The 56371-nt window shown below is 64.2% G+C and carries 54 protein-coding genes and 1 pseudogene; 24 read left to right on the forward strand and 31 right to left on the reverse strand.

Features of this window, described 5'->3' with window-relative positions:
• Nucleotides 1–1932, reverse strand: a 1932-nt coding sequence (locus VJ811_RS08650; RefSeq protein WP_324071866.1) for an ABC transporter ATP-binding protein, incomplete at its 3' end; no start/stop codon positions are given.
• A gap of 193 nt (nucleotides 1933–2125) precedes the next feature.
• Here VJ811_RS08650 and guaA point away from each other — a divergent pair.
• Complete coding sequence (guaA, locus tag VJ811_RS08655) at nucleotides 2126–3712, forward strand: glutamine-hydrolyzing GMP synthase (protein WP_324071868.1); 1587 nt, start codon at nucleotides 2126–2128, stop codon at nucleotides 3710–3712.
• Between the two features lie 261 nt (nucleotides 3713–3973).
• A complete protein-coding gene (locus VJ811_RS08660; protein ID WP_324071869.1) occupies nucleotides 3974–4804 on the forward strand; it encodes a 23S rRNA (adenine(2030)-N(6))-methyltransferase RlmJ in 831 nt (276 codons plus the stop codon).
• Between the two features lie 125 nt (nucleotides 4805–4929).
• Here VJ811_RS08660 and VJ811_RS08665 read toward each other — a convergent pair whose 3' ends face one another.
• Together VJ811_RS08665 and VJ811_RS08670 are read right to left on the reverse strand one after the other, a co-directional pair.
• Nucleotides 4930–5250 carry a hypothetical protein gene (locus tag VJ811_RS08665; RefSeq protein WP_324071870.1) on the reverse strand — a complete coding sequence of 107 codons (321 nt, stop codon included), beginning with the start codon at nucleotides 5248–5250 and terminating at the stop codon, nucleotides 4930–4932.
• Nucleotides 5251–5554: 304 nt separating this feature from the next.
• Nucleotides 5555–6994 (reverse strand): efflux transporter outer membrane subunit, encoded by a 1440-nt coding sequence (locus tag VJ811_RS08670; RefSeq protein ID WP_324071871.1) that lies wholly within the window; start codon nucleotides 6992–6994, stop codon nucleotides 5555–5557.
• A gap of 94 nt (nucleotides 6995–7088) precedes the next feature.
• Between VJ811_RS08670 and VJ811_RS08675 the strand changes: the two genes are divergently transcribed.
• From VJ811_RS08675 to VJ811_RS08690, 4 genes are all read left to right on the forward strand, one after another.
• The gene (locus tag VJ811_RS08675; protein ID WP_324071872.1) at nucleotides 7089–7709 is read left to right on the forward strand and encodes a TetR/AcrR family transcriptional regulator; all 621 of its coding nucleotides are present in this window, start codon (nucleotides 7089–7091) and stop codon (nucleotides 7707–7709) included.
• A 118-nt stretch (nucleotides 7710–7827) separates the two neighbouring features.
• Nucleotides 7828–8847, forward strand: coding sequence for an efflux RND transporter periplasmic adaptor subunit (locus VJ811_RS08680; protein WP_324071873.1), 1020 nt, complete (start codon nucleotides 7828–7830; stop codon nucleotides 8845–8847).
• Nucleotides 8844–12026, forward strand: a complete 3183-nt coding sequence (locus VJ811_RS08685) for an efflux RND transporter permease subunit (protein WP_324071874.1) — start codon at nucleotides 8844–8846, stop codon at nucleotides 12024–12026. Before VJ811_RS08680 ends, VJ811_RS08685 begins: the two co-directional genes overlap by 4 nt.
• Nucleotides 12023–12223: a hypothetical protein gene (locus VJ811_RS08690; RefSeq protein ID WP_324071875.1), complete on the forward strand. Its 201-nt coding sequence runs from the start codon at nucleotides 12023–12025 to the stop codon at nucleotides 12221–12223. Before VJ811_RS08685 ends, VJ811_RS08690 begins: the two co-directional genes overlap by 4 nt.
• Before the next feature lie 77 nt (nucleotides 12224–12300).
• Here VJ811_RS08690 and VJ811_RS08695 read toward each other — a convergent pair whose 3' ends face one another.
• Genes VJ811_RS08695 through VJ811_RS08705 form a run of 3 tightly spaced genes read right to left on the reverse strand, consistent with a single transcriptional unit; the run spans nucleotide 12301 to nucleotide 14065 of the window.
• Nucleotides 12301–13176 (reverse strand): fatty acid desaturase, encoded by an 876-nt coding sequence (locus VJ811_RS08695; RefSeq protein ID WP_324071876.1) that lies wholly within the window; start codon nucleotides 13174–13176, stop codon nucleotides 12301–12303.
• Nucleotides 13173–13391, reverse strand: coding sequence for a hypothetical protein (locus VJ811_RS08700; RefSeq protein ID WP_324071877.1), 219 nt, complete (start codon nucleotides 13389–13391; stop codon nucleotides 13173–13175). Before VJ811_RS08700 ends, VJ811_RS08695 begins: the two co-directional genes overlap by 4 nt.
• Nucleotides 13388–14065, reverse strand: coding sequence for a TetR/AcrR family transcriptional regulator (locus tag VJ811_RS08705; RefSeq protein ID WP_324071878.1), 678 nt, complete (start codon nucleotides 14063–14065; stop codon nucleotides 13388–13390). Before VJ811_RS08705 ends, VJ811_RS08700 begins: the two co-directional genes overlap by 4 nt.
• A gap of 300 nt (nucleotides 14066–14365) precedes the next feature.
• Here VJ811_RS08705 and VJ811_RS08710 point away from each other — a divergent pair, with 300 nt between their 5' ends.
• The 6 genes from VJ811_RS08710 to VJ811_RS08735 are packed head-to-tail and all read left to right on the forward strand — an operon-like array spanning nucleotide 14366 to nucleotide 18880.
• Nucleotides 14366–14842 (forward strand): helix-turn-helix domain-containing protein, encoded by a 477-nt coding sequence (locus VJ811_RS08710; protein WP_324071879.1) that lies wholly within the window; start codon nucleotides 14366–14368, stop codon nucleotides 14840–14842.
• Nucleotides 14839–15432 (forward strand): 2-hydroxychromene-2-carboxylate isomerase, encoded by a 594-nt coding sequence (locus VJ811_RS08715; protein ID WP_324071880.1) that lies wholly within the window; start codon nucleotides 14839–14841, stop codon nucleotides 15430–15432. Before VJ811_RS08710 ends, VJ811_RS08715 begins: the two co-directional genes overlap by 4 nt.
• A complete protein-coding gene (locus VJ811_RS08720) occupies nucleotides 15429–16124 on the forward strand; it encodes an SDR family NAD(P)-dependent oxidoreductase (protein ID WP_324071881.1) in 696 nt (231 codons plus the stop codon). The genes VJ811_RS08715 and VJ811_RS08720 overlap by 4 nt, the downstream gene beginning before the upstream one ends.
• Nucleotides 16125–16129: 5 nt before the next feature.
• Complete coding sequence (locus VJ811_RS08725; protein ID WP_324071921.1) at nucleotides 16130–16609, forward strand: PaaI family thioesterase; 480 nt, start codon at nucleotides 16130–16132, stop codon at nucleotides 16607–16609.
• A 1-nt stretch (nucleotide 16610) separates the two neighbouring features.
• On the forward strand, nucleotides 16611–17642 hold the full coding sequence (locus tag VJ811_RS08730) for an NADP-dependent oxidoreductase (protein ID WP_324071882.1): 1032 nt from the start codon (nucleotides 16611–16613) through the stop codon (nucleotides 17640–17642).
• On the forward strand, nucleotides 17639–18880 hold the full coding sequence (locus tag VJ811_RS08735; protein ID WP_324071883.1) for a multidrug effflux MFS transporter: 1242 nt from the start codon (nucleotides 17639–17641) through the stop codon (nucleotides 18878–18880). The genes VJ811_RS08730 and VJ811_RS08735 overlap by 4 nt, the downstream gene beginning before the upstream one ends.
• A 131-nt stretch (nucleotides 18881–19011) precedes the next feature.
• Here VJ811_RS08735 and VJ811_RS08740 read toward each other — a convergent pair whose 3' ends face one another.
• The 3 genes from VJ811_RS08740 to VJ811_RS08750 all read right to left on the reverse strand — a co-directional run bounded on the left by VJ811_RS08740 (nucleotide 19012) and on the right by VJ811_RS08750 (nucleotide 21375).
• On the reverse strand, nucleotides 19012–19317 hold the full coding sequence (locus VJ811_RS08740; RefSeq protein ID WP_324071884.1) for an alkylphosphonate utilization protein: 306 nt from the start codon (nucleotides 19315–19317) through the stop codon (nucleotides 19012–19014).
• Nucleotides 19318–19396: 79 nt separating this feature from the next.
• Nucleotides 19397–21058 (reverse strand): SulP family inorganic anion transporter, encoded by a 1662-nt coding sequence (locus VJ811_RS08745; protein WP_324071885.1) that lies wholly within the window; start codon nucleotides 21056–21058, stop codon nucleotides 19397–19399.
• Nucleotides 21055–21375: a helix-turn-helix transcriptional regulator gene (locus VJ811_RS08750; protein WP_324071886.1), complete on the reverse strand. Its 321-nt coding sequence runs from the start codon at nucleotides 21373–21375 to the stop codon at nucleotides 21055–21057. The genes VJ811_RS08745 and VJ811_RS08750 overlap by 4 nt, the downstream gene beginning before the upstream one ends.
• Nucleotides 21376–21523: 148 nt before the next feature.
• Between VJ811_RS08750 and VJ811_RS08755 the strand changes: the two genes are divergently transcribed.
• Nucleotides 21524–22033 (forward strand): DUF983 domain-containing protein, encoded by a 510-nt coding sequence (locus tag VJ811_RS08755; protein ID WP_324071887.1) that lies wholly within the window; start codon nucleotides 21524–21526, stop codon nucleotides 22031–22033.
• Between the two features lie 47 nt (nucleotides 22034–22080).
• Nucleotides 22081–22488, forward strand: coding sequence for a hypothetical protein (locus VJ811_RS08760; RefSeq protein ID WP_324071888.1), 408 nt, complete (start codon nucleotides 22081–22083; stop codon nucleotides 22486–22488).
• Nucleotides 22489–22714: 226 nt separating this feature from the next.
• Here VJ811_RS08760 and VJ811_RS08765 read toward each other — a convergent pair whose 3' ends face one another.
• From VJ811_RS08765 to VJ811_RS08785, 5 genes and pseudogenes are all read right to left on the reverse strand, one after another.
• Entirely contained in the window at nucleotides 22715–23761 is a 1047-nt protein-coding gene (locus tag VJ811_RS08765) for a L,D-transpeptidase family protein (RefSeq protein WP_324071922.1), read from the reverse strand.
• Nucleotides 23650–24144 (reverse strand): hypothetical protein, encoded by a 495-nt coding sequence (locus VJ811_RS08770; RefSeq protein ID WP_324071923.1) that lies wholly within the window; start codon nucleotides 24142–24144, stop codon nucleotides 23650–23652. Before VJ811_RS08770 ends, VJ811_RS08765 begins: the two co-directional genes overlap by 112 nt.
• Before the next feature lie 65 nt (nucleotides 24145–24209).
• Nucleotides 24210–24854, reverse strand: a complete 645-nt coding sequence (locus VJ811_RS08775) for a murein L,D-transpeptidase catalytic domain family protein (RefSeq protein ID WP_324071924.1) — start codon at nucleotides 24852–24854, stop codon at nucleotides 24210–24212.
• A 76-nt stretch (nucleotides 24855–24930) separates the two neighbouring features.
• Nucleotides 24931–25449, reverse strand: coding sequence for an AI-2E family transporter (locus VJ811_RS08780; protein ID WP_324071925.1), 519 nt, complete (start codon nucleotides 25447–25449; stop codon nucleotides 24931–24933).
• Between the two features lie 106 nt (nucleotides 25450–25555).
• Nucleotides 25556–25705: pseudogene (locus tag VJ811_RS08785) on the reverse strand (YkvA family protein); the annotation flags it as partial.
• Nucleotides 25706–26122: 417 nt separating this feature from the next.
• Here VJ811_RS08785 and VJ811_RS08790 point away from each other — a divergent pair.
• Complete coding sequence (locus VJ811_RS08790) at nucleotides 26123–26512, forward strand: PRC-barrel domain-containing protein (protein WP_324071889.1); 390 nt, start codon at nucleotides 26123–26125, stop codon at nucleotides 26510–26512.
• 215 nt (nucleotides 26513–26727) lie between these two features.
• Here VJ811_RS08790 and VJ811_RS08795 read toward each other — a convergent pair whose 3' ends face one another.
• From VJ811_RS08795 to VJ811_RS08820, 6 genes are all read right to left on the reverse strand, one after another.
• Complete coding sequence (locus VJ811_RS08795; RefSeq protein ID WP_324071890.1) at nucleotides 26728–26919, reverse strand: hypothetical protein; 192 nt, start codon at nucleotides 26917–26919, stop codon at nucleotides 26728–26730.
• On the reverse strand, nucleotides 26916–27398 hold the full coding sequence (locus VJ811_RS08800; RefSeq protein WP_324071891.1) for a YbaK/EbsC family protein: 483 nt from the start codon (nucleotides 27396–27398) through the stop codon (nucleotides 26916–26918). The genes VJ811_RS08795 and VJ811_RS08800 overlap by 4 nt, the downstream gene beginning before the upstream one ends.
• A 73-nt stretch (nucleotides 27399–27471) precedes the next feature.
• The gene (locus VJ811_RS08805) at nucleotides 27472–28068 is read right to left on the reverse strand and encodes a DUF4142 domain-containing protein (protein ID WP_324071892.1); all 597 of its coding nucleotides are present in this window, start codon (nucleotides 28066–28068) and stop codon (nucleotides 27472–27474) included.
• Between the two features lie 94 nt (nucleotides 28069–28162).
• Entirely contained in the window at nucleotides 28163–28597 is a 435-nt protein-coding gene (locus VJ811_RS08810) for a CBS domain-containing protein (RefSeq protein WP_324071893.1), read from the reverse strand.
• Between the two features lie 40 nt (nucleotides 28598–28637).
• Entirely contained in the window at nucleotides 28638–29159 is a 522-nt protein-coding gene (locus VJ811_RS08815; protein WP_324071894.1) for an Hsp20/alpha crystallin family protein, read from the reverse strand.
• Between the two features lie 286 nt (nucleotides 29160–29445).
• Nucleotides 29446–29595: a hypothetical protein gene (locus VJ811_RS08820; protein ID WP_324071895.1), complete on the reverse strand. Its 150-nt coding sequence runs from the start codon at nucleotides 29593–29595 to the stop codon at nucleotides 29446–29448.
• Nucleotides 29596–29907: 312 nt separating this feature from the next.
• Between VJ811_RS08820 and VJ811_RS08825 the strand changes: the two genes are divergently transcribed.
• On the forward strand, nucleotides 29908–32388 hold the full coding sequence (locus VJ811_RS08825; RefSeq protein WP_324071896.1) for an NAD-dependent epimerase/dehydratase family protein: 2481 nt from the start codon (nucleotides 29908–29910) through the stop codon (nucleotides 32386–32388).
• A 16-nt stretch (nucleotides 32389–32404) separates the two neighbouring features.
• Here the strand turns inward: VJ811_RS08825 and VJ811_RS08830 are convergent, their stop codons facing one another.
• On the reverse strand, nucleotides 32405–32854 hold the full coding sequence (locus tag VJ811_RS08830) for a DUF305 domain-containing protein (protein WP_324071897.1): 450 nt from the start codon (nucleotides 32852–32854) through the stop codon (nucleotides 32405–32407).
• A gap of 154 nt (nucleotides 32855–33008) precedes the next feature.
• On the opposite strand from VJ811_RS08830, the gene VJ811_RS08835 reads away from it, so the two are divergent.
• From VJ811_RS08835 to VJ811_RS08845, 3 genes are all read left to right on the forward strand, one after another.
• Nucleotides 33009–33305 carry a plasmid stabilization protein gene (locus tag VJ811_RS08835; RefSeq protein WP_324071898.1) on the forward strand — a complete coding sequence of 99 codons (297 nt, stop codon included), beginning with the start codon at nucleotides 33009–33011 and terminating at the stop codon, nucleotides 33303–33305.
• Nucleotides 33306–33321: 16 nt separating this feature from the next.
• Nucleotides 33322–35295, forward strand: a complete 1974-nt coding sequence (locus tag VJ811_RS08840; RefSeq protein WP_324071899.1) for a protein-L-isoaspartate(D-aspartate) O-methyltransferase — start codon at nucleotides 33322–33324, stop codon at nucleotides 35293–35295.
• Nucleotides 35296–35558: 263 nt separating this feature from the next.
• Complete coding sequence (locus VJ811_RS08845; RefSeq protein WP_324071900.1) at nucleotides 35559–36578, forward strand: LacI family DNA-binding transcriptional regulator; 1020 nt, start codon at nucleotides 35559–35561, stop codon at nucleotides 36576–36578.
• On the opposite strand, the gene VJ811_RS08850 is transcribed toward VJ811_RS08845, so the two are convergent.
• Nucleotides 36575–38170: a tryptophan halogenase family protein gene (locus tag VJ811_RS08850; RefSeq protein ID WP_324071901.1), complete on the reverse strand. Its 1596-nt coding sequence runs from the start codon at nucleotides 38168–38170 to the stop codon at nucleotides 36575–36577. The two genes, VJ811_RS08845 and VJ811_RS08850, sit on opposite strands and share 4 nt — an antisense overlap.
• A 93-nt stretch (nucleotides 38171–38263) precedes the next feature.
• On the reverse strand, nucleotides 38264–41215 hold the full coding sequence (locus VJ811_RS08855; protein WP_324071902.1) for a TonB-dependent receptor: 2952 nt from the start codon (nucleotides 41213–41215) through the stop codon (nucleotides 38264–38266).
• A 309-nt stretch (nucleotides 41216–41524) separates the two neighbouring features.
• Between VJ811_RS08855 and VJ811_RS08860 the strand changes: the two genes are divergently transcribed.
• Nucleotides 41525–44041: an exo 1,3/1,4-beta-D-glucan glucohydrolase gene (locus tag VJ811_RS08860; RefSeq protein ID WP_324071903.1), complete on the forward strand. Its 2517-nt coding sequence runs from the start codon at nucleotides 41525–41527 to the stop codon at nucleotides 44039–44041.
• Between the two features lie 205 nt (nucleotides 44042–44246).
• Here VJ811_RS08860 and VJ811_RS08865 read toward each other — a convergent pair whose 3' ends face one another.
• From VJ811_RS08865 to VJ811_RS08885, 5 genes are all read right to left on the reverse strand, one after another.
• Nucleotides 44247–45896: an arylsulfatase gene (locus VJ811_RS08865; protein WP_324071904.1), complete on the reverse strand. Its 1650-nt coding sequence runs from the start codon at nucleotides 45894–45896 to the stop codon at nucleotides 44247–44249.
• 121 nt (nucleotides 45897–46017) lie between these two features.
• Nucleotides 46018–46971, reverse strand: a complete 954-nt coding sequence (locus tag VJ811_RS08870) for a TauD/TfdA family dioxygenase (RefSeq protein ID WP_324071905.1) — start codon at nucleotides 46969–46971, stop codon at nucleotides 46018–46020.
• Nucleotides 46972–47009: 38 nt separating this feature from the next.
• Nucleotides 47010–48362: an MFS transporter gene (locus tag VJ811_RS08875; protein WP_324071906.1), complete on the reverse strand. Its 1353-nt coding sequence runs from the start codon at nucleotides 48360–48362 to the stop codon at nucleotides 47010–47012.
• Nucleotides 48362–50815 carry a TonB-dependent receptor gene (locus VJ811_RS08880; RefSeq protein ID WP_324071907.1) on the reverse strand — a complete coding sequence of 818 codons (2454 nt, stop codon included), beginning with the start codon at nucleotides 50813–50815 and terminating at the stop codon, nucleotides 48362–48364. The genes VJ811_RS08875 and VJ811_RS08880 overlap by 1 nt, the downstream gene beginning before the upstream one ends.
• Entirely contained in the window at nucleotides 50815–50994 is a 180-nt protein-coding gene (locus VJ811_RS08885) for a hypothetical protein (RefSeq protein ID WP_324071908.1), read from the reverse strand. The genes VJ811_RS08880 and VJ811_RS08885 overlap by 1 nt, the downstream gene beginning before the upstream one ends.
• Nucleotides 50995–51884: 890 nt before the next feature.
• On the opposite strand from VJ811_RS08885, the gene VJ811_RS08890 reads away from it, so the two are divergent.
• A complete protein-coding gene (locus VJ811_RS08890; protein WP_324071909.1) occupies nucleotides 51885–52481 on the forward strand; it encodes a YdeI/OmpD-associated family protein in 597 nt (198 codons plus the stop codon).
• Between the two features lie 18 nt (nucleotides 52482–52499).
• On the opposite strand, the gene VJ811_RS08895 is transcribed toward VJ811_RS08890, so the two are convergent.
• Nucleotides 52500–52853 (reverse strand): helix-turn-helix domain-containing protein, encoded by a 354-nt coding sequence (locus tag VJ811_RS08895; RefSeq protein WP_324071910.1) that lies wholly within the window; start codon nucleotides 52851–52853, stop codon nucleotides 52500–52502.
• A gap of 103 nt (nucleotides 52854–52956) precedes the next feature.
• Here VJ811_RS08895 and VJ811_RS08900 point away from each other — a divergent pair, with 103 nt between their 5' ends.
• A complete protein-coding gene (locus tag VJ811_RS08900) occupies nucleotides 52957–53661 on the forward strand; it encodes a glutathione S-transferase family protein (protein WP_324071911.1) in 705 nt (234 codons plus the stop codon).
• Between the two features lie 53 nt (nucleotides 53662–53714).
• Nucleotides 53715–54197 (forward strand): GFA family protein, encoded by a 483-nt coding sequence (locus VJ811_RS08905; protein ID WP_324071912.1) that lies wholly within the window; start codon nucleotides 53715–53717, stop codon nucleotides 54195–54197.
• A 5-nt stretch (nucleotides 54198–54202) separates the two neighbouring features.
• Here VJ811_RS08905 and VJ811_RS19405 read toward each other — a convergent pair whose 3' ends face one another.
• Nucleotides 54203–54334, reverse strand: a complete 132-nt coding sequence (locus VJ811_RS19405; RefSeq protein WP_414711926.1) for a helix-turn-helix domain-containing protein — start codon at nucleotides 54332–54334, stop codon at nucleotides 54203–54205.
• 91 nt (nucleotides 54335–54425) lie between these two features.
• Nucleotides 54426–54908, reverse strand: coding sequence for a methylated-DNA--[protein]-cysteine S-methyltransferase (locus VJ811_RS08910; protein ID WP_324071913.1), 483 nt, complete (start codon nucleotides 54906–54908; stop codon nucleotides 54426–54428).
• A 116-nt stretch (nucleotides 54909–55024) separates the two neighbouring features.
• Between VJ811_RS08910 and purT the strand changes: the two genes are divergently transcribed.
• A complete protein-coding gene (purT, locus tag VJ811_RS08915) occupies nucleotides 55025–56203 on the forward strand; it encodes a formate-dependent phosphoribosylglycinamide formyltransferase (RefSeq protein ID WP_324071914.1) in 1179 nt (392 codons plus the stop codon).
• Nucleotides 56204–56371 lie beyond the last annotated feature (168 nt).

A 56371-nucleotide genomic window follows, 5' to 3' on the forward strand; every position in this document is an offset into this window, starting at 1 on the left:
ACGCCCCTCACCGGCGCCCGGTCCGCCGCCTTCGCGCGCGCCCGCACCTTCGGGACGCCCGCCGCCGGAACGACCCGCGCCGGGGCCGCGCGGTTCCTGCTGACCAAAGCTCTTGCCGAAATTGAGGCCCCAGCGGATCTGCGAATTTTCGGACCGGTCGAAATTGACCGGCCGCTGGCCGAGCGCGAGCAAAACGCCGTTCGCATCGCGCGTGACACGGTCGGGGAAGGCCGCCTCGATCTCGGGGGTCAGCAGCGGGAAGCTGTTCGCCGTGTCATAGCTTTTGTTGCTGTTGTAATTGACCGAGACGTTCAGCCCCTCGATCATCGGCGGCGACCAGTTGAGCCCCAGTTTCAGGTCGCGGCGCTGCTCGGCGAGCAGGAAAGGATTGCCGCCCGTCGTCGTGCTGATCTGGACCGTTTGCCCGGTCTTGAGATCGTAATAGGTCACGCCATCGGTCGTCAGCGGCGCAGCGCCCAGCTGCTGGATACCGGGCGCGGCCTCGTCATTGTTGAAGCTCGCAATCAGCGACAGATTGTCGGTGACCCCCCAGTTGAGATTCGCGCCCCAGCTTTTGAGCGCTTCGAAATCGCTGGGGTTTTGAACCTGACCGCTCAGTGTCAGCGAGACGCGGCCGATGTTGCCGACGTCATATTCGGGATCGAGAAGCGGGACCGTCAGTGATCCGAAAACGCCCGGCAGGTCGCGCGCGAGGTCGGTCGTGACGACGTCGCCCAAGCGGTCCGAACGGCTGTCGAAACGCAGACCTGAATAGCTGCCCGTCATCGAAAGGCGGATCGGACCCGCCCAGCCATCGGTCACCGTGCCCGACAGATTGGCATTGGCGCCGAACGTCTGCTGGCTGCTGTCGAAACGGTCGGTGGTTTCGAAGCGGTCGCCGCCGCCGAGGGGCGTGATCACGCGATTGGTGAAAGTGAGCTGATCGGCATCGGCATAGTTCCCCGACACCGACCAGCGCCAGTCGCCGAGCATGCCATTGACGCTGGCGGTCGTGGTCAGGTTGCGCGCGCGGCTGTCGCGTTCGAGCGGGTCGCCGACGCCGTCGAGGCCGGGACCAAGCAGCGACATTGTGTCGGTCTGATCGAAGCGCACATTGACCGACGCGTCGGTCGTCTTGTTCAGACTGCGCTGGATCGTCGCATCGATCGAATACTCGTCGGACGCGCCAAGCAGGCTGCGCGCGGGCGCTTCGGTCGCCTGGTCCACATCTTCACCATAATCGAGATTCCGCTCGCTTTCGAGCAGCATCGACTTGTGCTCCCAGCCCGCGTTGACGTTCAGCCGGCCGTTTTTGCCGATCGCGAGGAAGCTTGGCTGGAGTTCGCTCTGGAACCGGCCGCCCTGGGTGGGGATGCCGCCCTCGCCCTCGATCGCGATCTGACGGAAATTGGGCTTGAGCACCATGTTGACGACGCGTTCGTCGGCCGAATAGCCATATTGCAGCGCGACCTCTTCGGGGAACACCTCGACCTTGGCGATCGCTTCGGGGGGCAGGTTGCGCACTTCGCCGAAGCCGCCGATGCGGCGCCCGTTGACAAGGATGATCGGCCGCCCGCCGCCGCGACCGCGCCCCGAACGCGTCTGCGGCGCGAGCGCGTCGAGCAGTTCGGAGACGTTCGACACGCCATAGCTCGCGATCGCCGCTTCATCGAGTTCGGCCTCGGCCTTGATGTCGGTGTCGAGCTGCCCCGCCAGACGTGGTGCAGTGACGACGATCTCGTCCTCGCTGTAATCGTCATAGGCATCCTCCACCGTTTCGGGCGCGGCGGGCGCGGCCTCGGCCGGCTGCTCGGCGACCGCCGCGGCGGCCGGCGGGCCGATTGGCGCCTGGGCCACCGCGGGCAGCGCGAACGAGGCGCCCGCGGCGAGCAGCGCGGCGCGTGCTGAAATGGTCAGGCGGATATTATTCATGGGGAGGAGCCCTTGTTTCTTCTCTGTCTTCGTTTTTTCTTGGCAGGACAGCGCTTAACGCCCGCTGACCTGTCTTTGTTCGGCGTTCATCTATGTCGCAATTGTCGCAACAATGTGTCGAAGCCATGCCGGTTCGATGGATGGTCCATATCGACCGCTGGACAGCATGGGCCTTCGCCCTTATCGGCCACCCATGCCGACTCCAGACTCCTCCGCTCCGCCCGAATCCATCCTGATCGTCGATTTCGGCAGCCAGGTGACCCAGCTCATCGCCCGCCGCGTCCGCGAGGCCGGCGTGTATAGCGAGATCGTCCCGTTCAACGCCGCCGAGGCCGCGCTCGAACGGATGCAGCCGAAGGGCGTGATCCTGTCGGGCTCGCCCGCATCGGTCCCCGCGAAGGGCAGCCCGCGCGCGCCGCAATCGGTCTTCGACAGCGGCCTCCCCATCCTCGGCATCTGCTACGGCCAGCAGGTGATGACCCAGCAGCTTGGCGGACAGGTCGAACCCGGCGGCGCCGATGGCGAGCGCGACGGCGAATTCGGCCGCGCCTTTCTGACCGTCACCGAACCCTGCGTGCTGTTCGACGGCCTGTGGGACGTCGGCGAGCGGCATCAGGTGTGGATGAGTCACGGCGACCGCGTGACCAAATTCGCCCCCGGCTTCCGCATCGTCGCGATCAGCGACGGCGCGCCCTTCGCGCTGATCGCCGACGACGAGCGCCGCTATTATGGCACCCAGTTCCACCCCGAGGTCGTCCACACGCCCGACGGCGCGAAGCTGATCGCCAATTTCGTCCGCCACGTCTGCGGCTGCTCGGGCGACTGGACGATGGCCGAGTTCCGGGCAACGAAGATCGCCGAAATCCGCGAGGCTGTCGGCGACCAGCGCGTGCTCTGCGGCCTGTCGGGCGGCGTCGACAGCGCGGTAGCCGCGGTACTGATCCACGAGGCGATCGGCGAGCAGCTGACGTGCGTCTTTGTCGACCACGGCCTGCTCCGCATGAACGAGCGCGAGCAGGTCGAACGCCTGTTCCGCGACCATTATAATATCCCGCTCGTCGTAGTGGATGCCGAAGAACGCTTCATGCGCGGCCTCGCGGGGGTCACCGATCCCGAAAAGAAGCGCAAGTTCATCGGCGCCGAATTCATCAATGTCTTCGAGGAAGAAGCGAAGAAGATCGGCGGGGCCGATTTCCTCGCGCAGGGCACGCTCTACCCCGACGTCATCGAGAGCGTGTCCTTCACCGGCGGGCCGAGCGTGACGATCAAGAGTCACCACAATGTCGGCGGCCTGCCCGAGCGGATGAACATGAAGCTCGTCGAGCCCTTGCGCGAGCTGTTCAAGGATGAGGTAAGGCTGCTCGGCAAGGAACTCGGCCTTCCCGACGTCTTCGTCGGCCGCCACCCCTTCCCCGGCCCCGGCCTCGCGATCCGCATTCCGGGCGAAGTGTCGAAGGAACGCTGCGACATATTGCGCAAGGCCGACGCGGTCTATCTCGATGAAATCCGGGGCGCCGGGCTGTACGACGCGATCTGGCAGGCCTTCGCGGTGCTGCTGCCCGTCAAGACCGTCGGCGTGATGGGCGACGGGCGCACCTATGACCATGTCTGCGCGCTCCGCGCCGTGACCTCGACCGACGGCATGACCGCCGACATCTACCCCTTCGACGCGAGCTTCCTCAGCCGCTGCGCGACGCGCATCATCAACGAGGTGCAGGGCATCAACCGCGTGGTGTACGACTATACGTCGAAACCGCCAGGCACGATCGAATGGGAATAAAGAAACAGCGAATTTTCAATAATTATCGTTGTTTTACAGATATTTATTTATCGTACCATATTATGCATTCTGCATCATCGACGGGTTGTAACTCATTGAATTTATATCTTTCGCATCGAATGCCAGATTCATAGCGATGCAATTTGACGGTGTTTCTGACGGTGTTTTGGGCCAATTTTCCATAAAAATGCCAGATGGCACGCAAACCGTTCCCTTGGCGGTCTTTGATCCTAACAACCTGATAAGATTATCGATTCCAAAATGAATTATCGCCATTCCTTCCATGCCGGCAACAGTGCCGATGTCGTCAAGCACAGCCTGCTGATCGCCCTCGTTCGGGCCTTGCAGCAAAAACCGGGCGCGCTGACCCTGATCGACACCCATGCCGGTTGCGGGCTGTACGACCTTGGCGGCGAGGAGGCCCAACGCACCGGCGAGGCCGCACAGGGCGTGCTGCGGGCCTTCGCCGACCCGAACCCCTTGCTGGACGACTACCGCGCCGCCGTACAGGCGGTGAATGCCGGGGCCGAGCCTCGCTTCTACCCCGGATCGCCGCTATTTCTGGCGCAGCTTCTGCGTCCGCAGGATTTTCTGATCCTGAACGAGAAGCATCCCGAAGACGCTTATGCCCTGCGCGGCGCGATGCGCGGTACATCCGCCGCCGTGCATCGGCGCGACGCCTACGAGCTTTGGCTGGCGATGCTGCCGCCCCGCACCGCGCGCGGCGTGGTGGTGGTCGACCCGCCGTACGAGCAGACCGATGAACGCGCACGTATCACCGCCACCCTCGCAGCCGCGCACCGCAAATGGGCGCATGGCGTGACGGTGGTATGGTATCCGCTGAAAGACCGCGCCACACATGTGCGGTGGAAGGCGCAGCTACGTAAGCTCGGCATCCTGAAGTTTCTGGTGGTGGAGCATTGGTTGTACGATAGCGATCAGCCCGACATCTATAACGGCGCGGGCCTTTTTATCGTCAACCCGCCCTACGCCTTCACGCAGGCGCTGCCACCGCTGCTGGAAGCCTTGCGCGCCGCGCTGGCGCCGGAGGGGCATAGGGGAGAGATCACAACCGATTGGTTGGGCGATTAAAATAAACCCTCATCGTCCCTTCTCGTAAAGGGGGGATTGCCGCGCTTCAGCTTGTAAACAAATTTGGTCACGCTGAATTTAAAACACGGTTTTCGCGCTGGATGCCAGTGCCCAGACGATTGCGCTTAGTCGCCGTTGGCATCAACCATGAAGACCGTCGGCTTGCCGCGAGAAGCCGGGTCCCATCCTGCCGACAATGCCGCTCGCACCCCTCGCGAGGCTATCGCGTCGTTGATGTGCGAACGCCCTTTCGGCAATCCTCTCAACAGGCGCTTTGGCGTCGGAAATTCCAGCACGGCTTCGCGTGGCATATCTCTCTGGCGCAAGGCGACCGTCATGCCCTTCCAGCCTTCGGAAGAAGACAGTTGGGGCTCGCTAAGGAGTTCCCAGTCATATTTGACACCATCGATTTGGACGGTGCCGCTGCGGCCGTGCATGTGAAGCATAGGATGCCCTTAGCATGTTGGGCGTGACGCTCCAGCCGGTTCACTTCAAAGATCGGCTACCGGAACGTTTAGCGGCCAAGACAGCCGCTCCGCAGCGACGATTGGCCGATGTGGCCGGGCCACTTTAAGCCAAAACTGTAGAGAAGCGGACGTTTGGACTGATCGAGCTGCTACGGCCGGAAGCGATCAATGACCCATGTTTAAACTACAGGTTGCAGAGCGTTTGCATAGGCGCCAACCGCGGACATTGCTTCCGATCGGTTGACCCAACTTGTCATAGGAGCCGCCCCAAAAAATCCATCTGCTAATATGACGAGATCCCGGCCTCCCATCCGCCGCCCAGAGCACGAAAAGAGGCGACCGCCGCGCGCGCGGTCGATGCGCGCGCCTGTATCCGCGCATCGCGCACCTCAAGAAGGCGCCGGTCGGCGTCGAGCACGTCGAGCAGGTTGGAGACGCCGCCCTTATAGCCCGCAAAGGAGGATTGCCGCGCCGCCGCCTGTGCCTTTTCGGCTGCCGCCAGCAAGTCGCCGCGCGAGCGCTGCTTGATCAGGCTCGACAGGCCGTTTTCGACGTCCTCCGACGCGCGGAGCACCGTCAGGCGATAAACCGCCAGCGCCTCGGCATTCCGGCCCTCGGCCGCGGAAATCTCGGCATCGACGCGGCCAAAATCGAACAGGCGCCATCTTAAGCCCAATACGCCGCTCGCCTGAACCGAATCGCCCCCGAACATGCCGCCCACGCCCATTGTCGCGGTGCCCAAAAGCCCGCTCAGCGAAAATTTCGGATAATATTCGGCCATCGCGGCGCCGATCCGCGCGTTGGCGGCCGCCAGCGTCCGTTCGGCCGCGATGATGTCGGGTCGCCGCCGGATCATCGCTGCGGGGCCGCCGGCACTCGATAACGCCGGGGGCGACGGTATCGGCGCCGCGACAGCAAGCTCGCCGCGCGTCGCGCCGGGCTGCAAGCCCAGCAGAATGTCGAGCGCGTTCATCGCCTTGTCGCGCTGCTCTTCGAGCTCCGGAACAGTCGCCGCTACCTGCGCCAGCGCGCCTTCGGCCTGTCGCAACTGATATTGCGCCGCCACGCCTTTGCGAAACTGCAGATCGACGAGATCGACGAGCTGCTTTTGAACCGCCTGCCGTTCGCGCGCGACCTCGATCCGCGCCTGGAGCCCGCGAATGGCAATGTAAGTATCTGCCGTCTGCGCCGCAACGCTGAGCCGCGCGGCGACCGCGGCGGCGGCCGAGGCTTGCCAGTCGGCGCGCGCGGCGTCGCGCGCCGCATCCTTGCCGCCGAACAAGTCGATCTCCCAGCTCGTGCCGACGCCGAGGTCATAGGCCTGCGCCTCGCGCTCGAAACCGGGCAAGGCGCTTGCAATCCGGCCCTGCGGAGATTCGAGGGACTGGTATGTTTCGGCCGCCGATCCGCTGATCTGTCCGCTCGGCAGCAGCGCAGCGTTCGCACCGCGAAGTCCAGCACGCGCCTGGCTGACGCGGGCACCGGCTTGCTGAAGATCGAGATTTTGCACGAGCGCCCGCTCGACAAGGCGCGCCAGCAGCGGATCATCGAACGATCGCCACCAGTTGACCAGATCGACGTGCACGGCGCCGCCCGCGCCGCCCTCGAGCGCAGCGCTGCCAAGAAAGGCCGGCGGCGCCTCGATCGCAGGCGCGACATAGGCCGGCCCGACGGCGCAACCCGAAAGCAACGCGGCTATGAGATAAAGGAAAGACTTTCGCATGATCGCGCCTCACCATTCAGCTGGAGCAGTATGTGACTAATGACGACATTGGTTACAATTTGTCAACCCCGCTCAACATGGCTATAGGAATCCTATGAGTATCGACCCATCCAGCAACAGCACGCCTGCCCGCGGGCCGGCCGACCATGTCGTGCGCGAACAAATCATCGCCGCGGCGAACGAACATTTCGCCCATTATGGCTATGCCAAGACGACCGTGTCAGACCTTGCGCGTCAGATCGGCTTCTCGAAAGCTTATATCTACCGCTTCTTCGAATCGAAGCAGGCGATCGGCGAGGCGATCTGCGGCAACTGTCTCGACGGGCTTTACGAACGCGTCCGCGAAGCCGTGGACGAAGGACAGGACGCGACCGATAAGCTGCGGCGTTTCGCCAAGACGGTGACCGCGGTCGGCGTCGAACTCTTCTTCCAGGATCGGCGAATCTACGAGATCGCAGCCAATGCCTCGACCGAGAAATGGCCCCCGGCACGCGCCTATAGCGAGCGGCTTCGCCTGTTGATCGAGGAGATTGTCCGCCACGGGCGCGAGAGCGGCGAATTCGAGCGGAAGACGCCGCTCGACGAGACCTGCCGGTCGATTTACTACGCCTTTCTGCCCTTCACCGATCCCGTCTGCCTCGAGCGCAGCCTCGACCTTTTGCCCGATGCGCAGATCGAGGTCACGAGCCTCGTCCTGCGAAGTCTCGCGCCCTAGGTAAGTGACTAGTTGACAATATGGTCACTTATTGACATGTAGATTCGACCTTTCAGGGAGAATTTGTGTGTCGAGACAGATTTGCGCGCGGTGGTCGGGTGCTTTGATCATCGCATCCATGCTGGCCGGCTGCGGCGAGGCGCCGGACGATCCGCGCGCCAAACCGCCGCTGGTACGCACCGCAGAAGCTGGCGCCGCGGGCGCGGGCGAGCGGGAGTTCTCGGGCGTGGTCGGCGCACGCGTCCAGAGCGACCTCGGTTTTCGTATCGACGGCAAGATCACTGCACGGCTCGTCGATGCGGGCCAATCGGTCCGCCGCGGCCAGCCGCTGATGCGCATCGATCCCGCCGACTACCGGCTCGCGGCGGACGCCGCCGCCGGGACGGTCGACGCCGCGCGCGCCCGCGCGATCCAGACAAGCGCCGACGAGACGCGCTACCGCGATCTTGTCGGTGCGGGCGCGGTGTCGGCCTCGGCTTACGACCAGGCGAAGGCAGCGGCGCGCGCCGCGCGCGCCGACCTCGCCTCGGCCGAGGCGCAGTTGCGCGTCCGGCGCAACGACGCCGGCTACACGCTGCTCGTCGCCGATGCCGACGGGGTCGTCGCCGAGACGCTGGGCGAACCCGGCCAGGTGGTCGCCGCGGGACAGACCGTCATCCGGCTGGCGCGGTCGGGCCCGCGCGAGGCCGTCGTCCAGCTTCCCGAAACGCTGCGCCCCGCGCTGGGCACCCTCGCGCAGGCGGCGACCTATAGTGGCCTCCGCGGAACCGCGAGCCTGCGCGAGCTCAGCGCGGCCGCCGACCCGGCGACGCGCACATTCGCCGCGAAATTCACGCTGGCGGGCGCGCCGGCCAGCGCACCGCTCGGATCGACGGTCACGATCCGCCTTGGAACCGCGGACCAAACCGGCCGCATTTCGGTTCCGCTCGCGGCGATCGACGATCGCGGCCGCGGTCCCGGCGTGTGGATCGTGCAAGGCGGCAAGGTTCGCTTCCGGCCGGTCAAGATCGCAGCGCTCGGTGACGAGGCGGCCACGCTTGCGGGCGGTGTTCGCTCCGGCGAACGCTTCGCGGCGCTCGGTGTTCACCTGCTTCGCGAGGGCCAGCCCGTGCGCATCCAGGCAGGAGCCGCCCGGTGACCGACGCGCCCGAGCCCGAGAGCCGCTTCAACCTCTCCGCCCTCGCGGTGCGCGAGCAATCGATCACCCTTTTCTTCATCATCGCGATCATCCTCGCCGGAACCGTTGCTTTCCTGAAGCTTGGACGCGCCGAGGATCCCGCCTTCACGATCAAGATCATGACCGTCGTGACGGCTTGGCCCGGCGCGACGGCGCAGGAGATGCAGGATCAGGTGGCCGAGCCGCTCGAGAAAAGGCTGCAGGAGCTGCGCTGGTACGACCGCAGCGAGACCTTCACGCGCCCCGGCCTCGCCTTCACGACGTTGACGCTGCGCGACAATGCCCCGCCCGCCATCGTCCAGTCCGAATTCTATCAGGCGCGCAAGAAGATCGCCGACGAGGCGCCTCGATTGCCGCGCGGGGTCGCGGGCCCGTTCGTGAACGACGAATATAGCGACGTCACTTTCGCGCTCTATGCGCTGAAGGCGAAGGGCGAACCGCAACGTCACCTCGCGCGCGAAGCCGAACAGCTTCGCCAGCGGCTGCTCCATGTCCCGGGCGTCAAAAAGGTCAATATCGTCGGCGAGCAGCCCGAGCGCATCTATGTCGAATTTTCGCCCGAGCGGCTGGCGACGCTCGGCATCGCGCCGCGCGCCATTTTCGCGGCGCTCGCGCAGCAGAATATGATCACGCCGGCGGGCGCGATCGAGGCGAATGGACCGCAAGTCCAGGTCCGGATCGACGGCGCGTTCGACGATCTCGAAAAGATCGGCAGCCTTCCCATCGTGGCGCAAGGCCGGACATTCCGCCTCTCCGACGTCGCGGCGGTGCGCCGCGGCTATGAGGATCCCGCGACCTTCCTGATCCGGAGCGAGGGCGAGCCGGCGCTCCTGCTCGGCGTGATCATGCGCGAAGGCTGGAACGGGCTCGATCTCGGCAAATCGCTCAGGAAAGAAGTCGCGAGCATTTCCTCCGAGCTGCCGCTCGGCATGTCGCTGACCCCAGTCACCGACCAGGCGGTGAACATCGCCTCGGCGGTCGACCAGTTCATGAAAACCTTTCTCGAGGCACTGGCGATCGTGATGGTGGTCAGCCTGATCGCGCTCGGATGGCGTGTCGGCATCGTCGTCGCGGCGGCCGTTCCGCTCACTCTCGCGATCGTGCTCGTCATCATGTGGGCGACCGATCGTGTCCTAGATCGGATTACGCTGGGGTCGCTGATCCTCGCGCTGGGGCTGCTCGTCGACGACGCGATCATTGCCATCGAAATCATGGTGGTGCGGATGGAAGAGGGGTACGACCGGATCAAGGCGTCGGCCTATGCATGGAGCCACACCGCGGCGCCGATGCTCGCGGGCACGCTGGTGACGGTTATCGGACTGATGCCCGTGGGGTTCGCGCGGTCGACCGCCGGCGAATATGCCGGGAATATCTTCTGGGTTGTAGGCTTCGCGCTTATCGCATCCTGGATCGTTGCAGTCGCGTTCACGCCCTATATGGGCGTCAAGCTCCTGCCTGCGATCAAGAAGGTCGAGGGCGGGCATGACGCGATCTACCAGACCCCGCGCTACCAGAAGGCCCGCTCGATCGTCCGCTGGGCGGTCGAGCGCAACCGGCTGGTGACCGCCGCGACGCTGGCGGCTTTCCTCGTCGCGGGCGTCGGCATGATATTCGTGAAAAAACAGTTCTTCCCCGCCTCCGACCGGCCCGAGGTTCTGGTCGAAATCCAGATGCCCAAGGGCACCGCGATCGAGCGGACCGACGCGACGACGAAAACGGTCGAGGCATGGCTGCGCAAGCAGCCCGAAGCGAAAGTCATCACCGCCTATGTCGGCCAGGGGGCGCCGCGCATCTTCATGTCGCTGTCACCCGAACTTCCCGATCCGTCCTTCGCGAAAATCGTCGTGCGCACCGGGTCGGAAGACGAGCGCGATGCCCTGAAGGTCCGCCTGCGCGGCGCCGTCGCCGAGGGGCTCGCGCCCGCCGCGCGGGTCCGTGCGGCGCAGCTGGTGTTCGGCCCCTACTCGCCCTACCCGGTCGCGTTCCGCGTCGCTGGCCCCGACGCGGCGAAGCTCCGCGCGATCGCCGACCAGGTCAAGGAATTCCTCGCCGGGGACCCGATGATGCGCACGGTCAACTCAGACTGGGGCGAGCGCGTCCCCGTGCTACATCTGAGGCTCGACCAGGACCGGCTCCGCGCCCTCGGCCTCACCTCCGCCGATGTCGGTGAACAGTTGCAGTTTCTGCTCTCTGGGGTCGCCGTCTCGGAAGTCCGCGAGGATATTCGCGGCGTCGAGGTCGTCGCCCGCTCGCAGGGGTCCGCGCGCCTCGACCCCGCCCGCGTCGCCGATTTCACCCTCGCGGGCGCGAACGGCGAGCGCGTATCGCTCGCCCAGGTCGGCAAGCTCGAGGTCCGGATGGACGAGCCGATCCTGCATCGCCGCGACCGCGTTCCGACGATCACCGTGCGCGGCGATATCGCCGATGGATTGCAGCCCCCCGACGTATCGCAAGCGATGTACGCGAAGCTCCAGCCGGTCATCGACACGCTGCCGTCCGGCTACCGCATCGACATGGCGGGCTCGATCGAGGAAGCGGGCAAGGCCAATAAGGCGCTCGCTCCGATCTTCCCGATCATGATGCTCCTCATGATGGTCGTCATCATCCTGCAGGTTCGGCAGTTTTCGGCGATGGCGATCGTGCTGCTCACCGCCCCGCTCGGGCTGGTCGGGGTCGTGCCGACATTGCTCGTCACTGGCCAGCCGTTCGGGTTCAACGCCATCCTCGGCTTGATCGCGCTCGCCGGCATCCTGATGCGCAACACGCTGATCCTGATCGGGCAGATACAGGATAATCAGAAGCTCGGCCTCTCCCCCTTCAACGCGGTCGTCGAGGCCACCGTCCAGCGGTCTCGCCCGGTCGTGCTGACCGCGCTCGCTGCCGTTCTCGCGTTCGTGCCGCTCACCAGCTCGGTGTTCTGGGGATCGATGGCCTTTACCCTTATCGGCGGCACACTCGTCGGCACGATCCTGACCCTCGTCTTCCTGCCGGCGCTCTATTCGCTCTGGTATCGGATCAGCGCGGATGACCGAGCGAACAAACCTCCCACAGCGAGTCCCAAGGGTGGACGTCTGCATGTGCAAATCGCGCGGATGATCGACTGGATTCGCAACATTTTAGGAAGGAGACTGGCACGATGAAGCCCCGAAACATGCTTCGCCGCGCGTGGCGCAAATTCGAGCTATTCGCTTATGCCATGGAGAATGACGAGGGCACCGATACCGCGGTCCGGCTCGAACAACTCGATCAGTTGCAGAAACGCCACAGCGCGGCACTGGCCGCCGTTGAAGAACGCGTCTCCCGATTGGCGGCCGATGTCACTCTCCTGTCGCGATGACAGGGAACAGATAACCGCACACCGGCAGGCCCATTGACGAAGGTTCGGCGGTCTGCATTCGAGAAACGACTATCCGGTCAAAGTTCGTGGATATTGCAGCCGCGCGCCTCCAGGATCGGGCGCATCTCCCAATAGGCGGCGGGCGTCCGGGTCAGCGGAATATAGGGATGAAGATGATGGACGATGTGGAATTGCATCCCCATCGACCCGATATTTCCCAATCGCGAGCGGAAACTCCGCGTGTCGCGGTAACGGCCGGTTTCCTTCGCCGGGTGGTGCGGCGCCCACGACAGATATAACGCGACGTAGACCAGTCCGATCTGCAGCGGCAGCCACCAGAGGAAGAACGCCTCCAGCGCAAGGCCCGACCAGGCGAGCGCGAACAGGATGACGAAATATGCCATCTTGAACGCGATGCTCTGCAGCATCAGATCCTTGCGGTTGCCCCGTGCGAGGCAGGCCGCATAGTCCCGGCCGCGTTGACCGTCCGGCTGACTTTCGCGAATGATCTTGCAGACGGCATGCCAGGCGCTGTCGGCATGGGTCGTGTGATCGGGATCGAGCGCGGGGTCGTTGGCGTGCTTGTGATGCTCGAGATGCGTGTACCGCAGCACCGCGAAAGGACTGACGATCATCCAGGAGGTGGCATGGCCGACCAGTTCGTTGAGCCAGCGCCACTTGGTGCCCGGCCGCGCGATGATGTCGTGCTGCGCCTCGTGCGTCGGCAGATAGACCAGCATGATGGTGACCGTCGCGACAGGGAATGCGGCCCAGAGCGGCAGATAGCCCAGGATCACCAATGGCCAGAGGCATAGCCAGCATGCCATGTTGCCAAATGCCCACAGCAGGATTTCCCACGGAAATTGCCCGCTGTGACGGCGCGCGATGTCCCGCTCCAGCTTCATCAACTCGGTTTTCGACAGGGTGCTGACATCGATAGGCGGAGCGGTCATATCCAACGTCCCCTGAGCTGCGCAACGAGCCCCCAGCCGCCGCCGACAAGGAGCGCAATAACCAAGGGCGAGGTCCCGAGGGGCCGCACCCAACCCAGGCTTTCGATCCCCTGCGCGATGACGGGGACGAGAAAACCGAATGCGAATATCAGCGGCATGAAATCCAGAAACCGTAGCAGGCCGCGCGTCTCTTTTGCCTTCACCGGATCGTTCATGCGGCACATCTTTCGGCAGCGTCTCGGCCGAGGGCAGCAAGCCGGTCGAGGAGGTCTTTCCGGAAGGAATCGCTGGCGTCGGCGGCAAAGGCCAGGATGAAGCCTCGCTTGATCCGATAACGTGACATCGCAAGGCTGATGGTGCCGAAAGCCCACTCTCGCGTCGGCCCGAGATAGGCGTAAAACATCTGTTCTGTGATGTCGCGGGTACTGACATTGCCGCGCAGCAGGCCTTGGGCGCGGGCCGCTTCACAGGCCGGGAGCGCGATCGTCATGGCGGCTTCGCCCAGCGCTGGATGCGAGCCGACGTCTCCCCGGAGCCCATAGCCACCGGCAATGCGATCCTGGCAGAAACTGAGCGCGCGGTGGTAGGTCTCGTCGCCCTCGACCATGTCGACCGCTTCGTCGGCGATCGCTTCGATCCATTCGAGACAGGAGTCGAATTCCAGCAGCGAGAGCCGCTGCTGGACATGCTCCGCGCCGGCCTTGGCAAGAGCACGAATGATATCGTCCTTACCGCCGATGAGATTGTAGAGCGTGGGAGCGGAAACGCCCGCGACCTGTGCCAGGCCGCGCGTGGTCAGCGCGTCAAAACCGTTTTCCGCAATGATCGATCGCGCCGCATCGAGGATACGGTCGCGTCGCTCGTTCATGTTGCGCATCCGCGTTGACATGATCCTTCTCCCAGAACGGGAAATACGTCATCTCAATTTCTTTATCAATGATAAAATTTATCCCGTCTCCGGCCTTTCCGCAGGCATTTTGCCAGCTCATCGCAACCATCCGGTCGCGATAAAGCGAGTCGGCATATCCTTGGAATGGCGGCATGCCCGCCGGCCATATCGATCACTTCGAGATTTTCGTGCCTGAACCGCGCGGCACGAATCCACTTGCAAATCTTGCATTGCCTATATACTTCAATAATTGAAGTTACTAGGAACGCCAAACCCATGAAGCCAAAATCCTTCGCTGGAATGCGCTGCTCGATTGCGGGTGCGCTCGAATTGATCGGAGATCGCTGGGCGCTGCTGCTGATCCGCGACCTGTCGCTGGGGCTCAGCCGCTACGACGAATTCCGCGCGAGCACGGGCATTCCCGCCGCGACGCTCGCCGCGCGCCTCAAGCATCTGACGGCCGCGGGGCTCGTCGAGCGCGTGCGCTATCAGGAGCGGCCCCCGCGCGACGAATATCGCCTGACGCCGAAGGGCCGCGACCTTTGGAAAGTCAGCGTGGCACTGCGCGAATGGGGTGATCGCTGGGACGCCACCGGATATGGCCAGCCGACGATGGAAATGGTCGATCGCGACAGCGGGCATCCGCTTGTTCTGGCGCTGGTCGATGCGGAAACGGGCCAGCCGGTCCCCGCCGATCGCGTCCAGCTTCGCCCCGGCCCCGGCGCCGACGACATGGTGCGGCGCCTTCTCGAACCCAGCACAGGAGCAAAACAATGACGCAGGACATTGAGCTGTTTTATGACTTTCGCAGTCCGTACGGCTATCTGGCCTTCACCCAGCTACGCGACATGGACGTGGCGATCCGCTTGCGGCCGATGAAGATCCTGACGGTGATGGAAAAGGTGGGCAATGTCCCGACCACCATCACCTGCGCGGCCAAGGGCCGCTATGCGCGCGCCGACCTCGGGCGCTGGGCGGCGCGCTATGGCATTACGCTCAACCCCTCGAACATGCGCGACAATGACGGCGATGCCTGTTCGCGCGCCGTGCTTGCCGCGGCCTCGCCCGCCGAGGCGGATTCGATCACGCTGGCGCTGTACCGCGCCTCCTGGAGCGAGGGCAAGACGCTCGCGACGATCGATGACATCCTCGAGGCAACCACCGCCGCTGGTATCGACGCCGCCCCAATCGCGTCACGTATCGACTCACCCGACGTGGTCGCACAGCTCGACGCCAATACCGAGGAAGCGGCCGAACGCGGCGTGTTCGGATCGCCCTCGGTCTTCGTCGGCGACACTTTGTTCTTCGGCAACGACCGGCTCGATTTCGTGCGCGAAGAACTCGTACGCCTGGAGAAAGCGGCATGACCGATAGCAAGCCCCTCGCCCTCGTCACCGGAGTCGGCCCCGGAACCGGCGCTTCCGTGGTCCGGCGGTTCGCCGAAGGCGGCTATCGCGTCGCGATGCTGGCGCGCGATGCCGACCGGCTCGCGGCGCTTGCAAAGGAGATCCCCGATACGATCGCCCTTCCCTGCGACGTCAGCGATGCCGATGCGCTCAAGCAGGCAATCGACAGCGTCGGCGCGCCGAAGGTCGTGGTGCACAACGCCGTCGGCGGTGCCTTCGGAACCTTTTCGCAAATCGATGCCGAGGTTCTTCAGCGCAATTTCGAAATCAACACGATGACGCTTTTCCACCTCGCGCGCCTGACCGCCCCCGCGATGATCGCCGCTGGCGAAGGCGCACTGATCGTCACCGGCAATACCTCGGCGCAGCGCGGGCGCGCCGCCTTCGCAGGCTTCGCACCGACCAAGGCCGCGCAGCGCATCCTTGCCGAATCGCTCGCACGCGACCTCGGCCCCAAGGGCGTGCATGTCGCCTATCTGATCATCGACGCGGTGATCGACGTGCCGTGGCAGCGCGAGCGCCTGCCCGATGCCCCCGACGATTTCTTCATTTCGCCCGCCTCGATCGCCGGCGAGGTCTTCCATCTGGCGCACCAACCGCGCGATGCCTGGTCGTTCCTCGCCGAGGTCCGCCCCTTCCACGAGCCCTGGTGAGCAGGATGGACGCTGCCGATGACCGCGATGGCCTGGCGCAGCTGCACGCCTGGCTGGAAAGCGGTTCCCAACCGCCGATGGGAGCAACGCTCGGCTTCGCGCTTGTCGAGGTCGAGCGCGGCAAGGCCGTGTTCGAAGGACGTCCCGATCGCAGCGTCTATAATCCGCTCGGCGCGGTCCATGGCGGCTATGCCGCGACGCTGCTCGACAGCGCCTGCGGCGTTGCCGTCGCCTCGCAGCTCGGCCCCGATCGCGGCCACACGACGCTTGAGTTGAAAATCTCCTATCTCCGGGCGCTGACGGAGAATAGCGGGACGGTTCGCGCGGTCGGCCGCGTCATATCGCTGGGCAACCGGGTCGGCTTTTCGGAGGCGACGCTTCACGATGGCGAGGGGCGGCTCTGTGCCACAGCGACATCGACCTTGCTCGTCTTCGATGCGCCGCCGCCCGCCCCTCGTCCGGCCAATCCTGTTGAGGGAGCATGAGATGAAGGCCTTCGCCATCGACGCCTACAAGGGCGAACCGTCGCTGCGGGATGTGCCCGATCCGGTGGCGGGACCCGGTCAGGTCGTGGTGGCGATCGCCGCCGCGAGCGTCAATCCGATCGATGTCAAGCTATGCGAGGGCGAGTTCAAGGCGGTCCTTCCGCACAGGATGCCCTTCATCCTCGGCAGCGACCTTGCCGGCACGGTGGTTGCCCTCGGCCCGGGCGCCGACCGGTTCCAGATCGGTGACGAGGTCTTTGCCTGCCCGAACAAGGACCGCATCGGCACCTTTGCCGAGCGGATCGCGATCGATGAAGCCGATCTCGCGCTCAAACCGCCAAGCCTGACCATGGCCGAGGCGGCCGCACTGCCGCTCGTGGCGCTGACCGCGTGGCAGGTCCTGATCGAGCGCGCGAAGCTTGGGCCGGGCCAGAAACTTCTGGTCCATGCCGGCTCGGGCGGGGTCGGAACGGTTGCAATCCAGCTCGCGAGACATCTCCGCGCCAGCGTGGCAACGACCGCGGGCACCGACAATATCGCGCTGGTGAAGAGCCTCGGGGCCGATGTCGCCATCGACTATCGCAAGGAGGATTTCTCCGAGACGCTCAGCGGCTACGACGTGGTTCTCAACACGCTGGGACCGGATGTCCTCGAAAAGTCGCTCGCGGTCCTGAAGCCCGGCGGCAAGCTCATCTCGATTTCAGGCCCGCCCGACATTGCCTTCGCACGCAGTATCGGCGCCAACGCCATCGTCCGGCTGCTGATGCGCCTCCTCAGCTTCAAGATCCGGCGCAAGGCCCGCAAACACGGCGTCGAATACAGCTTCCTGTTCATGCACGCCGACGGCGGACAGCTGGCCGAGATCGCGAAGCTGATCGATGCGGGAGTGATACGCCCCATCATCGACAGCGAATTTTCATTCGCCGAAACCCCGGCTGCGATGACACGAGTGGCATCGGGACGCGCGCGCGGCAAGGTTGTGATCGCGGTCGCCGACGCATCTCGAAAAGCGCAAGAAGCCGCGCAGGCGTGACGCTATCGGCCGAGAGCGAAAGCACCGCTCCGCTTCAGGGAGGCGGCGCTCTGACAGCAGGCCGCCTGGTGCTGCTGGCGAGCCTGGCGGCGCTCGGCGCGCTCGCCACGAACATCATGCTTCCCGCGTTTCCCGATATGGCCCGCGAGTTCGGCGCCCTGCCGCACGAGCTTGCCTGGACGCTGTCGAGCTTCTTCATCGTCTTTGCGCTCGGCCAGTTGATCGTTGGCCCTATGGCGGACTCCGTCGGCCGCGCGCCTTTCGTCATCGGCGGCCTTGCGATCTTCGTTGCCGGCAGCATCGTATGCGCTCTTGCCCCATCCTTGCCGGTTCTGATTACGGGCCGGGCCATTCAGGCACTTGGCGCCTGCGCGGCCTCGGTACTCGCCCGCGCCATCGCGCGCGACCTGTACCATGGACCCGAACTCACGCGCGCGCTGGCGCTGGTGATGATCGCGATGGCGGCGGCGCCCGGTTTCTCGCCCGCGCTCGGCACGGGCATGACGCTGCTGCTCGGCTGGCGCAGCATCTTCGTGCTCGTTGCGGGCGCGGGCGCGCTGGTTGCCATCTGCTACTGTGTAAGCGCCGGCGAAACATTACCCGCCAGCCAGCGGCGATCAGCCCAGCCGGCTTTGATCGCCCGGACTTACGCCGAACTCGCCTGCGACCCGCGCTTCATCCGCCCCGCTCTGGCCGTCAGCTTGGTGATCGGCTGCCTCTACAGCTTCTTCGCGGCGGCCCCTCCCATCCTGATGACAGGCCTGGGATTCAGTGCGGCGGACCTCAGTCTCTTTTTCGCGGCGACCGTCGCGGTCGTCTTTGGCAGCGGGCTGATCACGGCCCGGCTTGCCAGGCGCTGGGACGCGCCGCGGGTGGGCATGGCCGGCATCCTGATCGCCCTCACCGGCGGCCTCTGGTTGGTCGCTCAGGGAGGCGCACCGACGCAGATCCAGTTCATGTCGGCGGTCACCCTGTTTCTGGCCGGAATGGGCCTCGTCAACCCGGTCGCGACCGCGATAGCGCTCGAACCGTTCGGCGACCGGGCGGGCATCGCGTCGGCTTTGCTCGGCTTCCTGCAGATGGCGTGCGCCGCGCTCGGCACCGCACTCATCGGGTCGCTGCCGATCGGACCGGCGGCCGCTTATTCGCTCGTCGTCTGCAGCGGCACGCTGCTGGCAGCACTCATATTCTACCCCGTTTTGCGAGGTCGATCCGTTTTGACCGATGCATCCGATTAAGCTGCCTGACTTGAGCTGGAATTATCGCGGAAGGAAAAGGACATGCAGCCTGTGCCGCTCGACCAAGACCGTCATCGCCATCGCCATCGCATCATGTAAGCCCGCGCAGGAAGGCCGGCGGCGGCGAAGATTCAGCGCTTGCGCACGAACTCGGCTCGCAGGACAAGACCCTTGATCGCCTCATGCCGGCAGTCGATTTCCTGCGGATCGCCGGTCAGCCGGATGGACTTGATGACGGTCCCGACCTTGAGCGTCTTGCCGGCGCCTTTGACGTCGAGGTCCTTGACCAGAACCACCTGATCGCCGTCCTGAAGGATGTTGCCTACCGCATCGCGCACCTCGATCTGGCCGGCGGCAGCTTTTCGGGCGGCGAGTTCGGCGGCCGGCATCCACTCGCCGCTCTCCTCGTCATAAACATAATCATTATCGTTGGTCATTTCATGCTCCATTGGGGTTGGACGGCCGGTCGGTCGCACCGACGTGTCCGGTTTCGAGGGTGCGAGGCGGGCACTGCATTCACTTCCTTTCGAGTAGCTCGGCGGCGAGCGACTGCGCGTGCGCATAATCGGCCGCATGCGAGACCTTCGTCGAGGTTTCGCCAAGCCCGATGCGATCGAGCATCGAACGGGGCTGCGGCTGCACGCCGGACAGGATGACCTCGGCCCCGGCCAGCCGCGCCTGCTCGACAAATTCCTCGAGCGCCTGCGCCCCGCTCGCATCGAGCAGCGGCATAAGCCGCAAGCGCAGGATGATGACGCGCGGCGATTGTCCCAACCGGCGTAGCGTATCGAGAAGTTCGCCCGCGACCCCGAAGAAGAAGGGCCCGGCGATCCGGAACACCTCGACACCCGGCGGCAGATCGTCGCGCTGGTCGAGATCCTCGGCATCGAGATCGGGATCGCGCCTGCCGCTACCGTCCACTTCGACCGTCTCGGCCATGCGCGCCATGAACAGCAGCGAAGCGAGCGTCACGCCGACGCCTATCGCGACCGTCAGGTCGACGAGCACCGTCAGCCCGAAAGTGAGCAGCAGCACCGCGCGGTCGCTGTTCGGCATCCGCAGGAGCGCGAGGAAGCGCTGATATTCGCTCATGCCCCAGGCGACCATGAAGAGGATCGCCGCGAGTGCCGCCATCGGCACATAGGCCATCAAGTCGGTGCCGAAGAAGATGAAGAGCAGCAGGAAGGCCGCGTGCATCATGCCCGCAACGGGGGTCTTCGCGCCCGAGCGGATGTTGGTCGCGGTGCGGGCGATCGCTCCTGTGGCGGGGAGCCCGCCGAAGAGCGCCGAGCCGATATTGGCGACACCCTGCCCGATGAGTTCCTGGTTCGAGCGGTGCCGCGTGCCCGCCATGCCGTCGGCGACGACCGCGGATAGCAGCGCCTCGATCCCCGCGAGAAAGGCGATGGTGAACGCCGAAGGCAGAACCGCATTGATCTTCGCGAGCGAGATATCGGGAAGCGACGGCATCGGAAGCCCCGCTGCTATGCCGGGAAAGCGCGAGCCGATCGTGTCGACCGGGAGGCCCAGCAGCGCCACGGCAAGCGAGCTCGCCACCACCGCGATCAGGAAGCCGGGCAAGCGCGGCGCAAACTTGCGAAGCGCGACGATGATCGCGAGAGCGCTCGCGCCGACACCGATGGTCGCCCAGCTCGCACTTGGCAGCGCGCCGAGATAGGTCTGCCATTTGGGGATGAAGTCGGTGGGCACCTTGTCGATCGCAAGCCCGAGGAAGTCCTTCACCTGGCTCGAGGCGATGATCACCGCGATTCCGGCGGTAAAGCCAGTCACCACCGGATGCGGGATATATTTGATCATCTGGCCGAAGCGCAACACGCCGGCGAAGATCAGAATCAGACCCGCGAGCAGCGTAGCGACGAGCAGTCCGTCATAACCATGGTTCGCGATCACATTGAAGATCACGACCACGAAAGCGCCGGTCGGCCCGCCGACCTGAACGCGCGATCCGCCGAGCGTCGAGATCAGGAAGCCCGCGACGACCGCCGTGATCAGTCCCTTGTCCGGCGAGGCGCCGCTGGCGATTCCAAGCGCCATCGCGAGCGGCAAGGCGACGATCGCGACGGTCAGGCCGGCGATCGCGTCGGCGCGGAAGGTGGCGGCGGAATAACCCTCGCGAAAGACCGTCAGCAGCTTCGGCGTATAGGTATCGGGTTTCACCGAATTTCGGGCCGGCTCGGAAATTTGGCGGAAAGAAGCCCGCGCCCGGGCCGCGCGGGATCGGCGAGGGCCGCTTCGCGCAGCCGCACGCCACGCCCCTGCCCGGTGCTCGAAGAATATTCGCCAAGCAGTTCGATGCCGTTGCTTTCGAGCGCTCCGATCACTTTCACCAGCGTATCGACGACACCGCGAACCTGGCCATTGGATGCTTCCATCCGCTGGATCGTGGGAAGAGAAAGGCCCGCCAGTTCGGCGAGTTGACGCTGATCGATCCCAAGAAGGGCGCGCGCGGCCCGCATCTGCTGTGAGGTGATCATATCAGCTCCTCGATGTTTGATACATCATTTATCAATCTTAACACCATCATCTAATACTGTATATATCGATCATGCCAAGCAATCGATCAACCGTGACGGGTGTCCGCCAGCATTATAGTTCGCAGATTTTCCTCGGAGAACGCGGCTGATGCCGGATTTCATGGTGTCGCCATTCGACCGCCCCATCACCGGGAAGATTCCCCCGCCGAACGATCAGGATCCGGAAGGCGAAGACTTTGCGCTTCCATCCTCCGGTTGGGAGGCGATGGCCCGCGGCGCGCGAGGCCGATGCCCGCGTTGCAACGATGCGAAGCTCTTTCATCGCTTCCTCAAACCGGTCGCGACTTGCCCCCGTTGCCGGCAGGACTGGACGCATCAGCAGGCCGACGATTTCCCGGCCTATGTGTCGATCCTGCTGACCGGGCATATCATGGCGCCGATCATCATCGCGCTCGTTCAGGAGACAGCACTGTCACTGGCCGCCTTGGCCGCGATCATCGTGTCGTCGATGCTGATACTGATGATCGGCCTTCTCCAGCCCGCGAAAGGCGCGATCATCGCCTTGCAATGGTGGTTCGGCATGCACGGGTTCGTGAAGGAACGGGGCACCTCGGAGAATCCCGACCACGAGGACGCCGGATTGCGTGATGGCGGCTGAAACCGGGACCGCTTCACCCGCGAATGACCGGCCCGGGGAGCCACTATTTGACGGGCCGGGGCTCAAGCCATGGCCGGACAGTCGCTTCGTTCAACGAGCATTCGGGCATATTTGACGATAAGGATCGGCCGTTCCTTCCATTTGGGACGACACACGCCGACCACGCAGCTTTTCATTCTCCCCAGCCTAACGATCATTTTGAACGCTTCGGCCAGCGTGGCGCCGATGCAACGCAACGATCGTTGCGAACAGCAGTTGTTAAAATATTGAAACTCAAATGGAGGGTTGTTCGCCCTCGCCGCCGGAGAGAGAGAGAGAGAATGAAAAAGCTTCTGACAATTTTCGCAATTAGCGGCTCGATATTGATCCTGTCTGCTTGCAACACAGTTGAAGGCGCAGGAAAAGACGTCGAATCCGCCGCAGAATGCGCTGATGGAGTTAAAGACAACTGCTAGGCGGGGTGAGACAAATTGGCGTGAGCCGGCATTCGCGGATCACCGTTATTGGCCGCCAGCCGCCTGACAGCTTTCGAGGTAAAAGCAGCGAAAGCCGGCCACAATTCGACTGGAAAAGCGAGACGGCCAAAGCAGACGGTGCGCCAGCGGCAGCTTCGAGTCAGCGTCGCCTAATCGTCCGGAGCTGTTCTTCGCCGTTCCCGGGCCGCTCTTTGACGTTGCGATTTCAAGGCCCGATATCGGCGCCGGACGCGCGCAATCTGTAGCCCTGACGTTCGGGGAAGCCGAGACTTTTTGCGACCGCGTCATTCCAGCCATAGGGATCGGCCCGGATGACGGGTTCGCCCGCATCGTCGAACAGCACGGTCTGATAATAGAGCCTGACGGGGATTTCGCGGGGCAGCGCGACGAAAGTCTCTTTCCCGGTCGCGCGTGCGGCGTGCCATTCGCCGAGAACGCCTTCGTCGCGCGCCAGCATGTCCGCAAAGCCGAGCGCGTCCTCGACGCGGACGCAGCCGTGACTGCGTTGCCGCTGCACCTCGTCGAACAGCGGCTTGGCGGGCGTGTCATGCAAGTAGATCGCACGGTCGTTCTTCATGTCGAACTTGACCAGGCCCAGCGCATTCTGCGGTCCGGGCTGCTGCACGATCCAGCCGTCCTTCCACGCCATATTGTTACGGCGAAGATAGCCCGCCCCCTGTTTCGCGATCTCGCCGTTCTGGATCGAGCGCGGGACTGTCCAGGTCGGATTGGCGACGAGCCGATAGATGGGCGACCCGAGCTGCGGCGTCTCATCGCCCGGTTTTCCCACGACCACCTTCCGCGTGTCGGCGACCTTGCCCTCGCGCCAATAGGTGAGCCGCGCGGCGGCGAGGTTGACGTCGATGCGGGTCGCCGGCGGCTCGCGCTCGAGCCAGCGCAGACGCTCCATCGCAACCGCGACCGCGCGGGCCCGATCGGCATCGGAGAGATTGAGGATTTCGAGCGCGTCACCGCTGATCACCCCGTCGGGATCGATGCCGTAATCGGCCTGCATGCGCTGCACGGCGCGGACCATCGCGGGCGTGTAGCGATCGCCGTCCCTGGCTGCGTCCTCGAGATAGCCCGAGGCGGCGAGTTGCGCCGCGATAGCGGGGACACGCTGATCGGTCGCACCGGGGTTCAGTGGTTTGGTGTCGGGAATGGCAGCGGGCTTATCGCCTTCACCGCGAAGCGCGAGATAGGCTTCCGAGAGCTTGCGATACTGATCGGTCTGCGGCGCCAGGCCATCGATCCACGGCCAAGCTTCCCCTCGGACAGCGCGGCGGCCAGGCCGGGCCGCAAATCCGCTTCGGGACGGGGAATCGTATAGGGTGGTTGTAATTTGGCGGGATCGGTCGCGCCGCGGGCAACCGCCCCGGCATAGCGCAGCGCGCTTTGTGTCAGCGCCCTTTCGCCCTCCACGCTTCCGGGCCGCCCCTCGACAACGAAACGCAGATGATCGAGCCCGTGGGCGGCGCGCCGACCGATGGCCTCGCGCAACTGCCGGACAGCCGGGCCATTCCAGCGAATGCTGCTGGCGGCCTCCGCATCCGCACGCGCTCCGTCGGCGGAGGGATTGCCGCATCCGGCGAGAACCAGAGACAGCGATGCGCAGGCCATCATAAATTGTCGCACATAAATCTCCTTGCGATCGAAGGAGATAACGCAAGGCGCGCGAGCCATGTTCCCGCGCGGCGGACTTAGGCCTTCGCAGCGTAGAGGAGGCGTCCTTCGCCGAGAAAGTCGAAAACGCGGTCGAGTTCGTGCTCGCTCACCGCGAAACAGCCCTGGCTGCGTCCGAGCTTTCCATGCGCCGCGATCATGCCGGCATTCGCATACCATGCCGAATGGATGACAATCGCACGCTCGCGCGCATTGTCGTTCGTCGGGTCGAGCCCCGCGAGCCGCTGCGACCGGCCATGCTTTCCGACATAATAGTCGCCGGTCAGAAAGGCCCCTTCGCTCGAAGCATTGGAACCGAAATCATTGGAAAAACGCTGCAGAAAGCCCGTATGGCTCGGATCCGAACCGGTGCCATGGGCCACCAGCAGGCTCGATCGCTCGCCATTGGCAACGTCGAGAAAATGCAGCCGCGGTTCCGAAGAGGAAGCCGCGAAATCGACGATGCCGATACGATCGCGGTGTACGACCGCCCCGGAGTGGCGATCCAGCGCGGCAAGGGCTTTCCGCAACAGGGTTGGATCGAGCGACGTGGGCGACGATCTTGGCATCGCCGGGAGGGGAGATGCCGCTGTCTCGACTCTCGCAGAATCCGCGGAAAACCCCGGCAAAGCGGTGGATCGGCTGAGCAGTGCGGTGGCGGCGATCGCGGTCCCTGATAGCATGAGCGAGCGCCTGTCGATCATGAAAGAACGATCAGTCATGCTCCCCATATATGTACGAAGGACCGATTTTGAAGATTTAGCGCTCCGGCGAGCTGGGTCCGGCGGTGTCTGCGAGCAGCATCCCGACCGGTCGCATCCGGCGACTATGCGCGAAGAGCGTCGCCATCAACACTGTGATGGGCGTGGCGAGAAATGCGCCAAGCGGCCCCCATATCCAGCCCCAGACCATCAGCGTGGTCAGGACGACGACCGGCGAGAGGGCAAGCTGGTGTCCCATCAGCCGCGGATCGACATAATTGCCCATGATCTGCTCGATCACCAGCAGGCCTCCGGCGACCGCCAGTGCGGTGCCCGGATCCCTGGTCGCCAGTGCATAGAGAGCCGGAAGTGTCCCGGCGATGATGGATCCGATCGTCGGGATGAAATTGAGCAGCAGGGCGAGCAAGGCCCAGGTAAAAAGCAGATCGATCCCGAATATCCAGAGATAGGCGGTGTAGAGAAGCGCCGTCGCCGCGCCGAGCAGCAGCCGCGTCCAGAGAAAGCTTCGCGTAGCGCCCAGCCGAGTGCGAGAAGCGCGACGAGGATAAGCGCCCAGTGGCTTCGGCCATCAACCCTGAAGGGATAAGTTGCATCGCCAGCCACAGGCCGATGGGCACCAGAATGAGATCGTCGAAATAGCCGAGGACGGGAATGAAGTCGGGGATCAGGTCGATCGGCGACAAAGCGTAGGCGACGGCCATCCCGGCGACGATCTTGGCACCGACCGGCACGCGCGGGTCATGCGAAGCGAGCCAAAGCGCCGCCACATCGCGCTTGGCCGCCTCGGCCCATGTTTTCAAACGCGCGAACATTCTGACGGCTACCCGGCCATGGCCCTTCGATCCGTTTCCTTTTGTCTCCGCTTTCAAACGCCCGAGAATTGGGATCGTGCCATTTCTCCGGCTCGTCGCGAGCCTTGCAAATCGAAGGCATCGACGCAGCTTTGCCGAGACGCGTATGGATTGGATCGATCGGTAGGAATGGAGCTATCGGCTTCGCGATGCGTTGAGATGTTGCCTCCCTGAAGGAGGGATATGGTGTCGGCGGCATCCAGCCTCGGCACTGTCATGGTGACCAACCAGATCGCCGCGCGTGGCAAAAACCGGCCATGTACTCGCTGCGATGCGCAATGTGCCACGCGAGCGCTTCGCTCCCGCACTCCTTCGCAAATTGGCCCATGAGAATACGCCCGCTTCAGCGTCTGGCGCCGCAAGAAAGGAGCAAGAGTCATGAATCAGTCGCTTACCGAGCCGGTGCTCCACAAGGAGCATCCGCTGATCCTGTCCAGCCGGGTCGTCAAGACGCCGGTGTTCAATCGCGCGGGCGAGCGGATCGGTCATGTCGATGATCTGTCGATCGGAAAAGTCGACGGCAAGGTGATCTATGCGATCATGTCGTTCGGCGGCTTCCTCGGCATCGGCGAGAAATTCCATCCACTGCCGTGGTCGCTGCTCGACTATGACGTCGAGCGCGGAGGGTTCATTGTGCCGCTCGATCGTCCAGCGCTGGAGAATGCGCCGCAGTACACGCTCGACGAATTGCGCGCGCTGGGAGGAGCCGACTATCGCGAAGCCGTTTTCGGTTATTATGGGCCCTTCGGAGTGGCGCCCTATTGGTAAAGCGAAACCGACAGGCAGGCTGATGCTGGCGAATAGGCTTGCGACCAAAATCGACAGCTCAGCCCGCCAATTCTGGGAGGGCGAATTGGTCCCCCTCATGCTTTCGCCGATCCCGGTGCCGCAGCTCTTCGCTCATTTTCCCAGATCCCGATTTCGTTGGCCTTGACCGCTTGGAAGGCAAGCTTCGGAAGGCGATTTTGCCACGCTAAACACTGCTATTTGCGCAGCACCTCCGCACCGAGGAAGCCATTCGCATAGGCAAGGCCCGCGAACAGAATGAACAGCACGAAGCCCGCAAGTCCGGCGATGAAGACGATGCGCTGCCATCGCTTGCGCAGGATGATCTCGCCCTGCCGCGCCTCCTCCGCCGGAATGCGGCGCGGCTCTCCGGGTCGCGGATCGGTCACTCGACGTCCTCCCATCGCTCGCTGAACCGGCCGTGACGCGCCGGGCGCATCAGGCGCTCGAAGTCGTCGTGCGTCACATGGACGAGCGACACATGATCGCCGCCTTCGAAATAGACGTCGGGCTGCTCGGTCAGGCTGTCGTCGACGATGGTCGCGATGCCATAGCCATATCCGAGCGGCGGTACGGCGCCGACAGCGCAATCGTCGAAGACCGACGCCACCTCTTTCTCGGCGGCGATGCTCGGCTTCAGGCCGATCTCGCTGCGGAGTTCCGCAAGCGCCACGCGCCGGTTCGATGGCACGACCGCGAGCAGATATTCGTCCGGCGTATCGATCAGCACGGCTTTGGCGATACGTCCGGGCGGGAGCTGGCACGCGAACGCGTTCTGCATCGCCGAGCGGGTCGGGTCATGCTTCAGAAGATCATAGTCGACCTCCAGCGCGTCGAGCTGGTGGCGGAGCCTGGGGGCAATGGTCATGGGTCTTCTCCTTCAAGTCTCCAGTGGCGATCCCGGGCGGCCGTTTGCCGACCGCTGTCGTCTCGGCGCCGCGTCATGGCGTGGCCGCCGTCGCCGGCTGCGCAAGCCGGCGCGCCTCGTCGAGATGTTCGGAGACCATCTTGACCGCATCTGTGGCCAAGCGCTTGAGGATCGGATCGCCGCCGCTTTCGGCATAGGCTTGGACAGTGCCGAGCGCGGTCTCGTGCGCTGCCACCTGGTCCTTTATATAGGCCAGTTCGAACGCCGTGCCGGTGAGCGGCTTCAGCGCGTCGAGCTTTTGCTGTTGCTCGGACGACAGCGCGGGATCGGGCTTGATCGCCGGTGTCAGGGTGGCGCCGTCCTTGTTCAGCCGGTCGGTCGAGGCGGTGTGCGCGTCGATCATCTTTTGCGCGAACGCCCTGACCGCGGGGGTCGGCGCCCTGTCGACCGCGAGCCGCGAAGCGGCGATCTCGAAGGCGTCGCCCGCCGCCAGCGTGTTGGCGAAATCCTGCCCCGAAAGCGAAGCCACCGTTGGTTCGGGCGGCGCGACTTCTCCGGGGATGGGAGACCCGTCGGCGCGGCCATCGGCGGTCGTGTCGGCGGGGGGCTGATCGCAGGCCGCCAGCGAGAGGCTCGCCACGATCGCCGTCATTCCGGTTATGATACGCATGCTATGTCTCCATTGTCTGGGCTGGCGCTTCCGGCGGGGCTGCGGGAATCATGGTCGCAGCATTCCGCCGGAAGCCTCCATCGCCAGGTTCGCGTCAAATCGACTGGGAGTGCATCATGCTCGGACGTGCGATTTCGCCGAGCGCCTCACCCGATTGCCTTGCCTCGCCATTGGTCGCGAGATCGGTGATCGAGATGACCCCGACGAGCCGCTTGTCGCGATCGACCACCGGCAGGCGCCGGATCTGCTGCTCGGCCATATTGTCGAGGATCGCGTCGACCTCGTCATCGGCGTAGCAATATTTGACCTCGCCGCTCATCACGTCGCGAACCTTTGCCTCCGGCGACCGGCCGCAGCCGACCGCGCGGATCGCGATGTCGCGATCGGTGATGATGCCGACCAGCCGGTCATTCTCACCCACAGGGAGGAAACCGGCGTCGATGTCCGCCATCGTGCGCGCGGCTTCCTGAAGCGTTTCGGCCGGATCGATGATCCGGACCTCGCGGGTCATGCATTGATTGACTTTCATGATCGTTCTCCTGCGGGGCGGCGGCATTTGCCGCCCATTGCTAATGTTTGGACTGGGATTTGCCTTCCGGCGCCGGCGGCGGACCGCTTTCGATCGCGATGCGGTGCCGGCCATCTCCCTCTTCGGTTCGCGGCAGGCAGACGGTCAGGACGCCATGGTCGAAATGCGCCTTGACTTCGCTGGGATCGACCGCCTGCGGCAGGCGAAGCGAACGCTGGAACGTGCCATAGGCACGCTCGCTGACGTGGCGTCGGTCGTTGCCGTCTTCGCGCTCGACGCGCTTTTCGGCGCGGAGCGTCAGCACGTCACCATCGACCGACACGTCGATGTCGTCTTCCCTGACACCCGGCAGCTCGGCGGTGATCCGGACTTCCTGTTCGTCCTGCACGACGTCGATGCTGGGCGCGAGAATCCCGCCAAGGGCATCGCGCGTGTCGTCGAACTCGCGAAACACGTCCTCGAACAGGCGGTTCGCCTGGCGATAGAATGAGAGAAGCGGACTCGCAGGGCGGAACGGCTCGACCGCGCGCGAGCGGGATGGAGTGAGGGAACGGGTGGCCATGATATCCTCGGTCTGGCTAGGGTTGATGCTGCCGACCGCGCCACCAGCCACGAGCGAACCCGGGCAAAGGGAGAAACGTCATGTTGGGCCGCCTTCGGGGGCCGTGTCCTTATCTCGCTGCTCTCGATATACCCGCGAAGCCGCTCGCAAACGGCAGACGCGATCACAGGGGCAACGAGAGGTCTGGGCCGGGGTTCCCGGCATAACCGTCTATGTGACGAAAAGAGCCATAAGCGCGGCGAGCCGTTTATCGCTCCTGCGACGATTTCCCTGGCATGATCGCCCCTCAATGCCGCTTGAAATACTGGACCTCGCGTTCATGCTTTTCGGCCGCCGCCCGGCTCCCGAAAGTGCCGAGGTTGCGGCGCTTGCCGGTTTTCGGATCGGCCTTGCGTGAATAGAGCCGATATTGTCCCGATTTGAGCTTGCGGATCATGGTGCCAGTCCTCGGTGCAGGCCGGTGTCGCGCGCGGAACCGGTGGAACCGGCTGCCCATGCTCTTGGCTTCGATCCGGCCTTTGCTATCATCGATCAACGACGCCCCTCACGGGCGGTTCCACCGACCGAAAGATTCGACGGGTTCTCACGTCCGCGGAACTTGTCATGATTTCGGGCGCTGACTGGCAAGGGGCGGGCGCTGGATCGATTCCATGCTCGACGACCTGGACCATGTCATAGCCGGCACCTCGCATTTTCCCGGGGCGATGCTGTCTGTTTCCTCCCCGCGCGCCAAGGCGGGAACACCGCCATGAAAGGCGCAGCAAAACCGATCGTGCTGATCACCGGCGCCGACGGCAATATCGGCCGGTCGCTCGCTGCTGCGCTCGCGGACAGCTACCGGGTCGTCGGGCTCGATCGCGCCAGTGACGACGACGGGGACGAAGCCGGTTTCCCGCTGATCGAAGCCGACCTCACCGATGACCGGTCGGTCGCGGCCGCGATGGATATCTTGCGCCGCGATCATGGGACACGGATCGCGAGCGTTGTTCATCTCGCCGCCTTCTTCGATTTCAGCGGCGAGGAGAACCCGCTCTATGATGCGGTCAATGTCGAGGGAACGCGGCGGCTGCTGCGCGCGCTGCAACCGTTCGACGTCGAACAGTTCATTTATTCGAGCACGATGCTCGTCCACGCGCCGGGCAAGCCCGGCGAAACGATCGACGAAAACCAGCCGATCGATCCGGGCTGGGCCTATCCCAAATCGAAGGCGGCGGCCGAAGAGGTGATCCGCGCCGAGCATGGCGCCATCCCCTATGTCCTGCTTCGCCTTGCGGGTCTTTATGACGAACGCACCTCGGTGCCGACGCTCGCCAATCAGATCGCGCGCATCCACGGCCGCGATCTCCAGAGCCATTTCTATTCGGGTTCGACCCGCGCCGGCCAGGCGATGGTGCATCGCGACGACATGATCGAGGCCTTTCGCCGCACCATCGACGGGCGCGCGCAATTGCCGCCCGATATTGCGATCCTGATCGGCGAGCCCGAGGCCATGGGCTATGAAGCGCTGCAGGACGAGCTTGGCTATCTGATCCACGGCGCCGAGGATTGGCCGACGCTGCGCCTTCCCCGAGCCGCCGCCACGGCCGGCGCATGGGCGCAGGACAAGCTCGAGCCGGTCATCCCCGACGCGCTCGACCAAGGCGAACGGCCCTTCATCAAACCGTTCATGACCCGGATGGCGAGCGATCATTACGAACTCGACATCACGCGCGCGCGAACATTGCTGGGCTGGGAGCCGCGCCATCGGCTGAAGGACAGGCTGGCGGGCATGATCGCGGCGATGAAGGCCGATCCCGCGGCTTGGTACGAAGCCAATGCCATCCCTCCACCGCCCGAAATCACCGAGGCGGCCGAGGCGGGTGAACATCCCGAGGAACAACGCGCCCGGTATGAAACATGCTATCGCCGCGCGCATCGCGAAAACCGCTGGGCGCATTTCGTCAACATCGCGCTGGGCGTCTGGCTCGTCACCCAGCCACCGATGATCGGTGTCGCCGAACCCTGGCTCGCGGCGACCGAAATCACGCTCGGGGCCACGCTCATCCTCTTTGCGACACTGGCGCTGTCCTGGCGGATGGGATGGGCGCGCTGGGTCTGCGCGGCGATCGGCGCACTGGTCATGGCCGCCCCCTTCCTCTTTTGGACAGCGAATCCGGCGGCCTATCTTTCCGACACGCTCGTCGGTGCATTGGTCTTCGGCTTCGCCATCGGCACCAAGCCCGAAGTCGGGCCGTCGCCGCTTGCCGCGACCACGGGTCCCGAAACGCCGCCGGGCTGGAGCTACAATCCCTCGGAATGGACCCAGCGCGTGCCGATCATCCTGCTCGCGCTCATCGGCCTTCAGGTGTCGCGCTATCTCGCCGCCTACCAGCTCGGCCATGTCGACGGCGTATGGGAGCCTTTCTTCGCGGGATCGTCGGCGGATCCCCGCAACGGCACCGAAGAGATCATCACCAGCCATGTTTCCGAAGCATGGCCCGTCTCCGACGCCGCGGTCGGCGGCTATACCTATGTGCTGGAAATATTGACGGGGATCGTCGGATCGCGGGCGCGCTGGCGTACCATGCCGTGGCTCGTCATCCTGTTCGGGCTGATGATCGCGCCGCTCGGCATCACCTCGATCTTCTTCATCATCATCCAGCCGATCCTGATCGGCACCTGGAGCACCCTCGCCCTGATCGGCGGCGCGGCGATGCTGATCCAGATACCCTATTCGCTCGACGAACTGCTCGCGACGCTGCAGTTCATGCGCCGCCGGATGAAGGCCGGACGGAACTGGCTGCGCGTGCTCCTGTTCGGCGACCGGGACGAAGGCAAAACCGAAGATGGCGGCGACGAATTCGATGCCCGCCCCGCCGCGATATGGCGCGACATGTGGACGGGCGGCGTCTCGCTGCCGTGGAACCTAGCTGCGGCCGCTGCGATCGGACTGTGGCTGATGTTCACGCGGATCACGCTCGGCGCCGCGGGCGCGATGGCCGACGCCGACCATCTGATCGGCGCGCTCGCTCTTACCATCGTCTCGCTTGCCGCGGCCGAGGTTGCGCGGCCGCTGCGCTTCCTGCTCATGCCGCTGGGCGCCGCCTTGTTCGTGACACCGTTCGCGAGCGGGGCAAATATGACCGCGACTGCGGCGAGCATCCTCTGCGGTGCCGGGCTTATCGCGCTCAGCCTTCGCCGGGGGGCGGTGAAACAGCGTTACGGATCATGGCAAAAAATGATCGTCTGAGAATGAGCGCTCCCGGCTATCGTCCCTTCTCTTCCAGCATCGCCTTCATCTGCGCGATCTCCTCCTCTTGCGACCGAATGATCGCGCGGCACAGCCGCTTCACTTCCGCATCCTCGAGCGCAGCCTCTTCGCACATCAGGACCGCGCCCGCGTGGTGCGGGATCATGGAACGGAGAAAAGCCGTATCGTCGATCGTCGTCTGGGTTCGGATAAGTGCGAAACTTCCGAAGAAGGCGATAGCCGAGATAGCGAGCAGCACGGCATTGAGGCGCTTCGACGGGAACATGCCGGGCATCGCAACGATCATCAGCGCCGTCATCGGCGCGACCATCATCAGCGTCATATAGACCATGTTGAGATTGTTGTAGAAGCTCGACAAGCGGTCGATCATCACGAACATCACCAGATACATGATGATACCACTCACGACCGTCTGGATCGCCAGGCTACGATATGCGGGGTGCATCGATCATCTCCCGAGGTTGCCGCCGTCTTGAGCGGTCGTAGCGATAACGCAGCCCAGGCCATTAAGCTGCCGGGCGGCGGCGGCCAGCGCCGCGCGAAGGAACTTCGCTGCGCCCAAAAGGTTTTCAAGCTGCGGGGATGCAAGGAGAGCAGCCATGCCCCGAGGTGACATATCAAGCTATACCGGCAAGCAGAAACGCAAGGCCGAACATATCGAAGAAGGCTATGAGGACCGCGGCGTCGGCCACAAGGAAGCCCAGCGGCGTGCCTGGGCGACGGTGAACAAGGAATCGGGCGGCGGCAACAAATCGGGCTCGGGCCGCGGCAAGCAGGACAGCCACGCTTCTTCGCGCAAGGGCGGCCGCAAGGGCGGATCGAGCCAGAGCCATGCCTCGCGGTCGGCGGCGGCGAAGAAGGGCTGGGAAACCCGGCGCCACCGGGCGCACGGCTGAACCGCAGGAGGCTGTCATGGCCGATGTCAGGGATCGCCGCGAAGCGATGGTCGACTATCAGATCGTCGCGCGCGGCGTGCACGACGAACAGGTGCTCGCCGCGATGCGCGAGGTTCCGCGCGAACGCTTCGTGCCGGACGAACTCATCGAGTTCGCTTATGAGGATAGGCCGCTGCCGATTGAGGCGGGGCAGACGATTTCGCAGCCTTATATCGTCGCGCTGATGCTCGAGGCGGCCGAAATCCAGCCCGAGGACCGCATTCTCGAGATCGGGGTCGGGTCGGGCTATGCGGCGGCCGTGATGAGCCGGATCGGACGGCGTGTGCACGCGATCGACCGGCAGGAGGAGCTCGCCAACCTTGCGCGCGACCGCATGGTCGCGCTCGGCTATGACAATGTGGTGATCCGCACCGGCGACGGAACGCAAGGCTGGCCGGAGAATGCGCCCTTCGACGTCATCCTCGTCGCCGCCGGCGGTCCCGCCATCCCGAAACCCCTCCGCGCGCAGCTGGCACTTGGCGGACGCCTCGTCATCCCCGTCGGCGGCGCCGAACAGCAGCGGCTGATGCGTGTCACACGCACGGGAGATGACGAGTATTTTGAGGAGGATCTGGGTGAGGTCCGCTTCGTTCCGCTGATCGGCGAGCATGGCTGGCACGATAAACGCCGAACGGCCGAACCCGGACCAGCGTCGGCGTTCGAGCTGCTTCGCGAAGCGGCCGAGCCGCTCCCCCAAATCGACGATCCGGACTTCGCAATCTTCATCGATCGCTTCGCCGATGCGCGGATCGTCCTGCTCGGCGAGGCGAGTCATGGCACGTCCGAATTCTATCGCGCGCGCGCCGCGATCACGCGCCGGCTGATCGAGGCACATGGGTTCACGATCGTCGCGGTCGAGGCCGACTGGCCCGATGCCGCGGCGGTCGATCGCCATGTCCGAGCCCGCGCAGCCCCGGTTCCGGCGCCCGATCCGCCCTTCCGGCGTTTCCCGACCTGGATGTGGAAGAACAGCGATGTCGCGGCCTTCGTGGCCTGGCTGCGGGGCCATAATGCCGAACATCCGATGGATGAGCGCACGGGCTTCTATGGGCTCGATCTCTACAATATGACCTCCTCGATCGACGCGGTGTTGACCTATCTCGACCGCGAGGACCCCGAGGCCGCGGTGATTGCGCGCGAACGCTATGGTTGCCTCGCGCCCTTTGGCAGCGATCCCGCGAGCTATGGCCGGATGGCGATCAGCGAAGGCTATGCACGGTGCGAGGCGGCCGTCGTCGCCCAGCTCCGCGACCTGTTCCGGAAAGCGCGCGACTATGCGGCGAACGACGGCGACGACTTTTGGGACGCCGCGCAGAACGCGCGCCTTATCGCCAATGCCGAAGCCTATTATCGCGCGATGTTCTATGGCGCGGCCGAAAGCTGGAACCTGCGCGATACGCATATGTTCGACACGCTCGAACTGTTGCTCGGCGCAAAGGGCAAGGACGCGAAGGCGGTGGTCTGGGCCCATAACAGCCATATCGGCGACGCGCGCGCCACCGAAATGGGCCAGAGCCGCGGCGAACTCAACATCGGACAATTATGCCGTGAACATTATGGCGAGACCGCGCGCCTGATCGGTTTCGGCACCCATGAAGGCACCGTAGCGGCGGCGACCGACTGGGGCGGCGAAATGGAAGTGAAGCGCGTCAATCCGTCGCGCCCCGACAGCTATGAGCAGCTTTGCCATGAAAGCGGACATGCCTGTTTCCTGCTCGACCTGCGCGAGGGCGAGCATCCCGAGGCGCGCGAGGCGCTGCTCGAGCCGCGGCTCGAACGCTTCATCGGGGTCATCTATCGGCCCGACAGCGAGCGCTGGAGCCATTATTCGAGTGCCGTCCTGCCGCAACAGTTCGATGCCTGGATCTGGTTCGACCGCACCGAGGCTGTGACGCCGTTACCGGGATGGCAGGAAGAGGGCGCGAGCGACACCTTTCCTTTCGGCCTATAGTGCGGCCGCAGCTGGGCGCATGATTTCGAACCCTGCTCCGATGGATCGTTCGCGTTTCCAGCATGTTGAGCGGAAATGGCGAGCGATAGACTGGCAATTGGCCGCCGGACTTGGCCGTAGCCGTCGGGCAGCCTTAATATCTGAAAGTCGTGAAACCGGACATTTCCGTGCACGCATCTACACCCCGCCAGCCCACCAAATTGGGCCTCTCCGAGTCAGCACGCTCAATTGACAACGACGGACAATTTGGCCACGAGTGCGGCATGGCCGGAGAAAAACGCTCGACAAGCATAGACGTCGCCAAGCTCGCTCAAGTGTCGCCTAAAAGCGTCTCGCGCGTCTTCAACAATGAACCGCATATTTCGCCCGCGTTACGCAAAAAGGTGCTTCGCGCGGCCAAGGAGCTTAACTATCATCCCAATGTCCTCGCACAGGGCTTGGTCCGCAGACAATCTTACCTCATCGGATTGATCTATGAAAAGCCGAGCCCGAGCTATGTGGTCGAATTGCAGCGGGGCGCGCTCGAACGATTGCATGGCGGACGCTATCGTCTGATCGTGCTGCCCGTGGAATCGGTAATGGACCGCCCGCTCGAAGTGGTCAGCCTCGTGCGGTCCGCAGCGCTGGACGGCGTCATCCTCGCTCCGCCGGCGTCGGACCACCCCGACATTCTCGACGGGCTTTTGGATGCGCGCATTCCCTTCGCCCGGATCGCCCCCCAGTCCCGGCTCGATGTCGGCCTGTCGACCGCGATGGACGATGTCGCGGCGGCGCGGGAGATCGCGGGGCATGTCATCGGGCTTGGCCACCGGACGATCGCGATCATCCTGGGCGATCCGGTCCACGCCGCCAGCGCCCAGCGCCTGATCGGCTATCATCAGGCCTTCGACGCCCACGGCCTGCCGCCGCTCCCCGACCTGGTCGAAACCGGCGATTTCAGCTTTGAATCGGGGTATGAGGCGACCAAACGCCTCCTGTCGCGCAAGCTGCGGCCGACCGCCATATTGGCGCAGAATGACGATATGGCGGTTGGCGCCATGTCGGCAGCGCGCGAATTGGGATTCGATGTTCCCGCCGATCTGACCGTCGTCGGCTTCGACGATTCCGAAATCGCCCGCGTCGTATGGCCGCGCCTGACGACGATCCGCCAGCCGGTCATGGAAATGGCGAAGACGGCGGCCGACATGCTGCTGCGCGAACTGGCGGGCGACGACCCGGGCGACATGGTCATCCATGCACATCAGTTCGTCGATCGGCTGACCGCCGCGCCTCCGCCGGCCTAGGCCCGATCCGCCCACCCCGCTCCGGCCCCGAAATTCGGGCGGCGGCTTTCGTTCGGGTCGAGCAGGCGGTCAAGGATCGCGTCGTGCGGCGGCGCCGCGGCGCGAAAGGCGCGCATCGCCGCGCGCATCTGATCGATGACGTCCCGCACATCGTCAAAGGGAGCGACGTCGACCAGCGGATCGATCGACGCCGGACGCAACCCCATACCGCTCGCGACATAGAACCAGCTTATATCGGCGAACAGCTCGCGCCGCTTCGAGGTGATCCGGCCGGTTCGTTCGAACAGCGCCAATTTTTCGCGCAAGCTGTCGGGCAGCGCGATGCCGCGCATATGGTCCCAAAAGGGTTCGCCCAGGCGCTGGTTGGGATAATAATGCAGCAGCAGGAAGTCGCGGATATGCGCATATTCCTGCGCGACCTCGCGATTATAGCTATCGATCAATGTGGGATCAAAGCGCGTATCGGGGAAATAGTCGAGCAGGCGATTCAGCCCCGTGTGGATCAGGTGGATACTCGTCGATTCGAGTGGCTCGAGAAAGCCGGCCGACAATCCGATCGCCAGACAATTGCCGATCCACACCCGCTTGCGAAGCCCGGGCGTGAAGCGCAGGAAACGGGGTTCGTCGAGTGCCGGGCCATCGAGTCCGGCCCGAAATTCATCGGCCGCGGCCTGATCGTCGATGAACTCGCTGCAATAGACCAGCCCGTTGCCGACGCGATTCTGGAGCGGAATGCGCCATTGCCAGCCAGCCGATTTGGCGGTCGCCATCGTATAGGGCGCCCGGCCGGGCAGCGATGCGGTCGGGGCCGCAACGGCACGGTCGCAGGGGAGCCATTGGCGCCAGTCGTCAAAGCCGGCGCCCAGCGCCTCCTCGATCAACAAGCCGCGAAAGCCCGAGCAATCGACGTAGAAATCGGCCGAAAGCGATTCGCCATTGTCGAAATGCACCCCCTCGATGCGATCGGCCGCACCCCGATCGGCGCGGACGATCTTGCGGTCGAGCCGTATCACTCCGGCGGCTTCGGCATGGTCGCGCAAGAAGGCGGCAACGAGTCCCGCATCGAAATGGAGGGCATAGGCCACGGCGGCGCCCGGCCATGTCCCGTCGGGCGACGGGAAGGCGAACTTATTGTCTTCGGCAAGGGCGATCGAGGGGCACAGGTCGGCCAGCGTCTCGTCATATCCCCGGGCCAGGTTCTTCCAGTAATAATGGTGGAACGGCCGCTGGTTGATCGTCACTCCGGCATTGCCGAACGGATGCCAATAACGGTGGCCGGGCCGCAGCCAGTCGCGGAACTGGATCGCCAGCTTGAAGGTCGCCTGGCAGCGGCGGATGAACGCGACCTCGTCGGCGCCGATGTTGCGCAGAAAATCGAAAATCGGCGGGATCGTGGCTTCGCCGACCCCGACCGTGGGGATGCTCGACGATTCGACGAGCGTAATCCGGCAGCCGCTACCGTGCAGAACCTTGGACAGCAGCGCCGCCGCCGACCATCCTGCCGTGCCGCCGCCGACGATGCAGATCGACCGCAACGGGCTTGGCGACAGTGTAAATTTTCCGGACGATACGTCTTCTTTGTTGTCCGCCATCGCAGAATCCCCCTTCGCGCATTGGGTGCGGCATAAAGTGTAGCGGCCCTTCAAAAGAAGGGCCGCCATCTAGTCCGGGGGGAGAGGCTGAAATCAGAAGTTGAATTTCACCCCGCCATAGATCCGCCGCGAACCGGATTCATAGCGGAAGGGCAGTTCGGGGAATTGCAGATAGACGCTGGTATCGGCCTTGGTGATATTGATTGCCTCTGCAAAGACCTCGAAATTGTCGGTGATCTTGTAACTGATCTGGCCATCGAGCTGGCCATAGGATTTCTGGTAGATGCCAAGGGTTCGCGTCGTGCCCCCGTCGGCGAAACCGAAGTTCCCGAGATATTGTTTCGAACGCCAGCTGTACGAGGCGCGCGCGGCAAATCCATATTTCTCGAAATAGATCTGGCCGTTCGCCGAATGCTTCGACACGCCCGGCAACGGCAGTTTATTGCTGAAGTCGGTGCTGAAGTCGGTGCTGGTATCCGAGAAGGTGTAGTTGGCGGTAAAGCCGAGGCCGAAGTCGAAGGCATATTGCCCGGCGAGTTCGAACCCCTTGACCCGGCCGCCCGATCCGTTCGCGGGCTGCGATACGGGGCCGAGCCGCCCGCCGGCCTGATCGTTCACGAAGACCGCGACGGTTTCGTTGACGATGAAGCTGTCGACTTCCTTCCAGAAGAATCCGGCGGAAAGCAGCCCCTGATTTCCGAAATAATGCTCGAAACCAAGGTCGAACTGATAGGCGCGGAACGGATCGAGCTCGGCGTTGCCGCGGCTGCCGTTGGTGAATTTGAACAGATCGTCCGCGGGGTCGCGCGTAAATTGCGTGGCGAAACCCTGCCCCAGCGAAACGAGCGGCTGGCGTGCGACGACCCGCGCCGCCGAGAAGCGGACCTTGTCGCCTTCGCTGAGGTTGAAGACGGCATTCACGCTCGGCAGGAAGTCGGTGTAGCGGCGAACGGTCCGGACCGTATTGAAATCGCGCAGGACGCCGTTCCAGCTGTCGGTTCCCCAATAGCTGGGATCGGCACTGGCCGGCTGGTTCTGGTCGATCGTCAGGCTGGTGTTGACGATGCGAAGCCCGACATTGACATGATAGGGATCGTCGAGCCCGCCCAGATCGGCCATGACATAGCCCGATTTCGTCTCCTCCTTGACCCGATAGGTCTGCAAGGGGTCGGCGAAGAAGCTGAACGGCGTGTCGGGATAGAGCGACTGGATCCATTGCAGCGCATTGGTCATCTGCGACCGGTCGGCCACGAGGACCGTATCGCCCGCGACATGGCCGCCGCCCGCAAAATTGTCGATCGTTTCGACCCGTTCGGGGTTGCTCGTCATCGTCTGATAGGGCGTGATCAAGGCTGGCGAATTGCCGAAGCGCGTGCAGCCGGCGAAGGCCGCGGGCTTGTTCGCTTCGGGTAGGTCGCAGATCTTGTAGCCGATCGCGCCGTCCTGGAAATAGCCATAGGGCGTCCAGTTGTACGAGTAGCCGGGCACGCGCTCGGCCGCGGGAATCGCAGTCGAGTCGAGTTCGCCCTTGCCCCTGTAATCGGCGAGATAGCGGCCCGAGGTGAAATCGACCGTGCGCTGGCCATAGCGGAAGCCCGCGCTCAGCGTGATCGTGTTCGTGTCGCTGTCGTCGACGTCATAGCCGAAGTCGGCGCGGATCGAATGCCCCTTGATGTCGGAGCGGTCGCCAAAGGCCCAGTGCGACTTGAAGAAGCCATAGGCCGGATTGCTGAACAGATCCTGCGGGCTGCCCGGCGCGATGCCGAAGCTCGGGAAGTCGCCATTCTTGTAAGTGAAATCGAAGGTCGCCGGCGCCGCCGGATTGGGGGTGAACCCCGGCTGCGGCCCCGTCGTGCCCGGACCGCGGACGCCATAGGCCGTGAAGCGCACGTCGTTGTTCGCCACTTCGCGGCCCATTTTCGACGAGGAATAATCGGCCATGATCGACGCGCGGAAATTGGTGTCATTGTCCCAATCGATTCCGAACTGGACATTGTCGGACTTGATCTTTGAAACGTCGACGAACGAAATGACCTCGGCCGACTGCGCACGCACGGTTCCGTCGGTCAGGACGCCGTTTTCGTTGATATTGTAGCTGCCCACCAGACCTTGCGATTCGCCCTGTCCGAAGGGGAATTTGGCCGAAGCCTCGCGCGTGTCGATCTTGAGGTCCGAATGGAAATATTGCGCGCTGACTTCGAGCTCGTCGGTCGGCCTGAAATTGACCCCGAGCGAGGCGCCCCAACGCCGGCGATATTGATCGCGGTCGGTGATATAGCGATATTCGGGGGCATAATAGTTGGTCGGGACGGTCGCGGTGTCGCGGCGTCCGTCGGCAAAGGCCCAGTTGCCGCGGTTGTCGCCGCCCAGCACATTGACGTGATTCTTCGTCTGTTCATAGCTGAACGACGCGATGATCCCGAGGCGGTCGTTGAAATTATAACCGAACACCGCGGCGCCGGCGGGCTTCCAGCCGCCGATTTCGCTGCCCTTGCTCATCTTGAAGTTGCCGGCGACCGTCAGGCCGTCCTGCAGATCGAGCGGGTTGCGGGTCTTGAGGTTGACGATGCCGCCGAGGCCGCCTTCGAGGAGCGAGGCGTTGGGCGACTTGAACACCTCGATGCCGCCGATCAGTTCGGAGGGAACTCCTTCGAGACTGTCGTTGCGGTTATAATTTCCCTCGCCGACCTTGTAGACTTCGAGCCCGCTGACGAAAAGTTCGCCGTTCAGCAGCGTCACATTCTGTTCGAGGCCGCGAATGCGGACCTTCGACCCCTGCCCATTCTCGCGATCGATCTGGATGCCGGGGAGGCGTTGCAGCGATTCGGCGACATTCTGGTCGGGGAATTTCCCGATATCCTCGGCCGTCACCGATTCGATGATCAGGTTCGAGTCGCGCTTGGCATTCAGCGCATTTTCCAGCGATGCGCGAAAGCCGGTTACGACGATTTCGTCGTTCGCCTCTTCGCCCGTCGCCTCGGACTGCGCGAACGCCGGCGAGCCGGCCAATCCCAATGCCAGGACCGAAGCCGCAGCAAACAACATCCTCCGGTGGCGTAAAGTCCCGCTGATCATTTCCATCCCTCCCAAACCGCATCTTGGTGTGCGGACAGTGAATCTCTCACGCAGGATGGAACCGACTCGGCGAGATCCGGCATGCGGATTCGCGGGCCGTTTATCCCTGCGCCCCATTTTTGTTGCATAGTTTTGTCAACGTTGTCAAACGAAGTTTAGAAATTGCCGATATACGGACGATTCTTCGATCATAACCTGTCAAGGTTGACAGAATCGGTTGGAGCGCGAAATCGGCAAGAGCCACGACGCCCGGGAGAGGATTTTATGCCATTTAGAACAATGCTGTACACCGCAACGCTTTCCGCAATCGTGGCCTCGTCGCCGCATGCGCTGGCGTCGCAGAATGCGTCCGCTCCCGTAAAATCATCGGGCGCGGTCGACCCGGGACAATGGCCCGAAGTCGCCTATCCGCGGGTCATCACCGCCGACGGCGAAGCCCATGTCCAGGCGCTGCTCGCCGGCATGTCGGTGGAACAGAAGGTCGGGCAAATCATTCAGGCCGACATCGGCAGCGTGACGCCCGAAGATGTGCGCAAATTTCATCTCGGTTCGGTGCTCAACGGCGGAAACTCGGGACCCGGCGGCAACGACCTCGCCCCCGCGCGCGACTGGCTCGCCCTCGCCGACGCCTTTTACGCCGCGTCGATGGCGGCCACGCCCGCGATCCCGGTCATGTGGGGCACCGACGCCGTGCACGGCCATAGCAATATCGTCGGCGCCACCCTGTTCCCGCACAATGTCGGCCTTGGCGCCGCGCGCGATCCCGGGCTGATCGAGCGCATCGGCCGGATCACCGCGATCGAGATCCGCGTCACGGGTCAGGAATGGACCTTCGCGCCGACGGTGACGGTCCCGCAGGATTATCGCTGGGGGCGCGCCTATGAAGGCTATTCGTCGGACCCCGCGCTCGTCGCCTCCTATGTCGGCAGCATGATCCGCGGGTTGCAGGGGCCGCCGTCGACCGCGCCCATTCTGGCGGGACCGCATGTCGCCGCGAGCACCAAGCATTTCCTCGCCGACGGCGCCACCGTCGACGGCAAGGATCAGGGCGACGCGACCGTGTCCGAACTCGAACTGCGCCTGATCCACGGCGCGCCCTATATTCCCGCGATGGAAAATGGCGTCGCCACCGTGATGACCAGCTTTTCGAGCTGGCAGGGCGTGAAGATCGCCGGGAACAAGGGACTGGTCACCGACATATTGAAAGACCGGATGAACTTCGGCGGTTTCGTCGTCACCGACTGGAACGCGCATGGCCAGGTCGCGGGTTGCAGCAACGCCAGCTGTCCCGTCGCCGCCAATGCGGGGATCGACATGTTCATGGCGCCCGATAGCTGGCGCGCGCTTTACGCGAGCACGCTGGTCCAGGTGAAGGATGGCACGATCCCGATGGCGCGGCTCGACGACGCGGTGCTGCGCGTCCTGCGCGTCAAACAGCGTCTGGGGCTGTTCGACGCGGGCAAGCCGTCGGCGCGCGCCTATTCGGGCCGCTACGAGCTGCTCGGCGCGCCCGAGCACCGGGCCGTCGCCCGCGAGGCGGTTCGCAAATCGCTCGTCCTCCTCAAAAACACCGGGGTGCTGCCGCTCAAGCCGGCGGCGCATATCCTCGTCGCGGGCGACGGCGCCGACGACATCGCGCGCCAGTCGGGCGGCTGGACGCTGAGCTGGCAGGGCACCGGGCTCGATAACAGCGCTTTCCCGGGCGCGACCTCGCTATGGCGCGGCATCGAGAAAAATGTCGCCGCAGCGGGGGGCAGCGCCGAACTGGCCCCCGATGGCGCCTATAAGCAGCGCCCCGATGCCGCGATCGTCGTCTTCGGCGAAACCCCCTATGCCGAATTCCAGGGCGATATCGCCTCGCTCCAGCTGCGCCCCGAATTGCGCCGCCCCTTCGCGACGATGCGCAAGCTGAAGGCGGCGGGGATTCCCGTGGTCGCGGTCATGATCACCGGGCGGCCGCTCTTCGTCAACGAGGCGCTGAACGAGGCCGATGCCTTTGTCACCGCCTGGCTCCCGGGATCCGAAGGCGCCGGCGTCGCCGACCTGCTGTTCGCCCGCAAGGACGGCAAGATGGCCTTCGACTTTCAGGGGCGCCTGCCGACGGCGTGGCCGGCGACGGCGAAACATGGCGGGCCGACGCTATTTCCCTTTGGCTATGGCCTGACCTACGCCGAAGGCCCGCAGCCGTGGAAAGCGCTTTCGCAAGACAGCCAGGTCGCCGACGATGGCAGCGGCGCCGGCGTCTATTTCGACAAGGGTCTGGCGACGGCGTCCTGGTCGCTGACCGTGGCAAAGGCCGATGGCGGCGATCCGTTGCGCGTGACGACGGTTCCCGCCACCGGCCTGTCGGGACGGGCGACCATCAACGCGGCCGACCATCTTGTCCAGGAAGGCGCGCGGCAATTCGTCATCGCTGCCGGCCCCGACGGCGCCGCGGTCGAGATCAACGCGCAGAATGCCGTCGACCTGTCGCGCGAAACCAACGGCGACGTCATGTTGCTTGCCACCTTGCGTCTCGATGCGCCGCCCTCGGCGCCTGTTTCGATGTCGGTTCGCTGCGACGGCGCGGATTGCGGCCGTCCGCTTCATCTGCCCGAATTTGCGGCGCTGGTGCCCGGCCAGTGGCGCGTGCTGGGAGTGCCGCTGAAATGCTTCGCGGCGACCGGCGCCGACATGACACGCATCACCGCGCCATTTCGTGTGGGCACTTCTGGCAGCCTGAATATGAGCCTGTCGCGGATTGCCTTAGGCAGCGGTGCGGAAGCCGACGTCGTCGCGAAATGCGCCTTGGACTGACCATATTTGTCAACGGTTCCAACGCCCACTCACGGAGGTGGATAATCAATGCGAGCGTAGCAACGGACAGCATCCCGGCGCATATCGATCTCCCGCGACAGCGGGATAATCTGGCGCCGGATCTGGCCGTTAGCGCACTGTCCGCATAGCAGACCCAACCTCAGGATAGCGGCCATTTTTGAAACCAATCCCTGCTACGGCCTCTTCAGGGGCGATAAGGAATGGCGTCGGGCAACGTGACGCCTGCACTCTTGGCATAGTCGTCCCAAGCGGCAGCCAATTTCGCTGCTCTGCCCGGCTCTGCCAGAGAGAGATCGCGCGTTTCGCCCGGGTCGTGGGCGATGTTGAACAGGCGCCAAGTGCGGTCGCCGATGTCGGTCAGTTTCCACTCGCCGCGACGAAAAGCCCGGGATCCGAAAAGCTCCGACCCGATTCCATCGTCCGGACCATAGACATGCGCGCTTGAATCGCGGAGCCAGCGCACCCAGGAGCGGCCGGTAATCGGCCGAACGCTGCGCCCACCGATACGCGTCACGGACGGATCGATACCCGCAAGATCGAGGAGCGTCGGAGAGATGTCCGCGACCGAGAGATATTGCGTCTCCGCCCCATCGCGGCGCGGGATGCCGGCGCCGCTGACAAAAGCGACCGCGCGCGTGCCGCCTTCGCTCTGATATCCTTTGGTCAGCCATGACGGCGCGGTCGCAGCCTGCGCCCAGCCAGCGCCATAGGTGACATAGGACGATGCAGCCCCCCGGTTGGCGAAGCCGTTGTCGGCGCTCTTGAGATAGCGACCGAGCATTTCGGCGCCGGTGGTTTCGACATCGAGCGCTTCGGCGCCATTGTCGGCGAGGAAGACGATCACCGTATTGTCGAGTTCGCCCGAGGCGCGCAGCGTCTCGATCACGCGGCCGACATTCTGGTCGAGCCGGTCGACCATCGCGGCATAGATTTCCATGTTGCGCGCGGCGACGCGCTGTTGCCCCGCGGTCAGCGAATCCCAGCTGCCGTCGCGGTTGCGCGGCGTGTGCGGCACGACGCCGGGCGAAAGGATTCCAAGTTCGCGCTGGCGCGCCAGCCGGCGTTCGCGAAGGACATCGAACCCTTCATCATAGCGCCCCTTGTAGCGCGCAATGTCCTCGGGCGGCGCCTGCAACGGCCAGTGCGGCGCGGTGAAGGCGAGATAGCCGAAAAAGGGTTGCGGGCTTTTTCCTGTCGCGGACCGTTCGCCCAGAAAATCGATCAGCCGGGTCGCGAAATAATCGCTCGAATAGAAATCGCCGGGCAGGCGCGTGACCAGCCTGCCGTTCTCGCGATAGGTGGCGCCATTCGGCGGCTCGACCCCGGCATCGGTCCCGAAATGATTATGCCCGCCCTGCGCCAGCGAGAAGCTGCGCTGAAAGCCGCGCGCATAAGGATCCTGTTCTTCGGTCAGCCCAAGGTGCCATTTGCCCGAAAAAAGCGTGCGATAGCCGCCTGCCGCGAGCCGCTCGGCGAGCGTCGCGACATCGCTGCGCAGATAGCCCTCATAGCCCGGTTTGCCCTTCTGGTTCGGCCGGATCATCTCCGCCATCGTGCCGAGACCGGCGAGATGGTTGTCGGCGCCCGAAAGCAGCATCGAACGCGTTGGCGAACAGGTCGGCGCGGTGTGGAATCCCGCGAGACGGATCCCTTGGAGAGCCAGCCTGTCGAGATTCGGCGTCCGGATTTCGCCGCCGAACGCACCGAGGTCGGAATAGCCGAGGTCGTCGGCAACGATGACGAGCAAGTTCGGCCGCTGTTCCTTTGCCAAAGCGGGCGTGGTGGATGCTCCGGCGAGAAACACGAGCAAGAGGTTGGCAAGGCGGCGGATCATTCGGATACCCCTTTGGAAGAGAAAGTTCGGCGCGCCGCGGGCGAATGAGACCCGGGCGCGCCGCAGTCCGGACCGGCGCGGTCACAGGAAGGAGAGGAAGTCAGGCGCCGGTCGATTTCAATCAGGCGGGTTCGTACTGGACAGCCTTTTCCTTGCGCACCGTGCGGCTCTTGCGGCCGTCGATCGCGACCGGAATTTCACCCGCGATCGTCGCGCGGCGCAGCGTCCGGCGCTGCAACCCGAAATCGGCGGTCGCGCGGTGCTGGGTCGCCTGATTGTCCCATATGGCGACGTCACCCACGCGCCAGCGCCAGCGCACGACATTCTCGGGCTTGGTGATATGGTCCTGCAGCGTCTGGAACAGGCGGGCGCTGTCGATGGCGTTCAGCCCGACGAACTGCTTGACGAAATGGCCGAGGAGCAGGCTGCGCTGGCCGCTGACCGGATGGACGCGCACCACCGGATGCTCGGTCTCGTAAACGGTCGACGCGAAGACATTGCGATGCTCCTTGATCCGTTCGCGGGCCGTATCATTATCGGGTGCGCTCTGCAGGATCGACGCATAGTCATAGAGATTGGTGTGCGTCGCCCACAGGGTGTTAACCAGTTGACGCAGCACTTCGGGCAGGCCTTCATAGGCGGTCTCGCCGTTCGCCCATTGCGTGTCGCCGCCCGCTTCGGGGATCGTCAGCGCGCGCAGGATCGATGCCTTGGGATAGGCGTCGACGAAAGTGACGTCGGTGTGCCAGCTCGATGCCGCATAGCCTTCGCGGCTGTCGAGCTCGAGCAGATAGCGTGAGCCCTCCGCGACGGGCACCGTCGGATGCGCGATCGGATCGCCGAGCAGCGCTGCGAAATCCTCATGCTCCCGGTCGGTCAGATGCTGCTGGTCGCGGAAGAAGAGCACCTTGTGCCGCACCAGCGCGGCCTGGATCGCCTGCACGACCGGTGCGGGCAGGTCGCCCGAAAGTTCGACGCCATGGACGATGGCGCCGATGGTGCCGGTCACGGGTGTGACGTCGAGGTCGATCGCCCGGTCGCGGGCGTTGGCATATCCGTTATGAAGGTCCGTCATTGTCAGTCTCCTTTGGGGTTATCGGTTGGCGGGCGGGGCTATTCGGCGAAGGCATAATCGGGCGGCCCCGGATCAAGCTGTCGGCGAATTTCGGCGTGCGCCGCCTCGTCGAGCGGGAAGCGCGCGATAAGGGCGGCGGAAAAGGCGTGGGCGATGGCGGGGCCGGCGGCGAAGACGAGGAGCAGGCCGGTCAGCGCTTCGGGGCTGTTGACGGCCTTCGGATCGAAGCCGAGCCAGCTGACGAGCGGCAGCGCGATACCGACCGCGACCGCGGTCGCGGTCTTCCCGGCAAGGCTGAACACCGAATAATAGAGCCCGGTGCGATCCTCGCCGCTGTCGAGGCGGTGCTTGTCGGCGACGTCGGCGACTATCGCGCGCAGCATCAGGTTTCCCGATCCCTGCGCGAGCCCCTGCGCCAGTGTCAGCGCGAGCAGCAGCCCGAAGGCGTCGGGGGTGACGAGCAACAGCGACAGGTTGATCGCGACCTGCACCAGCTCGCCCGCGACCGCAGTGCGATGTTTGCCATAGCGGCGCCCGATCTTGAGCCAGATCGGTCCGGCGAAGATGCCAAAGACGAACTGGAACAGGAACAGCCCGCCCGCCCATTCGGGCCGACCCATATAGAAAGTGACGAAGAAGACGATCAGCGCGGCGCGGATATTCTGCGCCAGCGTCACCGCGAAATCGGACGCCAGCACGCGCAGCAGCAGCGGCTCGCCGGTGATCGCGCGGATCGTTTCCTTGAGGCTGGGCTTGCCGACGGGCAGCGGCGGCAGCGGCGGTTCCCTGAGCGCAGTGAGCGTCAGGACCAACGCGGGAACGATCGACAGCAGCACGAGCCCGCCCATCAGCGACAGCTGCAGATGCCCGTCGCCCGGGCGCAACTGATCGGCGATCGTCGGCAGGATCAGCGTCAGCAACAGCGCACCCGAGGTCACGACGGTCTGGTATGTCGCGATGCGCGTGCGCTGGTGATAGTCGCCCGACACTTCGCCCGACCAGGCCTGGAACGGAATCTGCACCGCCGTCCAGCCAAGGTAGAAAAAGAAGAGGATAATGCCGAGCGACAGCGGCGTGACGCCGAAGGGCGGAAAAAAGAGAAAGATCGACGACAGGCCGAACACGACGCCGCCCGCCGCTATCCACGGCTTGCGGCGACCGTAGCGGCTGCGCGTGCGGTCGCTGAGCGATCCCATCACCGGATCGGCGACCGCATCCCACAACCGGCCGAGCAGGAAGATGACGCCGATCACCGTCAGCGACAGGCCATAATCGCGCGCATAAATGGCGGGGAGATAGACGCCGAGCGGCAGCCCGGCGGCGGCGAGCGGCACGGCGACCGCAGAAAAGCGGGCGAGCTGGCCGGCGGTGGGGGGCGGCGCGCTGCCCATCACAGCTTCGTCCGCAGCGTTGCGCCGATCGTGCGCGGTTCGCCGATCAGCGCGGTCACGATGCCTGTGACCCCCGGCGACAATGTCTGGAAATAATCCTCGTCGAACAGGTTGCGCGCCCAGAGCGACAGGTCGAACAATCCGTCGTCGGTCTTGAAACCGAGGCGCGCATTCGCAATCCCATAGGCGGGAACATCGGCATAGAGGCTGTCGCTCGACGAGGTGTTGAAGGTCGAGCGGTGCGAATAATCGGCATGGGCATAGATCGACAGGTCGCGTCCGCCGAGATTGCCGAGCGGCGCCGACACATCGCCGCCGAGCGTGTAGGTGAACTTGGGAACCCCGGGCAGTTGCGCGCCGGTCAGATCCTGAATCCCGCTGACGTTCAGCCGTTCGGGCGCCTGCGGCGCATTCGGATAGTCGCTGTAGGTCGTGTCGGCATAAGCGACCGAGGCATAGAAGCTCGCGCGTTCCGACGGCGCGAAGCTCAGATCGCCCTCGACCCCGCGCGAGCGCACGCCGGGGATGTTCGCGATATATTGGCGGACGTTGATCGTATTCGGCACCTGCTCGGTGATCGCGGTCTGATAATCGCTGATCTCGGTCCAATAGCCCGCGACGTTGAACGTCACCGCCTTGTCGAACCATTGCGACTTGATGCCAAGTTCGTAGCTGTCGACCTTTTCGGGCGCGACGTCGGGATCGATCCCGGCGGGCAGATTGGTAAGGTTGAGCCCGCCCGACTTGTTGCCGCGAGAATAACTCGCATAGGCGAGCGCATCGTCGGAGAACTGCCACGATAGCGTCGCGAGCCCCGACACACTGTTGTCCGTAAAACCGGTCGAATAGCTGGTGACCGGATTGAATTGCGCGCGGAGCGCCGCCGCCTGCGCCGCCAATCCCGCGGGCAGCGTCGACAAGTCTACCCCCGCGACATGAATCTGCGTGAACGACCCGCTCTTCTTCTCATGCGTGTAGCGGAGGCCAGCAGTCAGCGTCAGCCGATCGGTGAATTTCCAGTCGAGCTGGCCGAACAGCGCATAGCTTTTGGTCCGCGGGTCGGAGGTCGAGTTCGCCTCAAAACCATTGAGCGCGGCGTCCCATGCGGCGAGCGGGATCGGCGAGGTCGCGGGGCGGTTCCAGAGCGCGGCCGCCGGACCATAGGCGCTTGCACCCTTGCCGCGGATGACCTGCCAGAAATAATAGGCGCCGACGACATAATCGATCGGCCCATCGCTGTCGGAAGCCAGCCGGAGTTCCTGGCTGAACTGGCGCTGGCGGTTCGCCTGCTGCGCCTTCACGATCACCGGCAGCGAGGTCGAATCGCCGTCGTTGGCCGGGTTCCAGTCCCACCAGCGATAGGCGGTGATCGACGTCAGCTTGGCCGCGCCGACGTTCCAGTCGACCTGCCCCGACACGCCATAGCCATCCATGTTCGACTGATAGTGGCTGTCGGCCTCGCCGCGCCGCGCGAAGGGGTCGATCGTCGGGAAGCTGTAGCCGGGGAAGCGCTCCGCGCGCTCGGCAAAGCTGTTCGGGATCGCCGCGCCATTCGCATAGGTGCCGAAATAATCGGCGAAGACATTGAGGACGTGATTCTGCTTCTGGCGCGCGAAGTCGCCGATGATGCGGACTTCGAGGTCGGCGGTGGGGGTGAACAGCAATTGCCCGCGCACACTCCAGTTCGAATAATCCTGCGCGCGCTCATTCTGCGTGTCGTTGTAGAGGAAGCCGCGCCGTTCGGTCACCGAACCGCTGACGCGGACCGCGAGCAGATCGTCGATCAGCGCCCCCGACGCCGAGCCGCGCAGCTGGTAATAGCCATAATCGCCGACGCTCGCCTCGCCTGAAAATTCGGGGTCGAAGCTCGGCTTGCGCGAGGTGATGTTGATCGCCCCCGAGGTGGTGTTCTTGCCGAACAGCGTCCCCTGCGGTCCGCGCAGCACCTCGATCTGCTGCAAATCGACCAGGTCGAATTGCGACTGGCCGACGCGGCCGTAATAGACATTGTCGACATAGAAGCCGACGCCGTTTTCCAGTCCATCGTTGGTCAGCGCGACGTTGCTGCCGAGCCCGCGGATGTTGATGTTGGTGTTGCGCGGGTTGAAGCTGAACACCTGCAGGCTCGGCACGATCTGCTGGATCTGCGTCAGCGAATAGTTACCCGTCGCCTCGAGCTGCGACGCGCCAACGACCGACAGCGCGATCGGCACGTCCTGCGCGCTTTCGTCGCGGCGGCGCGCCGACACGATGATTTCGGCGCCGTCATACGACGCGGCGGCCGAAGCGGCTGCCACTGCGGTGGCGGCGGATCCTTCGTCGGCAACCTCGCCTTCGGCTTCGATATTGGTGTCGGCGATAGTGGTTTCAGCGGCAAAGGCCGGCGCCGCAGGCAGCAACAGCGCGGCGCCGAGCAAGAACTTCAAGCGATGATCGGGAGAGAAACGGTTCATTAGATATGGTCCCCGGGCGGCGATCCCGCCCCCTTTTTGACGTGATGGATGGTGGCGCGGTGCGCCGCGCCGGATCGGGCCGCCGCCAGCTCCGCGCCCCACAGCGCTCTGGCGGCGCTGCGCAGGGACGCAGGATAGCGAGCCAGATCCGACAGGTCGGATTGGGTCAGCAAAGGCATGATATTCCCCGCGCCGGCGCCTATGCGCCGGACGTTCGGCCGCAACGCCCCGCGTGGGGAGGTGCGACTGGATATATGGGACGCGCCGCTACGCGGAGCGGGGTGCGGTCGGTCCGCTACCCCACGCGCAAGATCGCGATCGTTTAACGTCTGGTGCTACACATACGCATCGCAATACCCCTTCAGGGGGAACGCAATGCCTGGCGATGTCGCCCGAGCATCACGCGCTTTAGCCGTTGGTAACGCGGAGCAAGCTGCTTTCCCGTTCAAAAGCCGCGGGTCGATGAGGAGAGCCCGTCGCCCGTCTCGACCAGCTCCGAGCGACAAACTCAACTTAAAAGATTGATATTAGATTCGTCAACTGCCCTGGTATCCTTTGCGACGAAGAAAATCTTTCGGGCGATGAGCCGAGGCTAGCCGCCCATCCCCAAGGCCTGCCAATTTTTTGGTCGGATTCGCCAGCTGCCGCTCTGGTATTCCGAGCATGCACGCCGCGCGCCGCTTTACAATGCGGGGTGGACTGAGCGCCGGCAAAACCGCAACCGGACGATCCTCTCTGCATCTCAAGGATCACATTGAAGATCCTTCTCGCCAGAAATTAGCAGCATCGGCTTAAGCACGCACGCATACCCTCAAACTCGCCCTCAAACTCGATTGCGTTCGCAGGGCATGACAGGCCAGACCGGCCATATGTGACATCCCGGGCAGAAATTGCAGATCGGTCGACTGCGATCGGGGCGGATCATCCCGGATTCAAATGCGCCAGGTTTCGTGGACAAAGCTTGACCTTGCGGTTTCGCTGCCCCTACATCCGGATTTCGGACCAGATATTTTTTCTCCATTATCATCAGTGTCTTGCGGCACTCTGAATATTTGAATGGAATAAGGCGGTGGCGGCCATCGAGGTAGATCCCGACAAGGTTCACGAATTTATGGACATGGACGGTTTCCATAATTGGCTGGCCGCGCATCACGCCACCGAGCGCGAGGTGTGGATCAAGATTCACAAGGTCAAATCGGGCCTTGCGTCGATCACCCCCGAACAGGCGATCCACGCGGCGCTGTGCTGGGGATGGATCGACGCCATCCGCAAATCCTTCGACGAAAAAAGCTTCCTGCAACGCTACACGCCGCGCAGCGCGAAGAGCGTCTGGAGTCAGATCAACATCGACAATGTCGCGCGACTGACCGCCGAGGGGCGGATGACCGAGCATGGGCTGAAACAGGTCGAGGCCGCGAAGGCCGATGGCCGCTGGGACCGCGCCTATCGCGTCAAGGGATCGGAAATTCCGGCCGACCTGCAGGCGGCGATCGATGCCGAACCCACGGCCAAAGCCATGCTGGAAAAGCTGACCGCGCAAAATCGCTTCGCGCTGATCTTTCGCCTCGGTACGATCAAGACCGACGCCGGACGGAAAAAGAAGATCGCCGACCTTGTCGCGATGCTGAAGCGCGGCGAGACTTTTCACCCGCAAAAAGCGAAATGAATCCGTTGCCGGGCGATCTTAGCTGTCGCCCACGGTGATGACAGCCGCGTCGGCATCGGCCCCGCCCGCCGACGCATCCCACCAGTCACCGAGCGCGTCGATCAGCGGCACGAGCCGTTCGCCGTCGGGGGTCAGGTCATACTCGACCCGCCGGGGATAGCCCTCGAACTCGGTACGCTGGACGATCCCCGCATCTTCGAGCTTGCGCAGTTCGAGCGTCAGCATCTTGTGCGAAATCGTCGGATTGTCGCGGCTGAGGTCGCTGAAACGCTTCGTCCCATCGCTGAGATAATAGATCAGCAAGGTCGGCCAGCGGCCGCTCAGCACCTGCATCACTTCCTCGATTGGACAGCGCGAAACCAGATTTTTCATCGGTGCCTCATGGTTACAAAAAGGTGCGTAATTTACGTGGCGACGGCGCGCCCTATATCTGGCTTCGCTGCGCAGCTCCCCCTCAAGAAGATGGAGCAATACATTGGAACCGATCCTTATCTATGGCTTCCCGCTGGGAAGTTCCATGGGCCTGGTCGCGGCTCTCGAATGGCTGGGCAAACCCTATCGCCTGTGCCGCGTCGACATGCTCGGCGAAATGCGCGAGCCCGCCTATGCCCGCATCAACGCGCGGCACGAGACCCCGGCGCTGATCACCGATCAGGGGAATGTGCTGACCGAAACCATGGCGATCGCGCGCTGGTTCGCGGCGCGCGACAGCGAACGGCGCATCAGCTTTGATCCGCTCTCGCCCGAGGCCGACCGGATGACCCAGTTGATGGCGTTCATCAATTCGGGCTTCACAGGGTCGTTCACCCCGCTGTGGGTCGCACTCGAAATGGACCCGCCGCGCCCCGCGCTGCAAGCGTCGCTCCGCGAATGGGGCAAGGAAGCGGTGATCGGACGCCACGACCGGCTGGAGGAAATGGTCGGCGACGGCCCCTATCTGGTCGGCGACCGGCCGACGCTGGCCGATGCGCTGTTCATCGGGGTCGCGCGCTGGCTGGAGTTTCACGAGGTCGCCGAGCCCGTTCGCTGGCCGAAGCTCGCGGCGCTGCGCGCAAGGCTGGAGGCCGATCCGGCCGTCGCCTATGCCACCGCGCTCGAAAGCGGAGAGACGGCGCCGGGACACGGCCTCTGCCTCGGCCATGTTCCGCTGGCCGAAGTGATCGAACGTTACGGCGCGTGACGCAGCCCGGCGGCGCGGTTGCGAGACCGCGCCGCCGCTGATAGCCTAATGCCATGGACAGGATCGAAACCGAAGCGTCGGGCGGCTGCCAATGCGGCGCGGTGCGCTATCATGTCACCGCGGTGCTCGACAGCTCGCACATCTGCCATTGCCGGATGTGCCAGAAGGCGGCGGGCAATTTCTTCATCGCGCTGATCGGCGTGCCGCGCGATGCGATCACATGGACGCGCGGCGCGCCCGCGACCTTCAACAGTTCGGACAAGGCGGCGCGCGGTTTCTGCCGCGACTGCGGGACGCCGCTGACTTATGATTATGCCGAAAGCAAGCATATCAACCTGACGACCGGCTCGTTCGACGATCCCTCGGCGTTCCCGCCGCAGGCCCAGTTCGGGATCGAAGGCCAGCTGTCGCTGTTCGAGGATCTGCCGATCAAGGCCGAGGGCACGACCGAAGAAGTGATGAGCAACCTTGTCGGCGCGATCAAGGCGAGCAACCACCAGCACCCCGACCACGACACCGACCGCTGGCCCGCCTGACCCTGCTATAAAGGCAGCGCGCTTATCGCCGCGCTGGGCGTGAGGCCAAAGGTTTCGCGAAAGGCGCGCGATAGATGCGCGGTGTCGGCAAAGCCCGCGTCCATCGCCGCGGTGCGAACGAGCGCGCCCTGCTTTATTTGCTGCGCAGCATATTGCGGCGGGGGCGCCGTCGGTGCCGGGCGCCTTGATGTGGTGGAAGCTCACCCCCGAAATCCGCACGCTCGATCTTTAATCCACCGCTTCCAGATCGAGCAGGAACCGCTTCGCCTCGAGCCCGCCAGCAAAGCCGGTCAGCTTGCCGGTCGATCCGACGACGCGGTGGCATGGCGCGATGATCGAGATGGGATTGCGCCCATTGGCGGCGCCGACTGCGCGCGAAGCGCCCGGGTTGCCGAGCTGGCCGGCGATCTCGCCATAGCTGCGCGTCTCGCCGAACGGAATGGCGAGCAGGGCGGACCACACGCGCTTTTGGAAATCGGTCCCGGCGAAGGACAGCGGCACGTCGAAGGTGCGGCGTGTCCCGGCGAAATATTGTGCGAGTTGCCGCTCGGTTTCGAGCAGGACCTGATGATCAGCCTTTTCGGTGAGCGCGCCGAGCCGGACCCGGTCGGGCTTGTCATTTTCCCACAATATGGCGGCGAGTCCCCGGTCGTCGGCGACGAGGGTCAATTCGCCGACCGGCGACCAGATGGTTTTAAAATAATGGGCCACGGGATCTTCCTTTGGATGTCATTCGCTGTCGCACTTTGATGCTGAAATCCATATGGCGGAGGCCGCGCAGCGATGCGTCCCGAATCTTGCGCCCAACGTCGATGGAAAGTTTTTGCATGACCCCCACCGCCACCATCCTTCTCCTCGGTTCGGGCGAACTCGGCCGCGAGTTCGTGATTTCGGCGAAGCGGCTCGGATGCTGCGTCATCGCGTGCGACAGCTATGCGGGCGCGCCCGCGATGCAGGTCGCCGACGGCTATGAGGTGTTTTCGATGCTCGACGGCGACGCACTCCGCGCGACGATCGAAAAGCATCGCCCCGACCATATCGTGCCCGAGGTCGAGGCGATCCGCACCGAAATCCTCGCCGAAGTCGAAGCCGAAGGTTTCCATGTCGTGCCATCAGCGCGCGCGGCGCAGTTGACGATGAACCGCGACGCGATCCGCGACCTTGCCGCGAGCGAACTGGGCCTGAAGACCTCGACTTTCGAATATGCGACGAGCCGCGAGGAGCTGGTCGCGGCGGCGGAGCGCATCGGCTTTCCGCTCGTCGTGAAGCCCGTGATGTCGTCGTCGGGCAAGGGCCAGAGCACGGTCAGGGACGCCAGCGGCATCGACGCCGCGTGGGATTATGCCGCCGCGGGCATGCGCGGCGACCGGCTGCGCGCCATCGCCGAGGCATTCATCGATTTCGATTATGAGATCACCTTGCTCACCGTCCGCCACAAGGATGGCGTCGCCTTCTGCCCGCCGATCGGGCACCGCCAGGAACGCGGCGACTATCGCGAAAGCTGGCAGCCCGCCGCGATGTCCGACGCCGCGCTGGCGGCGGCGCAGGCGATGGCGACGAAGGTCGTAGACGCGCTCGGCGGCCACGGCATCTTCGGGGTCGAATATTTCGTGAAGGGCGACGAGGTCATCTTCTCCGAACTCTCGCCCCGCCCGCACGACACCGGCATGGTCACTTTGATCTCGCAATCGCTGTCCGAATTCGATCTCCACGCTCGCGCGATCCTCGGCCTGCCGATCCCCGTGGTCACGGTGCCCGACGCCAGCGCGAGCGCGGTGCTGCTCGCCGACCGCGATGCGAGCGATTTCGCGATCACCGGCCTTGCCAAGGCGCTGACCCCGCCGAACGCCGAAACCGCCGTCGATGCGCGCATCTTCGGCAAGCCCGTCACGCGGCCGTATCGCCGCATGGGCGTCGCACTGGCGCGCGTCGCGGGCGGGACGATCGAGCAGGCCCGCGACGCGGCGGTCGCGGCGGCGGCGAAACTGCGCATCGACTATCGCTGAACCGCGCCGCCGGTTACGATGGACGGATGACGCCCCCTGCACCACCGCCGTCTCGAAGCTCGGCACGCGCGAGGATGTGATGCATTTCGATATCGCGCCGCAGCCGCGCGAATAGGAACTCCCAAGCTTCCGGCGGGTTGTGAAGACAGGCCGACTTGGCCGTCGCAA

Source organism: Sphingopyxis sp., assembly GCF_035250425.1.
Taxonomy (GTDB): Bacteria; Pseudomonadota; Alphaproteobacteria; order Sphingomonadales; family Sphingomonadaceae; genus Sphingopyxis.

Excerpts from the sequence above, each read along its gene's own strand:
- guaA (WP_324071868.1), top strand. The coding sequence starts at position 2,126 with ATGCCGACTCCAGACTCCTCCGCTCCGCCCGAATCCATCCTGATCGTC.
- VJ811_RS08660 (WP_324071869.1), top strand. The coding sequence starts at position 3,974 with ATGAATTATCGCCATTCCTTCCATGCCGGCAACAGTGCCGATGTCGTC.
- VJ811_RS08665 (WP_324071870.1), bottom strand. The coding sequence starts at position 5,250 with ATGCTTCACATGCACGGCCGCAGCGGCACCGTCCAAATCGATGGTGTC.
- VJ811_RS08670 (WP_324071871.1), bottom strand. The coding sequence starts at position 6,994 with ATGCGAAAGTCTTTCCTTTATCTCATAGCCGCGTTGCTTTCGGGTTGC.
- VJ811_RS08675 (WP_324071872.1), top strand. The coding sequence starts at position 7,089 with ATGAGTATCGACCCATCCAGCAACAGCACGCCTGCCCGCGGGCCGGCC.
- VJ811_RS08680 (WP_324071873.1), top strand. The coding sequence starts at position 7,828 with ATGCTGGCCGGCTGCGGCGAGGCGCCGGACGATCCGCGCGCCAAACCG.
- VJ811_RS08690 (WP_324071875.1), top strand. The coding sequence starts at position 12,023 with ATGAAGCCCCGAAACATGCTTCGCCGCGCGTGGCGCAAATTCGAGCTA.
- VJ811_RS08695 (WP_324071876.1), bottom strand. The coding sequence starts at position 13,176 with ATGACCGCTCCGCCTATCGATGTCAGCACCCTGTCGAAAACCGAGTTG.
- VJ811_RS08700 (WP_324071877.1), bottom strand. The coding sequence starts at position 13,391 with ATGAACGATCCGGTGAAGGCAAAAGAGACGCGCGGCCTGCTACGGTTT.
- VJ811_RS08705 (WP_324071878.1), bottom strand. The coding sequence starts at position 14,065 with ATGTCAACGCGGATGCGCAACATGAACGAGCGACGCGACCGTATCCTC.
- VJ811_RS08710 (WP_324071879.1), top strand. The coding sequence starts at position 14,366 with ATGCGCTGCTCGATTGCGGGTGCGCTCGAATTGATCGGAGATCGCTGG.
- VJ811_RS08715 (WP_324071880.1), top strand. The coding sequence starts at position 14,839 with ATGACGCAGGACATTGAGCTGTTTTATGACTTTCGCAGTCCGTACGGC.
- VJ811_RS08720 (WP_324071881.1), top strand. The coding sequence starts at position 15,429 with ATGACCGATAGCAAGCCCCTCGCCCTCGTCACCGGAGTCGGCCCCGGA.
- VJ811_RS08725 (WP_324071921.1), top strand. The coding sequence starts at position 16,130 with ATGGACGCTGCCGATGACCGCGATGGCCTGGCGCAGCTGCACGCCTGG.
- VJ811_RS08730 (WP_324071882.1), top strand. The coding sequence starts at position 16,611 with ATGAAGGCCTTCGCCATCGACGCCTACAAGGGCGAACCGTCGCTGCGG.
- VJ811_RS08740 (WP_324071884.1), bottom strand. The coding sequence starts at position 19,317 with ATGACCAACGATAATGATTATGTTTATGACGAGGAGAGCGGCGAGTGG.
- VJ811_RS08750 (WP_324071886.1), bottom strand. The coding sequence starts at position 21,375 with ATGATCACCTCACAGCAGATGCGGGCCGCGCGCGCCCTTCTTGGGATC.
- VJ811_RS08755 (WP_324071887.1), top strand. The coding sequence starts at position 21,524 with ATGCCGGATTTCATGGTGTCGCCATTCGACCGCCCCATCACCGGGAAG.
- VJ811_RS08775 (WP_324071924.1), bottom strand. The coding sequence starts at position 24,854 with ATGCTATCAGGGACCGCGATCGCCGCCACCGCACTGCTCAGCCGATCC.
- VJ811_RS08790 (WP_324071889.1), top strand. The coding sequence starts at position 26,123 with ATGAATCAGTCGCTTACCGAGCCGGTGCTCCACAAGGAGCATCCGCTG.
- VJ811_RS08800 (WP_324071891.1), bottom strand. The coding sequence starts at position 27,398 with ATGACCATTGCCCCCAGGCTCCGCCACCAGCTCGACGCGCTGGAGGTC.
- VJ811_RS08805 (WP_324071892.1), bottom strand. The coding sequence starts at position 28,068 with ATGCGTATCATAACCGGAATGACGGCGATCGTGGCGAGCCTCTCGCTG.
- VJ811_RS08810 (WP_324071893.1), bottom strand. The coding sequence starts at position 28,597 with ATGAAAGTCAATCAATGCATGACCCGCGAGGTCCGGATCATCGATCCG.
- VJ811_RS08815 (WP_324071894.1), bottom strand. The coding sequence starts at position 29,159 with ATGGCCACCCGTTCCCTCACTCCATCCCGCTCGCGCGCGGTCGAGCCG.
- VJ811_RS08820 (WP_324071895.1), bottom strand. The coding sequence starts at position 29,595 with ATGATCCGCAAGCTCAAATCGGGACAATATCGGCTCTATTCACGCAAG.
- VJ811_RS08825 (WP_324071896.1), top strand. The coding sequence starts at position 29,908 with ATGAAAGGCGCAGCAAAACCGATCGTGCTGATCACCGGCGCCGACGGC.
- VJ811_RS08830 (WP_324071897.1), bottom strand. The coding sequence starts at position 32,854 with ATGCACCCCGCATATCGTAGCCTGGCGATCCAGACGGTCGTGAGTGGT.
- VJ811_RS08835 (WP_324071898.1), top strand. The coding sequence starts at position 33,009 with ATGCCCCGAGGTGACATATCAAGCTATACCGGCAAGCAGAAACGCAAG.
- VJ811_RS08840 (WP_324071899.1), top strand. The coding sequence starts at position 33,322 with ATGGCCGATGTCAGGGATCGCCGCGAAGCGATGGTCGACTATCAGATC.
- VJ811_RS08845 (WP_324071900.1), top strand. The coding sequence starts at position 35,559 with ATGGCCGGAGAAAAACGCTCGACAAGCATAGACGTCGCCAAGCTCGCT.
- VJ811_RS08850 (WP_324071901.1), bottom strand. The coding sequence starts at position 38,170 with ATGGCGGACAACAAAGAAGACGTATCGTCCGGAAAATTTACACTGTCG.
- VJ811_RS08855 (WP_324071902.1), bottom strand. The coding sequence starts at position 41,215 with ATGTTGTTTGCTGCGGCTTCGGTCCTGGCATTGGGATTGGCCGGCTCG.
- VJ811_RS08860 (WP_324071903.1), top strand. The coding sequence starts at position 41,525 with ATGCTGTACACCGCAACGCTTTCCGCAATCGTGGCCTCGTCGCCGCAT.
- VJ811_RS08865 (WP_324071904.1), bottom strand. The coding sequence starts at position 45,896 with ATGATCCGCCGCCTTGCCAACCTCTTGCTCGTGTTTCTCGCCGGAGCA.
- VJ811_RS08870 (WP_324071905.1), bottom strand. The coding sequence starts at position 46,971 with ATGACGGACCTTCATAACGGATATGCCAACGCCCGCGACCGGGCGATC.
- VJ811_RS08875 (WP_324071906.1), bottom strand. The coding sequence starts at position 48,362 with ATGGGCAGCGCGCCGCCCCCCACCGCCGGCCAGCTCGCCCGCTTTTCT.
- VJ811_RS08880 (WP_324071907.1), bottom strand. The coding sequence starts at position 50,815 with ATGAACCGTTTCTCTCCCGATCATCGCTTGAAGTTCTTGCTCGGCGCC.
- VJ811_RS08885 (WP_324071908.1), bottom strand. The coding sequence starts at position 50,994 with ATGCCTTTGCTGACCCAATCCGACCTGTCGGATCTGGCTCGCTATCCT.
- VJ811_RS08895 (WP_324071910.1), bottom strand. The coding sequence starts at position 52,853 with ATGAAAAATCTGGTTTCGCGCTGTCCAATCGAGGAAGTGATGCAGGTG.
- VJ811_RS08905 (WP_324071912.1), top strand. The coding sequence starts at position 53,715 with ATGGACAGGATCGAAACCGAAGCGTCGGGCGGCTGCCAATGCGGCGCG.
- purT (WP_324071914.1), top strand. The coding sequence starts at position 55,025 with ATGACCCCCACCGCCACCATCCTTCTCCTCGGTTCGGGCGAACTCGGC.